Origin of the sequence: Streptomyces sp. NPDC052299, from assembly GCF_040679335.1 — a bacterium.
Lineage (GTDB): Bacteria > Actinomycetota > Actinomycetes > Streptomycetales > Streptomycetaceae > Streptomyces.
The window spans coordinates 57,672-100,655 of sequence record NZ_JBFAUP010000025.1 but is presented as its reverse complement, the minus strand read 5'-3'; the positions used below and the strand labels follow the sequence as shown (position 1 = coordinate 100,655).

Sequence of the window (42,984 nt, the reverse complement as noted above, 5' to 3'; positions counted from 1 at the left end):
CTCCCCACCCCGGGGTGGGTCTCCCCCTCCCCCCACACGCCAAGCCACAGCACGCCCCGGGCGGTTATACACCCCGCCGCGGGGGGGGGGGGGGGCCCGCCCCCCCCCCCCCCGCCCGTCGGACGGAGCAGGGGTTCTACCGCAGGAAGGGGTCCACCGCCACGGCGACGAAGAGCAGCGACACATAGGTGATCGACCAGTGGAACAGCCGCATCTCCTTGAGCTTCGCGCCCGTCACCCCGGCCTTGGCCCGGTTGAGCAGCGCGTGCGCCTCCCAGAGCCAGAAGCCGCCGGTCAGCAGCGCCACGGCCGTGTAGAACCAGCCGGTGTAGCCCAGCGGGGTGAGCAGCAGCGAGACGGCGACCATCACCCAGCTGTAGGCGACGATCTGGCGGGCGACCACCCGGTTGGACGCGATGACCGGGAGCATCGGGACGCCGACGCGCGCGTAGTCGTCCTTCACCTTCATCGACAGCGGCCAGTAGTGCGGCGGCGTCCAGAAGAAGATGACGGCGAAGAGGATCACCGCGGCCCAGGACATCTCGTTCGTCACGGCGGACCAGCCGATGAGGACCGGCATGCAGCCCGCGATGCCGCCCCAGACGATGTTCTGCGCGGTGCGGCGCTTCAGCAGCATCGTGTAGATCACGACGTAGAAGAGCAGGGCGCCCAGCGACAGCGCCGCCGACAGCCAGTTGACCAGCAGCCCGAACCAGACCGTCGAGACGACCGCGAGGGTGATGCCGAACGCCAGGCACTCGCGCGGGCTCACCATGCCGGTGACCAGCGGGCGCTGCGACGTACGGTCCATCAGCGCGTCGATGTCGCGGTCGATGTACATGTTCAGTGCATTGGCACCGCCGGCGGACAGATAGCCGCCGATGGTGGTAGTGAGCACGAGCCACAGGTCGGGTACACCCTGAGCGGCCAGGAACATCACCGGAACAGTGGTGATCAGCAACAGCTCGATGATCCGAGGCTTGGTCAGTGCCACGAATGCCTTGACACGGGCCCCGAATGGGCGTTGGCCCCCTGGGCTCGGAGTCAAGGCGACCCCTGCGGGTCGGGACTCGACGGCCGTCACGCACACCCCTGACAGAGAAATCCCAGCAAGCTCCGGGCGTGAGGGCCCAGTAAAGACTTGCGCGAACCCGACCACTGTAGACGTTGGGGACAGGCCGCCCTTCGCGGGGGTGGGGTCGTGTTGATGTGGCGCGGACGGTCGCCGGGGACCGCCTCGTACGCACGAGTGACGCACTGGTGTCGGAGGGTTCGCGCGACCCGCTTCGGGGACCCTCGCAACCGCGCCCGGGGCCGCTCTTCGGAGCGCCCAGGAGTGGCTCTCCGCGCTCATCGGAGAAGCCCATCGGTGAGCCCTTCCGCTCATACGGGAGGCGGATTCCACGGGCCGCCCGCACCCTGGTAGGAGCCGGAAAACACGGGTACGGACGGGGGTAGGCTCGACAGCATCCGGTGCGGTCACAGTCACCGGTCTACAACAGTTGGAGAGGAGCCCTGACTCAGGGTGAGCACCAAGCCGACCACCACAGACCTCCAGTGGACCGAATTGGACCAGCGGGCCGTGGACACCGTCCGCGTCCTCGCCGCGGACGCCGTACAGAAAGTCGGAAACGGCCACCCGGGCACGGCGATGAGCCTGGCTCCCGCCGCGTACACCATCTTCCAGAAGGTGATGCGGCACGACCCGGCGGACGCGGACTGGACCGGCCGCGACCGCTTCGTGCTCTCGGCGGGCCACAGCAGCCTGACCCTGTACATCCAGCTCTACCTGGCCGGCTACGGCCTGGAGCTGGACGACCTGAAGTCCTTCCGCACCTGGGGCTCCAAGACCCCGGGGCACCCGGAGTACGGCCACACCACCGGGGTCGAGACGACGACCGGCCCGCTGGGCCAGGGCGTCGCCAACGCCGTGGGCATGGCCATGGCCGCCCGCTACGAGCGCGGCCTGTTCGACCCGGAGGCGGCCCCTGGCACCTCCCCCTTCGACCACATGGTGTGGGTCGTCGCCGGTGACGGCTGCCTCCAGGAGGGCATCTCGGCCGAGGCGTCGTCGCTGGCCGGCCACCAGAAGCTGGGCAACCTGGTCCTGCTCTGGGACGACAACCACATCTCCATCGAGGGCGACACGGAGACCGCGGTCTCCGAGGACACCGTCAAGCGCTACGAGGCGTACGGCTGGCACGTCCAGCGCGTCGACCAGCTGCCCAACGGCGACCTGGACCCCGAGGGCCTCTACAACGCGCTGCTGGCCGCCAAGGCCGAGACCGAGCGCCCGTCGTTCATCGCGGCCCGCTCGATCATCGCCTGGCCCGCCCCGCACGCCCAGAACACCGAGGCGTCGCACGGCTCGGCACTCGGCGACGACGAGGTCGCCGCGACCAAGAAGGTGCTCGGCTTCGACCCGGAGAAGAGCTTCGAGGTCGCCGACGAGGTCATCGCGCACACCCGCCGCGCCCTGGACCGGGGCCGCGAGGCGAAGGCCGAGTGGGAGAAGGGCTTCGCCGCCTGGCGCGCCGCCAACCCCGAGCGCGCCGCCGACTTCGACCGCATCGCCGCGGGCGAGCTGCCCAAGGGCTGGGAGGACAGCCTGCCGGTCTTCGAGACGGGCAAGGGCGTCGCCACCCGCGCCGCGTCCGGCAAGGTGCTCCAGGCGCTCGGCGGGATCATCCCCGAGCTGTGGGGCGGCTCCGCCGACCTGGCCGGTTCGAACAACACCACGATCGACAAGACGTCGTCGTTCCTCCCCGCGGGCAACCCCCTGCCGGAGGCCGACCCGTACGGCCGCACGATCCACTTCGGCATCCGCGAGCACGCCATGGCCGCCGCGATGAACGGCATCGCGCTGCACGGCAACACGCGCATCTACGGCGGCACCTTCCTGGTGTTCTCCGACTACATGCGCAACGCCGTGCGCCTGTCCGCGCTGATGCACCTGCCGGTCACCTACGTGTGGACGCACGACTCGATCGGCCTCGGCGAGGACGGCCCGACCCACCAGCCGGTCGAGCACCTGGCCTCGCTGCGCGCCATCCCGGGCCTCAACGTCGTGCGCCCGGCCGACGCCAACGAGACCGCCATCGCCTGGCGCGAGATCCTGCGCCGCTACACCAAGGTGTTCGGCAAGGGCGCCCCGCACGGCCTGGCGCTGACCCGCCAGGGCGTGCCGACGTACGAGGCGAACGAGGACGCGGCCAAGGGCGGCTACGTGCTCTTCGAGGCCGAGGGCGGCTCCCCGCAGGTCGTGCTGATCGGCACGGGCTCCGAGGTCCAGCTCGCCGTCGAGGCGCGCGAGGAGCTCCAGGCGGCCGGAATTCCGACCCGCGTGGTCTCGATGCCGTGTGTCGAGTGGTTCGAGGAGCAGGAACAGGGTTACAAGGACTCCGTCCTGCCGCCGTCGGTCAAGGCACGCGTGGCCGTCGAGGCGGGCATCGCCCTGACCTGGTACCGGTACGTGGGAGACGCCGGCCGGATCGTCTCGCTGGAGCACTTCGGCGCGTCGGCGGACGCGAAGGTCCTCTTCCGCGAGTTCGGCTTCACCGGCGAGAACGTCGCCGCCGCCGCCCGGGAATCCCTCGCCGCCGCCACGCGCTGACCGGTATACGACTAGTAGGAGATGCATTTCTCATGACAGACGCACTCAAGCGCCTCTCCGACGAGGGCGTGGCGATCTGGCTCGACGACCTCTCGCGCAAGCGGATCACCTCGGGCAACCTCGCCGAGCTCATCGACGAGAGCCACGTCGTGGGGGTCACGACCAACCCCTCGATCTTCCAGAAGGCCATCTCGCAGGGCGACGGCTACGACCAGCAGCTCGCCGACCTCGCGGCCCGCAAGGTGACCGTCGAGGAAGCGATCCGCATGATCACCACCGCGGACGTCCGGGACGCGGCCGACATCCTGCGCCCGGTCTTCGACGCGACGGACGGCCAGGACGGCCGGGTCTCCATCGAGGTCGACCCGCGCCTGGCGCACGACACCACGGCCACGGTCGCCGAGGCCAAGCAGCTGGCCTGGCTGGTGGACCGCCCGAACACGCTGATCAAGATCCCGGCGACCAAGGCGGGCCTGCCCGCGATCACCGAGACGATCGGCCGGGGCATCAGCGTCAACGTCACGCTGATCTTCTCGCTGGAGCGCTACCGCGCGGTCATGGACGCCTACCTGGCGGGCCTGGAGAAGGCGAAGGCCGCGGGCCTGGACCTCTCCAAGATCCACTCGGTGGCGTCCTTCTTCGTGTCCCGCGTGGACACCGAGATCGACAAGCGCCTGGACGCCATCGGCGGGGACGAGGCCAAGGCCGCGAAGGGCAAGTCCGCCCTGGCCAACGCCCGTCTCGCCTACGAGGCGTACGAGGAGGTCTTCGCCGGTGAGCGCTGGGCCGCCCTGGACAAGGCGCACGCCAACAAGCAGCGTCCGCTGTGGGCCTCGACCGGCGTGAAGGACCCGGCCCTCAAGGACACCCTGTACGTGGTGGACCTCGTCGCGCCGAACACGGTCAACACCATGCCGGAGGCGACTCTGGAAGCGGTGGCGGACCACGGAGAGATCACCGGCAACACCGTCGCCGGTGCGTACGACCAGGCCCGCGCCGACCTCGACACGATCAAGAAGCTCGGCGTCGACTACGACGACGTCGTGCAGGTGCTGGAGGACGAGGGCGTCGAGAAGTTCGAGACGGCCTGGAACGACCTGCTCAAGTCGACCGAGGCGGAGCTGCAGCGCCTCGCTCCCTCGAAGGGCTGACCACTTTGTCTGGTGTTCCCGGAGCCAACCCGCTCCGTGACGCCCAGGACCGACGGCTCCCGCGCATCGCGGGGCCGTCGGGCCTGGTCATCTTTGGCGTCACGGGCGATTTGTCCCGTAAAAAGCTGATGCCCGCCGTCTACGACCTGGCCAACCGCGGCCTGCTGCCGCCAGGCTTCTCGCTCATCGGTTTCGCGCGCCGCGACTGGGAGGACGAGGACTTCGCCCAGGTCGTCCACGACGCCGTCAAGGAGCATTCCCGTACCCCCTTCCGCGAAGAGGTCTGGCAGCAGCTCAGCCAGGGCATGCGCTTCGTGCAGGGCAACTTCGACGACGACGTGGCCTTCGAGACCCTGAGGGCCACGATCGAGGAGCTGGACAAGGCACAGGGCACGGGCGGCAACTTCGCCTTCTACCTGTCCGTCCCGCCGAAGTTCTTCCCCAAGGTCGTCCAGCAGCTCAAGAAGCACGGGCTGGCCGACCAGAAGGAAGGCAGCTGGCGCCGCGCCGTCATCGAGAAGCCGTTCGGCCACGACCTGAAGAGCGCGCAGGAGCTCAACCAGATCGTGCACGACGTCTTCCCGCCGAACGAGGTCTTCCGGATCGACCACTACCTCGGCAAGGAGACCGTCCAGAACATCCTGGCGCTCCGCTTCGCCAACACGATGTTCGAGCCGATCTGGAACCGCAGTTACGTCGACCACGTGCAGATCACGATGGCCGAGGACATCGGCATCGGCGGCCGGGCCGGCTACTACGACGGCATCGGCGCCGCCCGCGACGTCATCCAGAACCACCTGCTCCAGCTGCTCGCGCTGACCGCGATGGAGGAGCCCGGCTCCTTCCACCCGAAGGCCCTGGTCGCCGAGAAGCTCAAGGTGCTCACGGCGGTGGAGCTGCCCGAGGACCTGGGCAAGCACACCGTGCGCGGCCAGTACACGCACGCCTGGCAGGGCGGCGAGGAGGCCGTCGGCTATCTGGAGGAGGACGGCATCGACCCCAAGTCGAAGACCGACACCTTCGCCGCGATCAAGCTGACGATCAACAACCGCCGCTGGGCGGGCGTGCCGTTCTATCTGCGCACCGGCAAGCGGCTCGGCCGCCGGGTCACGGAGATCGCGGTCGTCTTCAAGCGCGCCCCCTACCTGCCGTTCGAGTCCGGCGCCACCGAGGAGCTGGGCGGCAACGCCCTGGTCATCCGGGTGCAGCCGGACGAGGGCGTCACGGTGCGGTTCGGCTCCAAGGTGCCCGGCACCTCGATGGAGGTCCGGGACGTCACGATGGACTTCGCGTACGGCGAGTCCTTCACCGAGTCCAGCCCGGAGGCGTACGAGCGGCTCATCCTCGATGTCCTGCTCGGCGACGCCAACCTCTTCCCGCGCCACCAGGAGGTCGAGCTCTCCTGGAACATCCTCGACCCGATCGAGGAGTACTGGGACACGCACGGCAAGCCCGCCCAGTACCCGGCCGGCACCTGGGGTCCGGCCGAGGCGGACGAGATGCTCGCACGCGACGGACGGAGCTGGCGCCGGCCATGAAGATCGATCTCACCGAAACCACGTCCAGCAAGATCAACCAGGCGCTCATCTCGGCCCGGCGCGCCGTCGGCGCCCCGGCGATCGGGATGGTCCTCACCCTCGTCATCGTCACCGACGAGGAGAACGCCTACGACGCGCTGAAGGCGGCGAGCGACTCCTCGCGGGAGCACCCCTCGCGGATCATCGCCGTCATCAAGCGGCTCAGCCGTTCGCCGCGCACCCGCCGCGACGCGCGTCTCGACGCCGAGATCCGGGTCGGTTCCGACTCGGGCTCCGGCGAGACCGTGGTGCTGCGGCTCCACGGCGAGCTGGCCAACCACGCCCAGTCGGTCGTGCTGCCCCTGCTGCTGCCGGACGCCCCGGTGGTGGTGTGGTGGCCGCAGGACTCCCCCGCCGACCCGGCGAAGGACGCCCTCGGCGCGCTGGCCCAGCGCCGGATCACCGACACCTACTCGGCCGAGCACCCGCTGGAGGAGCTGGGGGTGCGCGCCGCCACGTACCGGCCCGGTGACACGGACCTGGCGTGGACGCGCATCACGCCGTGGCGTTCGATGCTGGCCGCCGCGCTCGACCAGCAGCCGGCCGAGGTCGTCTCGGCCACGGTCGAGGGCGAGGCGGACAACCCGAGCTGCGAGCTGCTGGCCATGTGGCTCGCGGACCGGCTCGGCGTCCCGGTGGAGCGCACCACGTCCGGCGGCCCCGGTCTCACGGCCGTCCGGATGGTCACCAAGAGCGGCGACATCGTCCTGGACCGGGCCGACGGCTCGCTCGCCACGCTCTGCATGGTGGGCCAGCCGGACCGCGCGGTGGCGCTCAAGCGGCGCGAGACGGCGGAACTCCTCGCGGAGGAGCTGCGGCGGCTCGACCCGGACAACATCTACGAGTCGACCGTGAAGTTCGGCGTGGACCGCCTGGAGAAGGCGGGTCCGGGCGAGCCCGCCAAGGCCCCCGCCCCGGCCTCGGACAAGGCCCCCGCCGCGAAGAAGGCCGCCCCGGCGAAGAAGGCGGCGGCCAAGTGACCGGAGTCCCGCAGCTCGTCGTGCACCGCGACAAGGAGCTGATGGCGCAGGCCGCCGCGGCCCGGCTGATCACGAAGATCGTGGACGCCCAGGCCGCGCGCGGCGACGCCTCGGTGGTGCTCACCGGCGGACGCAACGGCAACGGCCTCCTGGCCGCGCTCGCCGCCGCGCCCGCCCGGGACGCGGTGGACTGGTCACGGCTGGACCTGTGGTGGGGCGACGAGCGGTTCCTGCCGGAGGGCGACCCGGAGCGCAACGTCACGCAGGCCCGCGAGGCCCTGCTGGACGCCGTGCCCCTGGACCCCTCGCGGGTGCACGTGATGCCGGCGTCGGACGGCCCCTACGGCCCGGACGCCGACGCCGCGGCCGCCGGGTACGCGGCCGAGCTGGCCGCCGCCGCGGCCCCGCAGGACCACGGCCCGGTGCCGGAGTTCGACGTGCTGATGCTGGGCGTCGGCCCGGACACGCACGTCGCCTCGCTCTTCCCGGAACTGCCCGGGGTGCGCGAGACCGAACGCACCGTCGTCGGTGTGCACGGCGCCCCCAAGCCGCCGCCGGTCCGGGTCTCCCTGACGCTGCCCGCCATCCGGGCGGCGCGCGAGGTGTGGCTGCTGGCCGCGGGCGAGGACAAGGCGGAGGCGGTCGCCATCGCCCTGTCCGGGGCCGGCGAGATCCAGGCTCCGGCGGCCGGCGCGTACGGCCGAGCCCGCACGCTGTGGCTGCTGGACGCGGCGGCGGCCTCCCGCCTGCCGCGCGCCCTGTACCCCCCGGCCTCCGCCTGACCGGCGGTCAGCGGGGTTGCCCTCGGGCCCGGTTCGTCCTTCGGGGCGGGCCGGGCCCGGCGCGTTTCCGGGGGCGACACGTGAAAGGCTCGCCCCCATGCGTATCGGAACCGTGGTGATGGGCGCGTCGGACGTGGCGCGGGCGGCGGCCTTCTGGAAGGCGGCCCTGGGTTACGTGGAGCGGGAGCCGGCCGGCGACGACTGGGTGGTCCTGGTCCCCGCCGAGGGGCCGGGCACCGGGCTCGCCCTCGGCCGCAGCGATTCCCCGGTGCAGGAGGTGCCCCGGGTCCACCTCGACCTGTACACGGAGGAGCAGGACGCCGAGGTGGCCCGGCTGCTCGCGCTGGGCGCGGCGGAGGTCGACTGGGAGCTGTGTATCCCAAGGACCCGGACTTCGTGGTGCTGGCGGACCCGGAGGGCAACCGCTTCTGCGTCATCGACACGACGCACGGCTGAGGGGCCCCGCCCGGAACGGCGGGGCCCCTCGGGCCGGACTCAGCGCCCCCGCAGCTCGCGGTAGGTGGAGACGAGCGCGGCGGTCGAGCTGTCCAGCTGCTCGCCGCCCTTGCCCTCGGTCAGGACGGGCTCGATCTTCTTGGCGAGGACCTTGCCGAGCTCGACGCCCCACTGGTCGAAGGAGTCGATGTTCCAGATGGCGCCCTGGACGAAGACCTTGTGCTCGTACAGCGCGATCAGCTGACCGAGGACGGACGGGGTGAGCCGGTCGGCGAGGATCGTCGTCGTGGGGTGGTTGCCCCGGAACGTCTTGTGCGCCACCAGCTCCTCGGGGACGCCCTCGGCGCGCACCTCGTCGGGCGTCTTGCCGAAGGCGAGGGCCTGGGTCTGGGCGAAGAAGTTGGCCATCAGCAGGTCGTGCTGGGCGACCAGGCCGGGCAGCAGGTCCTCGACCGGCTGCGCGAAGCCGATGAAGTCGGCCGGGATCACCTTCGTGCCCTGGTGGATCAGCTGGTAGTAGGCGTGCTGGCCGTTGGTGCCGGGGGTGCCCCAGACGACCGGTCCGGTCTGCCAGTCGACGGGGTTGCCGTCGCGGTCGACGGACTTGCCGTTGGACTCCATGTCCAGCTGCTGGAGGTAGGCGGTGAACTTGGACAGGTAGTGGCTGTAGGGCAGCACCGCGTGCGACTGGGCGTCGAAGAACGCGCCGTACCAGACGCCCAGCAGGCCGAGCAGCAGCGGGGCGTTCTCCTCGGCCGGGGCGGTGCGGAAGTGCTCGTCCACGAGGTGGAAGCCGTCCAGCATCTCGCGGAACCGGTCCGGGCCGATGGCGATCATCAGCGAAAGCCCGATGGCCGAGTCGTACGAGTAGCGGCCGCCGACCCAGTCCCAGAACTCGAACATGTTGGCCGTGTCGATGCCGAAGTCCGCGACCTTCTCCGCGTTGGTCGACAGCGCCACGAAGTGCTTGGCGACGGCCTCCTGACCGGCCCTCAGGCCGGTGAGGAGCCAGTTGCGGGCGGAGGTGGCGTTGGTGATCGTCTCGATCGTGGTGAAGGTCTTCGAGGCGATGATGAACAGCGTCTCGGCCGGGTCGAGGTCGCGAACGGCCTCGTGCAGGTCGGCGCCGTCCACGTTGGAGACGAAGCGGAAGGTGAGCGAGCGGTCCGTGAAGGAGCGCAGCACCTCGTACGCCATGGCGGGGCCCAGGTCCGAGCCGCCGATGCCGATGTTGACGATGTTCTTGATGCGCTTGCCGGTGTGGCCGGTCCACTCCCCCGACCTGATCCGGTCGGAGAAGGCCGCCATCTTGTCGAGCACCGCGTGCACGGCCGGCACCACGTTCTCGCCGTCGACCTCGATGACGGCGTCGCGCGGGGCGCGCAGGGCGGTGTGCAGGACCGCCCGGTCCTCGGTGGTGTTGATCTTGTCGCCGCGGAACATGGCGTCGCGCAGGCCGAACACGTCGGTGGCCGCCGCCAGTTCGCGAAGGAGGGTCAGCGTCTCGTCGGTGACGAGGTGCTTGGAGTAGTCGAGGTGCAGGTCCCCGACCCGCAGGGTGTACCCGGTGCCGCGCTCCGGGTCGTCCGCGAACAGCCGGCGCAGACCGACCGGCCCGAGCTGCTCACGGTGCTTGCCCAGCGCCGCCCATTCCGGCGTCTGGTTGAGCCTGGTACGGCTAGTTGCGTTCATCCCGGACATCAGCCCACTTCTCTCGTAACCGCAGTTCCCCGCTGCCCCTCCAACCTAATTGATCAGGCGGCCGGACGTGACAGCGGCAGGCTGCGGCACGACACAAGCATTCCGGCCGGGCACCCAGGGGTGTCCGGCCGGTGAACGTCTTCAGATCTCGCCGCGGAGCTTCGCCAGCGCCTCGGCGAGGATGGCCTCGCCGTCCGCGTCGCTGCGGCGCTCCCGTACGTACGCGAGGTGCGTCTTGTACGGTTCGGTGCGCGGCGGGTCGGGCGGGCTCTCCGGGTCCTGGCCGGCCGGGAAACCGCAGCGCGGACAGTCCCAGGTGTCCGGTACCTGCGCGTCATGGGCGAAGCTGGGCTGCGTCTCGTGCCCGTTCGAGCACCAGAAGGAGATGCGGAGCCGTGGCGCGGACTCGCCGCGCTCGGCCTCCCCCATCGGCCCCGCCCCGACCCGGCTTCCCCGGATCGCGTTGCCACTTGCCACGGTCGTAACTCCCTGCGTGATGGTGCTCGAAGATGCCCCAGTCTACGTAAGGCCCAACGCGCGTCCAGTGAAAGGAGTTACACCGTCACCGGGAAACGCGTACCGCGGGTCAGTTGTCCAGCTTGATGAGCAGACCAAGCACCACGATGCACGCGAACCAGGCCAGACCGACCACGACGGTGATGCGGTCGAGGTTGCGCTCGGCGACCGAGGAGCCGCCGACGGAGGACTGCATGCCGCCACCGAACATGTCGGAGAGACCGCCGCCCTTGCCCTTGTGCATCAGCACCAGCAGCATCAGCAGCAGGCTGAAGACGATCAGGGCGATCTCGAACCCCAGAATCACGGCTGGTCCCTACTTTCCGGAAATACCGACTGCGTGTGCGAACAACGGGGGCCGGGAGGTCGCCCTCCCCGGCCCCCGCAAGGGTACGACGGATCCGCGCTACCGCATACTCACTGGTCGCGGAAGCGGACGATCTTGACGAACTCGTCCGCGTCGAGCGCCGCGCCGCCGATCAGGGCGCCGTCGACGTCGGGCTGGGCCATGATCGCGGCCACGTTGCCGGACTTCACCGAGCCGCCGTACTGGATGCGGACCGCGTCGGCCAGCTCCTGCGAGTACAGCTCGGCGAGGCGGACGCGGATCGCACCGCAGACCTCCTGCGCGTCCTCCGGGGTGGCGACCTCGCCGGTGCCGATGGCCCAGACCGGCTCGTAGGCGACCACGATGGACTCGGCCTGCTCGGCCGGGATGTCCTTCAGGGCGCCGTCGAGCTGAGCGAGGGTGTACGCGACCTGGTCCCCGGCCTTGCGGACGTCCAGGCCCTCCCCGACGCAGAGGATCGGCGTCAGGCCGTGCTTGTACGCGGCCTTCACCTTGGCGTTGCAGACCTCGTCGGTCTCGCCGTGGTACTGGCGGCGCTCGCTGTGGCCGATGGCGACGAAGGTGCACTTCAGCTTGGCGAGCATGGGGCCGGAGATCTCACCGGTGTACGCGCCGGAGTCGTGCGCCGAGATGTCCTGGGCGCCGTACTTGATCTTCAGCTTGTCGCCGTCGACCAGCGTCTGCACGGAGCGCAGGTCGGTGAAGGGCGGCAGGACGGCGACCTCTACGGCGTCGTAGTCCTTGTCGGCCAGGGCGAAGGCGAGCTTCTGGACGTGTGCGATGGCCTCGAGGTGGTTGAGGTTCATCTTCCAGTTGCCCGCCATCAGCGGGGTGCGGGTGGTCATGAAAGGTCAGTCCTCCAGAGCGGCGAGGCCGGGAAGCGTCTTGCCCTCGAGGTATTCGAGGCTGGCACCGCCACCGGTCGAGATGTGTCCGAACGCGTTCTCGTCGAAGCCCAGGATGCGGACCGCGGCGGCGGAGTCGCCACCGCCGACCACGCTGAAGCCCGAGGAGTCGACGAGGGCCTGGGCGACGGCCCGGGTGCCCTCGGCGAAGTCGGGGTGCTCGAAGACGCCCATCGGGCCGTTCCAGAAGACGGTGGCCGCGTCGGCGAGCTTCGATGCGTAAAGCTTGTTGGTCTCCGGGCCGTTGTCCAGGCCCATCTGCCCGGCCGGCATGGCGTCGGCGGGGACGGTGTCCGGGTGGGCCGGGGCCTTGGTCTTCAGGTCCGGGAAGGCGGGCGCGACGACGACGTCGACGGGGAGCACGAACTCCACGCCCTTCGCCTCGGCGCGCCGCAGGTACTCCTGGACCGCCGGGATCTGGTCCTCCTGGAGCAGCGAGCTGCCGACCTCGTGGCCCTGGGCCTTGAGGAAGGTGTACGCCATGCCGCCGCCGATGAGGATGCGGTCGGCGCGCTCCAGCAGGTGGTCGATGACGCCCAGCTTGTCGGAGACCTTGGCGCCGCCGAGGACCACCGCGTAGGGGCGCTGGACGTCCTCGGTGAGCTTCTTCAGGACGCCGACCTCGGTGGCGATGAGGTCGCCGGCGGCGTGCGGGAGGCGGGCCGGGAGGTCGAAGACCGAGGCGTGCTTGCGGTGGACGGCGCCGAAGCCGTCGCCCACGTACAGGTCGGCGAGCTCGGCGAGCTGGTCCGCGAAGGCGCCGCGCTCGGCGTCGTCCTTGGAGGTCTCGCCGGGGTTGAAGCGGAGGTTCTCGATGACCGCGACCTGGCCGTCGGCGAGCGCGGCGACGGTGGCGCGGGCGGACTCGCCGACCGTGTCCGTCGCGAACGCCACGTCGGCGCCGAGCAGTTCGCCGAGCCGGGTGGCGGCGGGGGCCAGCGAGAACGCCGGGTCCGGGGCGCCCTTGGGGCGGCCCAGGTGCGAGGCGACGACGACCCGGGCGCCGGCCTCGGCCAGCTTCTGGACGGTCGGGGCCACGGCGCGGATGCGGCCGTCGTCGGTGATGGTGGTGCCGCTCAGCGGCACGTTGAGGTCGGCGCGGACGAATACCCGCTTGCCGGCGACCCCTTCGGCGAGAAGTGCGTCGATCGTCTTCATCTGTCTGGACTCCTTGGAGGACGAGTGAGCATGCGAGGGGGCTCGAACAGCGCAGCGTCGCGCTGTTCGAGCCCCGTGCTCACATCGAGATGCCTGCCGGTGCGGCGGTGCTCAGAGCTGGCCGCCGACGAAGACGGTGAGGTCCACGAGACGGTTGGAGTAGCCCCACTCGTTGTCGTACCAGCCGAGGATCTTCACCGTGTTCCCCTCCTGGACCATCGTCAGGGAGGAGTCGAAGGTGCAGGACGCCGGGTCGCTGACGATGTCCGAGGACACGATCGGGTCCTCGGTGTAGTACAGGATGCCCTTGAGGTCGCCGTCGTCGGCGGCCTTCTTGAACGCGGCGTTGACCTCGTCCTTGGTGACCTCGCGCTGGAGGGTCACGACCAGGTCGGTGGCCGAGCCGGTCGGGACCGGGACGCGCATGGCGATGCCGTCGAGCTTGCCCTTGAGCTGCGGCAGGACCAGGGCGGTCGCCTTGGCGGCGCCCGTCGTGGTCGGGATGATGTTCTCGGCGGCGGCGCGGGCGCGGCGCAGGTCCGAGTGCGGGAAGTCCAGGATGCGCTGGTCGTTGGTGTACGCGTGGACCGTCGTCATGAGGCCCTTGACGATGCCGAAGTTCTCGTCCAGAACCTTGGCCATCGGGGCGACACAGTTGGTCGTGCAGGACGCGTTGGAGATGACGTGGTGGTTGGCCGCGTCGTACTTGTCCTGGTTGACGCCCATCACGATGGTGATGTCCTCGTCCTTGGCCGGAGCCGAGATGAGGACCTTCTTCGCGCCACCGGCGATGTGCTTCTCGGCGTCGGCCTTCTTGGTGAAGATGCCGGTCGACTCGATGACGATGTCGACGCCCAGCTCACCCCAGGGGATGTCGGCCGGGTTGCGCTCGGAGAGCACCTTGATGGTGTGGCCGTCGACGGTGATGGTGTCGGCGGTGTGGCTGACCTCTGCCTTGAGGCGACCCAGGATGGTGTCGTACTTCAGCAGGTGGGCCGTGGTCGCGGTGTCACCCAGGTCGTTGACAGCCACGATCTCGATGTCCGCACCCTGCTCCAGCAGCGCGCGGAAGTAGTTACGACCGATGCGGCCAAAGCCGTTGATGCCTACGCGGATCGTCACGAACCGATCTCCTCGTTAGGTACGCCGGTTTTCGACGCCGGCGAGTTGTATGGGATGTCCCCGACCGCCTCCGACCCTACCTCTCCGGAGCCGCCGGGGTGACATCGAGCGGCGCCGTAAGAACGCGGAAGGCCCGTACTCCCCAGTAGGAATACGGGCCCCCAGGCGCCGCGCGGCAGCCTCCGCGGCGGTTACGCAGCGTCAACGGCCGCGGGTCGGCGGGGCGTTCCCCTCGCGGGGCGCGTACCGCCGGTACGGCTCAGCCGACCAGGCCGTCGGCCAGCTCTTCGCTGAGAGTGGATTCCGTGCCGGGGATGCCCAGGTCCTGGGCGCGCTTGTCGGCCATCGCGAGGAGCCGGCGGATGCGGCCCGCGACCGCGTCCTTGGTCAGCGGCGGGTCGGCGAGGGCGCCCAGCTCCTCCAGGGACGCCTGCTTGTGCTCCATGCGCAGCCGCCCGGCGGCCGCCAGGTGCTCCGGGACCTCCTCGCCCAGGATCTCCAGGGCGCGCCCGACCCGGGCGCCGGCGGCGACCGCGGCCCGGGCGGAGCGGCGCAGGTTCGCGTCGTCGAAGTTGGCGAGGCGGTTGGCGGTGGCCCGGACCTCGCGGCGCATCCGGCGCTCCTCCCAGGCCAGCACCGACTCATGGGCGCCGAGCCGGGTGAGCAGGGCGCCGATCGCGTCGCCGTCGCGGACGACGACCCGGTCCACGCCGCGCACCTCGCGGGCCTTGGCCGCGATGGAGAGCCGGCGGGCGGCGCCGACCAGGGCGAGCGCGGCCTCCGGACCCGGGCAGGTCACCTCCAGCGAGGAGGAGCGGCCCGGCTCGGTGAGCGAGCCGTGCGCCAGGAACGCCCCGCGCCAGGCGGCCTCGGCGTCGCAGGTGGCCCCCGAGACCACCTGCGGGGGGAGGCCGCGGATGGGGCGGCCCCGGCCGTCGACCAGGCCGGTCTGGCGCGCCAGCTGGTCGCCGCCCGCCACCACCCGTACGACGTAGCGCGAGCCGCGCCGCAGCCCGCCGGGGGCCATCACGATGAGCTCCGAGCTGTGCCCGAAGATCTCCAGGATGTCGCGCTTGAGCCGGCGCGCCGCCATCGCGGTGTCCAGCTCCGCCTCGATCACGATCCGGCCGCTCACCAGGTGGAGGCCGCCCGCGAACCGGAGAATCGCCGAGACCTCTGCCTTCCTGCAGCAGGTCCGGGTCACGGGAAGCCGGGAGACTTCGTCCTTCACCGCCGGCGTCATCGCCATGGGCCGATCCTTCCATGCATCCGAAAAATACGGTCGTACGCGGCGGCCAACAGCTCCGGATCATGGATCGGAACGCCGTCGGGTGAGGCCACGGGCGCCAGCTCGACCGCGGCACCGAGCCGTTTGGCTGCGTCGGCGAGGGACTCGCGGTCGGGCACGGCGGCCTCGTCGGCCAGCACCACGTCCAGGGCGAGTTTAGGGGCGTGTCGTCCCAAAACCTCCAAATGACGCTGCGGTGAGAAGCCTTCTGTTTCGCCGGGCTGCGGTGCGAGATTCAACGAGAGGACCTTGCGGGCCTTCGTCTCGATCAGCGCGTCCAGCAGTTCGGGGACGAGCAGGTGCGGGATGACCGAGGAGAACCAGGAGCCCGGGCCGAGGACCACCCAGTCCGCGTCCCGGACGGCGGCGACCGCCTCGGGCACGGCCGGCGGGTCGGCCGGGACCAGGTGCACGGACTGCACCTCGCCCGGGGTGAGGGCGACGGTGGCCTGGCCGCGCACGGTGTCCACGTCCTCCGGGCGGTCCGGGTCGTGGCCCTTGACGAGGGCCTGGAGCTCCAGCGGCACGGCGGACATGGGCAGCACCCGGCCGTGCGCGCCCAGAAGCTTGCCGACCAGGTCCAGGGCCTGGACGTGGTCGCCCAGCTGCTCCCAGAGGGCCACGATCAGCAGATTGCCGACCGCGTGCTCGTGCAGGTCGCCCTTGGACTGGAAGCGGTGCTGGATGACCTGCGCCCAGGTCTGGCCCCACTCGTCGTCGCCGCACAGGGCGGCCAGCGCCTTGCGCAGGTCGCCGGGGGGAAGGACGCCCAGCTCCTCGCGCAGCCGACCGCTGGAGCCGCCGTCGTCGGCGACGGTGACCACGGCGGTCAGGTCGCCGGTGATCCGGCGCAGCGCGGTGAGGGAGGCCGAGAGGCCCCGGCCGCCGCCGAGGGCGACGACCTTGGGCTGGGCGCCGCGCTTGCGCACGGAGAGTGCGGGCGCCGTGCCCCGCAGCCGGCGCAGGCGCAGATTGCGACTGGTCACTCGCGCCCCATGTCCCTGTGTACGAGCACGGTCTCGATCCCCTCCGTGGCGAGCCGGGCCGCCAGCTTCTCGGACATGGCCACCGAGCGGTGCTTGCCGCCCGTGCAGCCCACCGCGATGGTCACATAGCGCTTGCCCTCGCGACGGTAGCCCGCGGCGACGAGCTGGAGCAGTTCGGTGTACTGGTTGAGGAACTCCTTGGCGCCGGGCTGGTCGAAGACGTACGAGGAGACCTCCTCGTTGAGCCCGGTGAAGGGGCGCAGCTCCGGCACCCAGTGCGGATTGGGCAGGAAGCGGCAGTCGACCACCAGGTCGGCGTCGACCGGCAGGCCGTACTTGAAGCCGAAGGACATCACCGTGGCGCGCAGCTCCGGCTCCTCGTCGCCGGCGAACTGGGCGTCCATCTTGGCGCGCAGCTCGTGGACGTTGAGGCTGGAGGTGTCGATCACCAGGTCGGCGTCGCCGCGCAGCTCGCGCAGCAGGTCGCGCTCGGCGGCGATGCCGTCCACGATGCGGCCGTCGCCCTGGAGCGGGTGGGGGCGGCGGACCGACTCGAAGCGGCGGACCAGCGCGTCGTCGGAGGACTCCAGGAAGACCACCCGGCGGGTGACGCCCTTGGCGTCCAGGTCGGCGAGGGATTCGCGCAGGTTGTCGAAGAAGCGGCGGCCCCGCACGTCGACCACGACGGCGATCCGGGCCACGTTGCCCTGCGAGCGGGCGCCGAGCTCCACCATGGTGGGGATCAGCGCGGGCGGCAGGTTGTCCACGACGAACCAGCCGAGGTCCTCCAGACACTTGGCCGCTGTGCTGCGCCCGGCGCCGGACATGCCGGAGATGATCACCAGCTCCGGGATGGCCGCCGCGGCGTCGCCCGTCTCGGTCGGGGTGCCCGTACTCACGTGTGCTGCTCCGTCTGCTCGGTCCGTGCGGTCGTGCACGTGTTCATGTTCGCGCTCGGTCATCTCGTGCTGCCCCCGTCGTCCTCTTCCATGATCTCTCCTGTGGCCGTGTTCACGGCGGGTGCGGCCGGGGCGGCCGCCGCGAGGGCGACGGCCACGGACTCCGCTGTCCTGCGGCCTATCCCGGGAACCTCGCAGATCTCTTCGATTGTCGCCTGCCGCAGCTTCTTGACGGAGCCGAAATGCTTGATCAGGGCCTGTTTCCGGGTGTCCCCGAGGCCGGGGACGGCGTCCAGCGGACTGGCGCGGATGCGCTTGGCCCGCTTGGCGCGCTGATAGGTGATGGCGAAGCGGTGCGCCTCGTCGCGGATGCGCTGGAGGAGATAGAGGCCCTCGCTGGAGCGGGGCAGGACCACCGGGTCGTCGTCATCGGGCAGCCAGACCTCTTCGAGGCGCTTGGCGAGGCCGCAGACCGCGATGTCGTCAATGCCGAGCTCGTCCAGGGCCCGCTTGGCGGCGGCGACCTGCGGCTGCCCGCCGTCCACGACGAGGAGCTGCGGCGGGTAGGCGAACCGCTTGGGGCGGCCGTCGTCCTCGCGGGACTCGTCGGCGGCGGGTGCGGTCCCGTCGGCGGGGCCGGGAGCCGGGACCGGGCCCGTGGCGGCCGGGGTCTCCTCCCACTCCCCCGTGCGCTCCTTCTCCTGGAGGTAGCGGCGGAAGCGGCGGCTGATCACCTCGTGCATCGAGCGGACGTCGTCCTGGCCCTCGAAGCCCTTGATCTGGAAGCGGCGGTACTCCCCCTTGCGGGCGAGGCCGTCCTCGAAGACCACCATGGACGCGACGACGTCGTCGCCCTGGAGGTGGGAGATGTCGAAGCACTCAATGCGCAGCGGGGCGGTGTCCAGGTCCAGGGCTCCGGCGATCTCCTCCAGGGCCCGGGAGCGGGTGGTGAGGTCGGACGCGCGCTTGGTCTTGTGCAGTCCGAGGGCCTGCTGGGCGTTGCGCTGGACGGTGACCATCAGGTCCTTCTTGTCGCCGCGCTGCGGGATGCGCAGGCTGACCTGGGAGCCGCGCCGGTCCGCGAGCCACTGGGAGACCGCCGCCGGGTCCTCGGGCAGGGCGGGGACCAGGACCTCCTTGGGGACGGCGTCGCCGCTCTCCTCCCCGTACAGCTGCTGGAGGGCGTGCTCCACGAGGCCGGAGGTGTCGACGTTCTCCACCTTGTCGGTGACCCAGCCGCGCTGGCCGCGGACCCGGCCGCCGCGCACGTGGAAGATCTGGACGGCGGCCTCCAGCTCGTCCTCGGCGACGGCGATGAGGTCGGCGTCGGTGGCGTCGGCGAGGACGACGGCGCTCTTCTCCATCGCGCGCTTGAGCGCCTCGACGTCGTCGCGCAGCCGTGCGGCCCGCTCGTACTCCATCTCCTCGGCGGCCGCCATCATGTCCTTCTCCAGGCGGCGGATGTACGTGCCGGTGCGGCCGGCCATGAAGTCGCAGAAGTCGTCGGCAAGTTCGCGGTGTTCCTCGGGGGTGACACGGCCGACGCAGGGGGCCGAGCACTTGCCGATGTAGCCGAGGAGGCAGGGGCGGCCGGTCCGGGCCGCGTTCTTGAAGACACCGGCGGAACAGGTGCGGACGGGGAAGACGCGGAGCATCAGGTCGACCGTCTCGCGGATCGCCCAGGCGTGCCCATACGGGCCGAAGTAGCGCACGCCCTTCTTCTTGGCTCCGCGCATCACCTGGACGCGGGGGAACTCCTCGTTGAGCGTGACGGCCAGGTAGGGATAGCTCTTGTCGTCGCGGTACTTGACGTTGAACCGGGGGTCGAACTCCTTGATCCAGGAGTACTCCAGCTGAAGCGCCTCGACCTCGGTGGCGACGACCGTCCACTCCACGGAGGCGGCCGTGGTCACCATCGTGCGCGTGCGCGGGTGGAGGCCGGAGAGGTCCTGGAAGTAGTTGGCCAGGCGCTGGCGCAGGCTCTTGGCCTTCCCGACGTAGATCACCCGGCGGTGTTCGTCGCGGAATTTGTAGACCCCCGGGGAGTCGGGGATCTGTCCCGGCTTGGGGCGGTAGCTGGAGGGGTCTGCCATGCTCCCCACCCTACTTGCGGGCAGTGACAGCGCGGGGTGCCCGGACGGCGCCGCGCCCCGGGACAGGGGTGGGGAGCACCTGTCCCGGAGCGCGGGGTCATGGGGCCTGGCGGGTCACCCGGCCTTGCGGCGGCTCCTGAGGCGCAGGGCGGTGACGCCGCACAGGGCGAGGACGACGACGGCGCCCCCGGCGGCCGCGGTGGAGCCGGCGGTCAGGGCGGTCCCGGTGGTGGTGGCGGAGGCGGCGATGGCGGGGCCGGTCCCCTTCTTCGCCTCGGGCCCGTAGCCGCCGGCCTCGCCCTTGCGGGCGTACGCGGAGCCGGGGAGCTTGTCCGCGTAGGCGGCGTGGACCCGGGTGCGGTAGGCGGAGAGCGTCGTGCCCTGCTTGCCGACCGCCCGCACGGCGTCCCGGTCGAGCGGGAGGACCTTGTTCCCCTTCTGCACGTACCAGGCGTCGATCTGGGGCTCGTGGAAGACCGTGCCGCCGGGCAGCTTGCGGGCACCGGCCGCGGCGTAGCGGGCCTCGTCGTCGCCGGTGGCGATGTTCACCACCCGCATCCCGCCGTCCTTGCCGGGTTCCGGGAGCGTCCAGAGCGACGCCTTCTGCCCGTCCGAGGAGACGGCGGTGCTGGCCAGGTAGTCGAGGGAGGCGACGGGAGCGCCCGGCTCGCCCGCGACGAACGCGGCGGACAGGGTGCGCACGGGCACCGCCTCGCCCTGGATCCGGGGTGCGGCGGCCTTCTCGGTGACGGCGCCCTCGCGGGCGAAGAACCGGGACAGGGTGTCGAGGGTGGTGGCGTCGGTGGCCGCCTCGTGGGCCGCGGCCAGGGCGGCGGGGCCGGCCTGGGGGCCGTCGGCGGCCGCGGCCTGCGGGGCGGCGGTGAGGAGGGCCGTGCCGGCGAGGACACCGGCGGCGGCGAGGGCGGCCGCGAGGGTGCGGCGGACGGGCCGGGGGCTGGTGGTGGTCATGGCGTCACGCCCCGATCCGGTAGAGCGAGTGGGTCCAGGAGAACTCGCTGTTGTTCACGTACCAGGCGTGCGACGCCCAGTTGTAGCGGTTGCTGGAGGGCCAGGGGTCGCCCCAGTAGACGAGGCTGTTGGCGTCGTCGTAGCCGTAGAGGACGTGCATGTGGCCGCCGCCCGACGACCACTGGATGCGGGTCTCGACCGGGCGTCCGGCGGCTATCTCGGTCTGCACGGTGGGGTAGCGCAGCCAGCCGCTGACGTACGAGCCGGGGTTGATGCCCGCCCAGTACAGGGCGTTCTGCACGTTGTCGAGGGCGGCCTGCGAGTTGGGGCACTCGTAGCCCTGGGCGCGGCCGAAGGCCGCGTTGCAGAACTGGTTCTGGCTGTAATTGCGGCCGTACCAGGTGGCGATGGTGTTGCCGGACGCGGCCCAGCACCAGTTGGTCTTCTGCTGGGCCTGCATCGTGATGTTCAGCCGCCTGGTGGCGGCGAGGGCGGCCGTCGGGGCGGACGCGGTCCGGTCGGCGGCGATCCGGGCGGTCGCGGTGGCGGTGCGGTGCTGGTCGGCGGCGGTGGCGGTCGCCGTGGGGACGGCGAGCAGCAGGGCGGCCAGCAGGGCTGTCACCGACAGCCGGGCCGGCCTGGGACCTGGGTTGCGCATGGCGTTCCTCCCGGGGCGGGGGGTGGGGGTTGTGAGGAGCGCGTCCGGACGCTGTGGAGGAGCATCAACCGTTGTCGGGGACGGGTCAACACGCTTGAATGCGGGTGAACACCGCGGTGTGAACGCCCGGGGCCGAGGTGTGAACGCGCGCCCCCGACCACCTGCGGACCGGCACCCGTCGGCGCGGCCCCGTGCCCGGCCGGCGTGAACGTTCACCTGGAGGACCCATGCGGCACACCGAGGCCGAACTGGCGCAGGTGCTGCACACCGGACCGTTCCACCTGGCCCTGCGCACGGCGCTGTCGGTGCGCGGGCTGCCGCTCCAGCGGGTCCGGCACCATCTGGCGCACAGGGGGATCAAGCTCGGCGTGACCAGCCTGAGTTACTGGCAGCAGGGCGCCCGCCGCCCGCAGCGTCCGGAGTCGCTGCGCGCCGTGAAGGCCCTGGAGGAGGTCCTCGCCCTGCCGGCGAACTCGCTCCTCGGCCTCCTGGACGCCGAGGAGCCCCGCCCGGACACGGAGCGCCCGCCCGCGCGCACGTACCGCTCACTGGTGGAGACGTCCGGGGCCGTGGAGCGGCTGCTCGCGGAGCTGGAGTCACCCGCGGACGGCGGGCTGCACACGGTGGGCCACCAGGAACGGGTACGGATCGGCCCGGGGCGCGAGATGCTGCGGCGGACCTCCCAGCACGTGGTGCGCGCCCACCGGGACGGCATCGACCGCTATCTCGCGGTGTACGTGGGGGACCCTGGATGCGATCCGGCGCGGGTGACGGTCCGCGCCCGGGAGAACTGCCGGACGGGCCGGGTCCGCTGGGACCGGGAGACGGGGGTGCTGGTCGCCGAGCTGCTGTTCGACACCCGGTTGCGGGCGGGCGACACGTACCTCTTCGGCTACGGCTTCGAGGACGGCACGGGCGGGCCGTGCGGCGAGTACATGCGCGGCTTCACCTTCGGCGGCGGGCAGTACGTGCTCCAGGTCGGCTTCGCGGAGGAGGCGCTGCCGGTACGGTGCCGGAGCTTCGCCCAGGCGTCGGCCGGTGCGCCCCGGGGAGCGCGGGCGGAGCTCACGCTGACCGGCCGGCACCGGACCGTGCATCTGGTGGAGCAGGGGGTCCGGCCGGGGCTGGTGGGGATCGACTGGGACTGGGAGTAGGGCGGCCGCGGGGGCCGGGTGGTTCAGGCGTCGGGGCCCGCGATCAGCTTTCCGCCCTCGACGCGGACCGGAACGGCGGGCAGCGGCACGGTCGCGGGGCCCTGGACGGCCTTGCCGGTCGTGGTGTCGAAGCGGCTGCCGTGGCAGGGGCAGTGGCCCTCGTTCTTCTCGACCTTGTCCAGCAGGCAGCCGGCGTGGGTGCACTGGGCGCTGAACGCCTTGAACTCCCCCTTGGCCGGGCAGGTGACGACGACGCGCTGGTCGCGGTAGAGCTTGGACTCGCCGACGGGGATCTCGTCGGGCGTGCCGAGCTCGACGGGGGCGGTGGGGGTCGGCGTCTGGGCGTGGCCGAGCTTCGAGTCGGTCGAGCAGGCGGCGGCTCCCAGCCCGGCGACGCCCGCGAGAGCGGCGCCCTTCAGCACGGTGCGGCGGGCGGCGGGCTGGCCGGACATGCGGTCTCCACGGGTCGGGCGGTCAGATCGGGGAACCGTGCCGGGGCTGCCCGGGGCGGCCGCGGCATCGGTGACGTAACCGACGATACCGGCGGAGACGGACGCTCCCGCGCGGGGGCCGGTCGTGGCTCGTCGGGGCGGGGAACGCGACGAGGTGGCGGCCCCCGCGGAGGGGCCGCCACCTCGTACGGCAGGTCGCCGGCGTCAGGCCTTGCGGGCCCGGGCCGTCTTCTTGGCGGCGGGCTTCTTGGCGGCAGCCTTCGTCGCCGTCTTGGCCGTCGCGGTCCTGGCCGACGCCGTCTTCTTCGCGGCCGGGGCGGACTTCGCGGCCTTCCTCCCGGCGGGCTTGCGCGCTGCCGGGACGGCGGCCTCGCTGACCCGGTCGGCGTCCAGGATGTCCTGGAGGAACTTCCCGGTGTGGCTGGCGGGGACGCCCGCGACGTACTCCGGGGTGCCCTCGGCGATGACCAGACCGCCGCCGCTGCCGCCCTCGGGGCCCATGTCCACGACCCAGTCGGCGGTCTTGATGACGTCGAGGTTGTGCTCGATGACGATCACCGAGTTCCCCTTGTCGACCAGGCCGGAGAGCACCTTGATCAGCTTGGAGATGTCCTCGAAGTGCAGACCGGTGGTCGGCTCGTCCAGGACGTAGACCGTGCGGCCGGTGGAGCGCTTCTGGAGCTCGCTGGCGAGCTTGACCCGCTGCGCCTCACCGCCGGAGAGCGTCGGCGCGGACTGGCCGAGCCGGACGTAACCGAGACCGACCTCGTTGAGCGTGCGCAGATGACGGGCGATCGTGGGGACGGCCTCGAAGAACTCCAGGCCCTCCTCGATCGGCATGTCCAGCACTTCGGCGATGGACTTGCCCTTGTAGTGGACCTCCAGGGTCTCCCGGTTGTAGCGCGCTCCGTGGCAGACCTCGCACGGGACGTACACGTCGGGCAGGAAGTTCATCTCGATCTTGATCGTGCCGTCGCCGGAGCAGTTCTCGCAGCGCCCGCCCTTGACGTTGAAGGAGAACCGGCCCGGCAGATAGCCGCGGACCTTGGCCTCCATCGTCTCCGCGAACAGCTTGCGGACGTGGTCGAAGACGCCGGTATACGTGGCCGGGTTGGACCGGGGCGTACGGCCGATGGGCGACTGGTCGACGTGCACCACCTTGTCGACCAGGTCGTCCCCGTCGACCCGGGTGTGCCGGCCGGGCACGGACTTGGCGCCGTTCAGCTCGCGGGCCAGGTGGGTGTAGAGGATGTCGTTGACCAGCGTCGACTTGCCGGAGCCCGAGACGCCGGTGACGGCGGTCAGCACGCCGAGCGGGAAGGAGACGTCGATGTCCCGGAGGTTGTTCTCCCGGGCGCCGTGCACCGTGAGCAGCCGCGAGGGGTCCACGGGCCGCCGCACGTCGGGCACGGGAATCGACTTCTTGCCGGTCAGATACTGCCCGGTGACCGACTTGTCGTTGGCCAGGAGCTCCTTGAGGGAGCCGGAGTGGACGACCTTGCCGCCGTGCTCGCCCGCGCCGGGGCCGATGTCGACCACCCAGTCGGCGACCTTGATGGTGTCCTCGTCGTGCTCCACGACGATGAGCGTGTTGCCCATGTCGCGGAGGCGGACCAGGGTCTCGATCAGCCGGTGGTTGTCGCGCTGGTGCAGGCCGATGGAGGGCTCGTCCAGCACGTAGAGCACGCCGACCAGGCCGGAGCCGATCTGCGTGGCGAGCCGGATGCGCTGGGCCTCGCCGCCGGACAGGGTGCCCGCGGCGCGGTTCAGCGAGAGGTAGTCCAGGCCGACGTCGACGAGGAACCTCAGCCGCTCGTTGACCTCCTTGAGGACCCGCTCGGCGATCTTCTTGTCGCGGGCGTTCAGCTTGAGGCGGCCGAGGAATTCGGCGCACTCGCTGATGGACATCGCGGAGACCTCGGCGATGGACTTCTCCATCACCGTGACCGCGAGGACGATCGGCTTCAGCCGGGTGCCCTCACAGGTCGGGCAGGGGACCTCGCGCATGTACCCCTCGAAGCGCTCCCGGCTGGAATCGCTCTCGGCCTCGGAGTGCCGCCGCTTGACGAACTGGACGGCGCCCTCGAAGGACGGGGTGGTGTAGGCGCGCTCGCGCCCGTACCGGTTGCGGTAGCGGACCTCGGTCTGGATCTTGTGGCCGTGCAGCAGGGCCTTCTTGGCGCGCTGCGGCAGTCCGGCCCAGGGGATGTCCGTACGGAAGCCGAGGGCTTCGGCCAGTGCGTTGATCTGGCGGCCGAAGTACTCCTTGGTGTGGCCGTGGGACCAGGGGTGGATGGCGCCCTCGTCCAGGGACTTCTCCTCGTCCGGGACGATCAGCTCCGGGTCGACCTCCATGCGCGTACCGATGCCGGTGCAGTCGGGGCAGGCGCCGAACGGGGAGTTGAAGGAGAAGGAGCGCGGCTCCAGCTCCTCGAAGGAGAGGTCGTCGTACGGGCAGTAGAGGTGCTCCGAGTACATCCGCTCGCGCTCGGGGTCGTCCTCGGGGAGGTCCACGAAGTCGAGCACGACCATGCCGCCGGAGAGGCCGAGCGCGGTCTCGACGGAGTCCGTCAGCCGGCGCTTGGCGCTGTCCTTCACGGTGAGGCGGTCGATGACGACCTCGATGGTGTGCTTCTCCTGCTTCTTGAGCGTGGGGGGCTCGGAGAGCTGGATCGTGGCGCCGTCCACCCGGGCACGGCTGTAGCCCTTGGTCTGGAGGTCGGAGAACAGGTCCACGAATTCGCCCTTGCGCTCGCGCACCAGCGGCGAGAGCACCTGGAAGCGGCTGCCCTCCGGCAGGCCGAGGACCTTGTCCACGATGGCCTGCGGCGACTGGCGGGAGATGGGGCGGTGGCACTCGGGGCAGTGCGGCTTGCCGATCCGGGCGAAGAGCAGCCGGAGGTAGTCGTAGACCTCGGTGATGGTGCCGACCGTCGAGCGCGGGTTGCGCGAGGTCGACTTCTGGTCGATGGAGACGGCGGGCGACAGGCCCTCGATGAAGTCGACGTCCGGCTTGTCCATCTGGCCGAGGAACTGCCGGGCGTACGAGGAGAGCGACTCCACGTAGCGCCGCTGGCCCTCGGCGAAGATCGTGTCGAACGCGAGCGACGACTTGCCCGACCCGGAGAGCCCGGTGAAGACGATGAGGGAGTCGCGGGGGAGGTCGAGCGAGACGTTCTTGAGGTTGTGCTCGCGAGCGCCACGGACGATGAGACGGTCGGCCACGCCGGTCCGCACCTTTCTAGAGAGAAGCGGGGGAACTGAGCCCCTGGCCCAGGGTATGGGGGGCGCCACAGCGGTGTACGAAGCTTTCGACTTCGAGCGTATAGCACGCACATTCGAATTGCGGACGGCTGAGAACTCCTTCACCCGAACGAGTGGCCGAGGCTAGGCTCGGCCCCATGACTGATCATGCGCACGACCTGGCAGCACTCCGGGAAGCGACGGATCGGCTGCTCGGAGCCACCGGAAAACTGGACGACGCGGCACTGGCCGAACCGTCACGCCTGCCGGGCTGGAGCCGCGGTCATGTCATCGCGCACCTCTCCCGTAACGCCGACGCGCTCGCGAATGTTCTCCACGGCCTGCCGATGTACGCAGACAGCGAAACCCGCGACCGGGACATCGAGCGGGACGCCCCCCGGCCCCAGGCGCAGCAGCTGGCCGACCTGGCGGCGAGCGCGGCCCGTTTCGTGGCGGCCGCGGCCGAGCCCGCGGACTGGTCGCGCACGGTGACCCTGCGCAACGGCGTGACGGACTCCGCGGCCGGCGTGCTCTTCCGGCGCCGCGCCGAGGTGGAGCTGCACCACGTCGACCTGGGCGTCGGCTACGAGCTGGAGGACCTGCCGGACGAGTTCGTCGCGCGGGAGATCGGTTTCCTGGCCGAGCGGTTCGCCGGGCACCCGGAGGTCGTGCCGACGTCGCTCGCCGACGACACCGGGCGGGTGTGGACGACCGGCGGCGGAGCGGAGGGCGGGCCGGTCGCGGTCCGGGGCACGGCCGCCGGGCTGGTGGGCTGGCTCAGCGGGCGGCGCGACGGCGCGGCGCTGACGGCCGAAGGCGGCAGGCTCCCGGCGCTGCCCCCGCTATAGGCTGAGGTACATGACGTACAGCGGAGCGGTCAGGGTCGGCGGGCCCGCCGATGTGCACGAGCTGACGGATCTGATGATCTCGAAGGTCGCCGTCGGCCCGATGGACAACAACGCCTATCTGCTGCGCTGCCGGGCCACCGGCGAGCAGCTGCTGATCGACGCGGCCGACGAGGCCGGGACGCTGCTGCGGCTGATCGGTGACGACTCGATCCTCTCCGTCGTCACCACCCACCGGCACCGCGACCACTGGCGGGCGCTGGGCGAGGTGGTCGCGGCGACCGGGGCGCGCACCTACGCGGGGCGGTTCGACGCCGAGGGCATCGAGGTGCCGACCGAGGTCCTGGTCGAGGACGGCGACACGATCCGGGTGGGCGAGGTGGCGCTCACCGCCCGCCATCTGACCGGTCACACCCCGGGCTCGATCACGCTCCTGTACGACGACCCGCACGGGGCGCCGCATCTGTTCACCGGGGACTGCCTCTTCCCCGGCGGTGTCGGCAACACGCGGAAGGACCCCGAGGCGTTCGCGAGCCTGCTGCACGACGTGGAGACCAAGCTCTTCGCGCCGCTGCCGGACGAGACCTGGGTCTACCCGGGCCACGGGCGCGACACCACGCTGGGGGACGAACGGCCCCACCTGCCCGAGTGGCGCGCCCGGGGCTGGTGAGGCGGGGCCGTCCGTCCCCGCACCGCCGCCGCTAGACGCGGTCCCCGGTCTTCGCCTCGCGGGCCTCGGCCTCGGCCTTCTTCCTGTTGGCCATGAGGCTGGTGATCGTGGTGATGATCAGCACCCCGCAGATCACGCCGAGCGAGACCGGGATGGAGATCTCGGGGACGTGCACCCCGGACTCGTGCAGTGCGTGCAGCACCAGCTTGACGCCGATGAAGCCCAGGATCACCGACAGCCCGTAGCTGAGGTGGACCAGCTTCTCCAGCAGACCGCCGATCAGGAAGTACAGCTGGCGCAGGCCCATCAGGGCGAAGGCGTTGGCGGTGAAGACGATGTACGGGTCCTGGGTGAGGCCGAAGATCGCGGGGATGGAGTCCAGAGCGAACAGCACGTCGGTGGTGCCGATGGCGAGCATGACGACCATCAGCGGGGTCATGACGCGCTTGCCGTTGTTGCGGATGAAGAGCTTGGTGCCGTGGTACCGGTCGGCGACGCCGAAGCGGCGCTCGATGCTCTTCAGGAGCCGGTTCTCCTCGAACTCCTCGTCCTCGTCGTCGGCCCGCGCCTCCTGGATGAGCTTCCAGGCGGTGTAGATCAGGAACGCGCCGAAGATGTAGAAGATCCACGAGAAGTTGGCGATGACCGCGGCTCCGGCGGCGATGAAGGCCGCCCGCAGCACCAGGGCGATCAGCACGCCGATCAGCAGCACCCGCTGCTGGAGGTGGGAGGGCACCGAGAACTTCGCCATGATCAGCACGAAGACGAAGAGGTTGTCGACGCTGAGCGACTTCTCGGTGATGTAACCGGCGAAGAACTCGCCCGATGCCTGGGTCTCGCCGAAGACGAGCAGCCCGAGGCCGAAGAGGGCGGCCAGCACGATCCAGACGATCGTCCAGATCCCTGCTTCCTTGGTCGAGACGTCATGGGGCTTGCGCCCGATGAAGAAGTCGACGGCGATGAGGGCGCACAGACCAAAGATGGTCAGCGCCCAGAGGGTCCATGAAACGTCCACTGCGCCTCCGGCAGTTCGCTACGGGCTACTGATCAGCGTCGTCGCTGCCGGAGGTCTCTTCCACCCGGGCGCGCGGGCTGCGCGCCGAGGCCGGCGCCCCGGGACCGGTCACAGTCCGTACTGACGGGAACGCCGCGTATGGGAGTACTCCCCTCCGCTCCATGAACGGTACAGGAAATACCAAAGAAAGGTAAAGAGAAACCTATAGGATCTCCAAAAGTGCAGGTCAGGGGCTATTTACTAAGGGCGTGACGGGACCCGGCGGCTCAGCGGCCACCGGTGCGGCGGGCGTGGGCCACCCGCTCCAGCACCTGGTCCAGCACCGTGCTCCCCGGCGGCGTCCTGGGCGGCTCGTACGTCCACGCGTGACCGACCCAGGGGTCGGCCAGATGGTCGTCCGCGACCGGGGTGACCCGCAGCAGCGAGCGCCACAGCGGGTCCAGGACGGGGCCGTACTCGGACGCCTCCTCCCGGTCCGCGACCATCATCAGGTGGACGCCCACGGACGGCCCCTCGTCGGCGAGGTAGCGCAGCTGGGTCACCGCCCGGTCGTCGAAGCCGTGCGGGAAGTCGTTGACGATCAGCAGCTGCTCGGCCGGGTCCAGGTCCGGGGGCAGCGAGTCGGCCGCACCGGCCCGGATCGCCATCTGCACCAGGTCCACCCGCCGGGTGAGGTGGGCGAGGACCGAGGAGACGCCCTGCGCTCCGGCAGCGGGCGGCGAGGGCAGCACTCCGGAGCGGACCAGCGGGGCGAGCGCCCCGGCGGCCGATCCGGCCGGGTCGATGACATGGACCGTGAACTCGTTCGGCGGGTAGACCGCCAGCAGCCGGGCCGCGTGCAGCACGGCGGCCTCCATCGCCAGCCTGCGCAGCTGGTCCGTGCCCGTCAGCGCGGCGGCCTCGGAGGCGGTGCGCCCGCTGTCGATCCACATGCCCCGCTCCAACGGCAGCCGGACGAGGAGCGGGATGCGCAGGTCGGCGCGTTCCGGGAGGTGGAGATCGCCGATGCGCAACGCCATCGGGATCTCCATCGGCACCTGGTACCCGTGCCAGACGGGGTTGTCCCAGCCCGCGTACGGGGCGGGGAGCGCGGGCTCCACGACGGCCGACTCGGCGTCGAGCTGGGCGAGGTCGCGGTCCAGGGACTCGCGGGCGCGGGCGGTCAGCTCGTCGCGCTTGGCGCGGGCCTCCTCGCGGGCCCGGTCGCCCGCGCCCCCGATGCGGCTGCGCGGGTCGGACAGGGTGCGCTCCAGCTCCTGGTCCATCCGGGACTCGGCGAAGTCGACGGCGCTGCGGTAGGCGGCGACGGCGCGGGCCAGGTCCTCGAACATGCCCCACACCTGGTTGTACAGGCGCTCGTCCATGGACCAGCCGGTGGCGTCCCCGGCGACGGGCTGGGCGGGCTGTCCCGGCTGGGCGGGCGGCGCGGCCGGGGGCGGCGGCGGGGGCGCGGTGGGCTGCCGGCGCGGGTGCGCGTAGTTGACCGGGGCGCCCGGGGCTGCGGGCTCCGCCAGCGGCTCGGGCTGCGGGGAGGCGGCCGGCGGGGGCGGCGGGACCGGTGGCTGTCCGTTGCCGGGAGCCGGGGCCGGGGTGGGCGCGTGCCTGACCCGGTCGCCCTCCGGGGTGCGGGGTGGCGGCGGGGCGACCGAGCGGGCGAGGCCGCGGGCGACCGCCTCCTGGATGGTCCCGGCCAGCTCGGCGGCCCGGTCCACGCCCTGGTCGGCGAGCATGGCCGCGAGGCCGCCCGCGTATCCCTGGCCGACCGCGCGGACCTTCCAGGCGCCCTGGCGGCGGTACAGCTCCAGGGCGGCGACCGCGGACTCGCTGTCGAGGCCGGTCAGCGTGAACGTGGCGATCTCGGCGCCGTCGAGGCCGGTGACCGCGACGAAGGGCGAGGCGACGGCGCCGAACCGGGTCGGTCCGCCCGCGCCGAGCGGCAGGGCCAGCAGCACCGTGACCCGGTGGACCCCGTCGGGCAGGGCGTCGAGATCGACGGCGAGGCGGTGCTCGGAGGCGGCCTGCCGGGAGACCTCGAGGCCGTGCAGCTGCGGCGATCCGGGGTGGGCGATCCACTCGACGCCGGCCACTCTGCCCTGCTCGTCGCCGAGCGTGGCACCGGCCACGACGGGCGCCCCGGCCGATATCCGGATCTCCAGACGGGTCTGGGGCAAGGTGTGGTTCTGCCCCCGGACCAGCTCGGCCGTCATTGCCCTGTCCCCTCGACGTGTTACCGCTGGTGTTGGTGAAGTATGCGGGCAGCTCCCGGTGGCCGATGCCGCCGGGAGCTGCGCGTACCGCGATGCGGACCTCGTGGTCCGGTGTGCCGTCCTACAGGTGCGGCAGGATCGCCGGCATGAGGTCCTGGAAGGTGCGGCCGTTGGCCGGGGTGCCGATGGCGGTCATCTTCCAGGCGTTGCCCGCGCGGTGCACCTTCGCCATGATCTGCGCGGTGTACTGCCCGCCGCCGTCCAGCGTGTAGCGGGCGAGCTCCTGGCCGTTGGTCTCGTCCACGATGCGGCAGAACGCGTTCTGCACCTCCTGGAACGTCTGGCCGGTGAAGGAGTTCACCGTGAAGACGATCTGGTCGATGTGGACCGGCACCCGCTGGAGGTCCACGAGGATCGCCTCGTCGTCGCCGCCGGAGCCGGCGCCGCCTACGAGGTTGTCCCCGGTGTGCCGCACCGAGCCGTCGTCGCTGGTGAGGTGCCGGAAGAACACGACGTCCACCGGCTGCTTGTCGGCGAACAGGACCGCCGAGGCGTCCAGGTCGATCTCCCGGGTGCGCGAGCCGAACAGACCGCGGCGCGGCGCCGCCTGCCAGCCGAGCCCCATCCGTACCGCGGTCAGGGTCCCCCCGTCGCTCTTCTGCAGGCTGATGGCCTGGCCCTTGGTCATATTGACCGTCACGCGCTGTCCCCTCTCCGCATTCCCCGCAACCGTCCTTGTGCGGTTTCCCAGCACCCTACGCAGTGGTGTCAGCCGCGCGGAGGGCCTGGGCCGTTTTGTGTCGGTCCTGCAACATGCGGCCCCGGCCGCCCGGCCGGTCAGGCCAGACCGGCCTCGCGCATCTGGCGCAGCTCCTTCTTCAGCTCGCCCACCTCGTCGCGCAGCCGGGCGGCGACCTCGAACTGGAGGTCGGCGGCGGCGGCGCGCATCCGGTCCGTCATCTCCTCGATGATCCCGGCCAGTTCGGTCGCCGGGCGGTCGGTGACCGCCGCCGCGTCCCGGCCGGCCTTCCCGGCCTTGCCCGCCTTCGCCGACTTCCCCGCCGTCGCCGCCTTGCCGTCGCCCGGGACGGCGTGCTTGCCGAGGGCGGGCACCGGTGCCTTGCCCTCCTTCGCCTGGCGGTAGCCGGTACCGAGCAGTTGCTCGGTGTCGACCTCCTCGCGCGCGATGGTGGCGACGATGTCGTTGATCTTCTTGCGCAGCGGCTGCGGGTCGATGCCGCGTTCGGTGTTGTACGCGATCTGCTTCTCGCGGCGGCGGTTGGTCTCGTCGATGGCCTGCGCCATGGCCGGGGTGACCTTGTCCGCGTACATGTGGACCTGGCCCGAGACGTTGCGCGCGGCGCGGCCGATGGTCTGGATCAGCGAGGTGCCCGAGCGCAGGAAGCCCTGCTTGTCGGCGTCGAGGATGGCCACGAGCGACACCTCGGGCAGGTCCAGGCCCTCGCGCAGGAGGTTGATCCCGACCAGGACGTCGTACTCGCCGGAGCGCAGCTCGCGCAGCAGCTCGATGCGGCGCAGCGTGTCGACGTCGCTGTGGAGGTAGCGGACCTGGATGCCGAGCTCCAGGAAGTAGTCGGTCAGGTCCTCCGCCATCTTCTTGGTGAGCGTGGTGACCAGGACGCGTTCGTCGCGTTCGGCGCGGGCCCGGATCTCGTGCACCAGGTCGTCGATCTGGCCCTCGGTGGGCTTGACGACGACCTCCGGGTCGACCAGGCCGGTCGGGCGGATGATCTGCTCCACGAAGCCGTCGCTCCGGGACATCTCGTAGTTGCCCGGGGTGGCGGAGAGGTAGACCGTCTGGTTGATCCGCTGGAGGAACTCCTCCCACTTCAGCGGGCGGTTGTCCAGGGCGGACGGCAGCCGGAAGCCGTGGTCGACCAGGGTCCGCTTGCGGGAGGCGTCGCCCTCGTACATGGCGCCGATCTGCGGGACCGTGACGTGCGACTCGTCCAGCACCAGGAGGAAGTCCTCCGGGAAGTAGTCGAGGAGGGTGTTGGGGGCCGTGCCGGGGGAACGGCCGTCGAAGTGCATGGAGTAGTTCTCGACGCCGGAGCAGGTGCCGATCTGGCGGAGCATCTCGATGTCGTACGTCGTGCGCATGCGGAGCCGCTGGGCCTCCAGCATCTTGCCCTGCTTCTCCAGCTCGGCCAGGCGCTCCTCCAGCTCCCGCTCGATGCCGCTGACCGCCTTCTCCATGCGCTCGGGGCCCGCCACGTAGTGGCTGGCGGGGAAGACGTGGAGGGACCGGTCCTCGCTGATGACCTCGCCGGTCAGCGGGTGCAGCGTGGACAGGGCCTCGATCTCGTCGCCGAACATCTCGATGCGGACGGCGAGCTCCTCGTAGACCGGGAAGATCTCGATGGTGTCGCCGCGCACCCGGAAGGTGCCCCGGGTGAAGGCCAGGTCGTTGCGCGTGTACTGGATCTCCACGAAGCGGCGCAGCAGCGCGTCGCGGTCGATCTCCTCGCCCACCTTGAGCTGGACCATGCGGTCCACGTACTCCTGCGGCGTACCGAGGCCGTAGATGCAGGAGACGGAGGCGACCACGACGACGTCGCGGCGGGTGAGCAGCGAGTTGGTCGCGGAGTGGCGCAGCCGCTCGACCTCCTCGTTGATCGAGGAGTCCTTCTCGATGTAGGTGTCCGACTGCGGGACGTACGCCTCGGGCTGGTAGTAGTCGTAGTACGAGACGAAGTACTCGACGGCGTTGTTGGGCAGGAGCTCGCGGAACTCGTTGGCCAGCTGGGCCGCGAGCGTCTTGTTCGGCGCCATGACGAGCGTGGGGCGCTGGAGCTTCTCGATCATCCACGCGGTGGTCGCGGATTTGCCGGTGCCGGTCGCGCCGAGGAGCACGACGTCCTTCTCACCTGCGCGGACGCGCTTCTCCAGCTCGGCGATGGCCGCGGGCTGGTCGCCGCTGGGCTGGTAGGGGCTGACGACCTCGAAAGGCGCCACCGTACGTTCGATCTTCGAGACTGGCCGCATGCAACCACCGTACGACCCGCCACTGACAACGGGCCCGGTTCACCAGTCCGCGGGCTCCACGGCGTCGCGCGGGCGGGAGTGGAAGGAGGCCGGGTCGGCGTACGTGCCGAAGCGCGGGACCTGGCGCCGGCCCGGGACGCCGGGCATCCGCGCGGCGCGCGGGTCGTCCCAGTCGGGCGTGCCCATGACCACCAGCGGGTCGAACATGACCACGACGGCGGCCAGCACCAGGAAGCAGGCGGGGCCGAGCAGCATGGGCACCAGCAGCGCGCCCGCGCTGTCCCCGGGGGCGTGGGCGGCGGTCGAGGCGGAGGGGTGCAGATGGACCCGGAGCGCGGCCATGCCGGTGTAGTGCATGCCGCTCACGGCGACGCCCATCACGACGCTCGCGCCGAGGCTGGGCAGGAAGCCGTGGATGGAGACGGCGGCCCACAGCGCGGCGGTCGAGGCGACGACGGCGACGACCACGGAGAGGGCGACGGTCACCGTGTCGTACTCGAACTGCCCATCAAGGCGCATTCCCGCCATGCCGAGGTAATGCATGGAGGCCACGCCGAGTCCGGTGATCGTGCCTCCCGTCACCAGGGCCATGCGGGTGGCGCCCCGGTACCCGACCAGGAAGATCCCGATGCCGACCATGACGATCGCGACGGCGAGGCTGGCGAAGGTGACCGGCCTGTCGTAGCCGATCGGCACCTCTTCGACGGCGAAGCCCGCCATCGCGATGAAGTGCATGGTCCAGATGCCCGAACCTATGGAGGTCGCCCCGAGAGCCAGCCAGCCGGCCCTGAAGGAACGCTCGGTACGCAGTGACCGCGTGGTGCAGCGCAGGCCCAGCGCCGCACCGAGGCACGCCATCAGGAACGCCGCCGCGGGGGTCACCGCCCCGTAGCTGAAACCGTCGATTGTGCCCTGCATCCTTGTACGCCCCTCGCAGCAGCAAGCCCGGGTCAGGACGATCCCAGGGCCTGTCGTCCGGGCGCAAGGCCCGGCAGACACAACAGAAGTGCCGCATCTTATCGACCGGGCGGACGGCGGGTGACGAGGTCCCCGAAGTGCGTTCACACGGTGGCCATCCTTCGCCTGTCCCGCGTTCGGGGGCGGCTGGGACGCTCGGGCCGTCCGCAACTCTGACGCAAGGAGTCCACGTGTACGCAGGCACCGCTACCGCCTCCGTCGCCGCCGCTGCCGTCATGGGCGCCGGCACGTTGCTGATGCCGAATCCGGGCACCCCGGTCGCGGACACCCCGCTGACCCGGCACCCGGTCCAGGAGGTCGCTCCGGTCCGCCGGGCCTCCGCCGCCGCGGAGGAGCACCCGCGCGTCTACGCCCACCGGGGTGCCTCGGCGTACGCCCCCGAGAACACGCTCACGGCCGTGGACAAGGCCGACGCGCTGGGCTTCGACTGGGTGGAGAACGACGTCCAGCTCACCAGGGACGGGGTGGCGGTCGTCATCCACGACACCGACCTCAGGCGGACGACGAACGCCGAGGAGGTGTTCCCGGACCGTGCGCCCTGGGCGGTCAAGGACTTCACGGCCGCCGAGATCTCCCGGCTGGACGCGGGCGGCTGGTTCGGGCCCGCGTACGCCGGGACCCGGGTGCCGACCCTGCGCCAGTATCTGAAGCGGCTCGGCCGCAACGGCCAGAACCTCCTGCTGGAGATCAAGAGTCCGGAGAGCTACCCGGGGATCGAGCGGGCGACCCTCCGGGTGCTGGACGAGGAGGGCTGGCTGGACCGGAGCCACGTCCGGCGCCGCCTGGTGATCCAGAGCTTCGGCGCCGACAGCGTGCGTACGGTGCACTCGCTGCGCCCGGACGTGGTCACCGGCTTCCTCGGCGCCCCGGCCGTCTCGGAGCTGCCCGCGTACGCGAAGTTCGTCGACCAGGTCAATCCCTCGTACACGGGCCTGTCGGACGGGTACGTGACGGCGGTGCACGCCCTGAAGGGTCCGCACGGCAAGACGCTCCAGGTCAACCCCTGGACGGTGAACGACGCGGCGGCCGCGCGCCGGGTCGAGGGCATGGGGGTGGACGGGATCATCACGAACACCCCCGACGTGGTGCGCGCGGCCACGCGGGGCTGAGGACACCGGGCCCCGTTGTCGGTGGGCCGCCGTACGGTGGTGGCATGGACAGCAACGGGGTCGTCGAGTGGGCCGTGGTCGAGAGCGACATCGGCCCGCTGATGCTGGCCGCGACGGAGTCGGGGCTGGTGAGCGTCGTCTTCCACGCCCGCCCGGAGATACGGGACAGGGCGCTGGACCGGCTGCGCGCCCGGCTCGGCGCGGAGCCGGTGGAGGCCCCCGGCTCGGCCCGGCTGGCCGAGCCGGTGCGCCAGTTCGCGGCGTACTTCGCGGGGACGCTGCGGGAGTTCTCGCTCGGCCTGGACTGGTCGCTGACCGCCGGCTTCAACCGCCAGGTGCTGCAGGAGCTGGCGCGGGGCGTGCCGTACGGGGCGGTCGCCGGTTACGGGGAGCTGGCCGAGCGGGTCGGGCAGCCGGGCGCGGCCCAGGCGGTGGGCGCGGCGATGGGGTCCAATCCTCTTCCCGTGGTGGTGCCGTGCCACCGGGTGGTGGAGAGCGACGGCGGAATAGGCGGCTTCGGCGGCGGTCTGGAGACCAAGCGGCGGCTGCTGGCGCTGGAAGGGGTGCTGCCGGAGCCGCTGTTCTGAGCGGTGCGGTCAGGCGGGGTTCGGGTCCGCGCCCGGCCGGCGCGAGACCAGGACCGGCTGGAAGAAGCCCGTGGCCTCCGGCTCGTGCCAGGCGGGTTCCGTCAGGTCGGCCTGCCGGGCGAATCCGGTGAGCTGGTCCTGCCCGAGCGCCCAGTACGAGGTCCGGCGCGTGCGCACGTCCCAGCCCTCGTTCCCGCCCGCCGCGGGATGCAGCTGGAAGTGCTCCAGGTCGTAGCGCTCGCCGTCCGGACGCCAGTGCCACAGCTGGAAGGTGACGACCCGGCCGCCGGCCTCCTCCCTGACCTGCGGCGGTGTGGACGCGGGCCGCTCGCGGCGCAGCTGGTCGTAGGGCCGGGTGGAGAGCAGGAGTACGCCGCCGGGGCGGAGCACCCTGCGCATCTCGCCGAGCGCCGCCTCCACCGCTTCCGGGGTGAGCAGGTGCGGCAGCGAGTTGTCGGCGCACACGACGACGTCGAAGGAGCGGTCACCGAAGGGCAGCCGCGTCATGTCGGCGGCCGTGGTGCGCAGGTCCAGGCCGCGCGCGGCCGCCTCCTTCGCGGCGCGGGCCGCGGCGGCGGGGCTCAGGTCGCTTCCGGTGACCCGGTGTCCGAGCGCGGCGAGCCCGAGCGCCTGGGTGCCGATGCCGCAGGCGCAGTCCAGCACGTCGTACGGGGCGCCCTCGCCGAGCGCGGTGGTGATCAGGGCCGACAGCGCGGCGGCCTGGCGCTCGGTGCTCGCCTGCCAGTCGGCGTACATGAGGTCGTAGTCGGAGGCGAGGTCGTCGTAGAAGTCACGTACGGAGGAGGCTGGTTGGCCGGTCGCAGAGGACATGGGGCGACCCTAGCTCCCTCGTGCGCGGCCACCGACGGGCGGTTTCGTGCCACCGGCCGGGCCCGGGCGGTCCCGGCAACGTTTGAGTCCCGCCCGCCCGCGACAGGGATGTGGACATGTCACTCAACGCGCCCCTCGGCACCACCCCTCACGCGCCGGTCCTCTCCGCCGAGGTGCGGGCCGCCCTCGCCGCGCACCGGCCGGTCGTCGCCCTGGAGTCGACGATCATCGCGCACGGTCTGCCCCGGCCCCGCAATCTGCGGGTCGCCGGGGAGCTGGAAGGGCTCGTCCGGTCCGCCGGGGCCGTGCCCGCGACCGTGGCGGTGCTGGACGGGCGGGCCAGGATCGGCCTGGACAAGGCCGAGCTGGAACGGGTGGCCGAGGACCCGGGAATGCGCAAGCTGGGCCACCGCGACCTCGCCCCGGCGCTGGCGGCCGGAGCGAGCGGGGCGACGACCGTGTCGGCGACCGCCTTCCTGGCGGCCCGGGCCGGGCTGCGGGTCTTCGCGACCGGCGGGCTCGGCGGGGTGCACCGGGGCTGGACCCGGACGCAGGACGAGTCGGCGGACCTGCGGCTGCTGGCCCGGACGGGGATCACGGTGGTCTGCGCGGGCGTGAAGTCGATCCTGGACGTCCCGGCCACGCTGCAGCGGCTGGAGACGCTGGGCGTCGGGGTCCTCGGCTACGGCACGGCCACGTTCCCCGGGTTCTATCTGAGCAGTTCGGGCGAGCCGGTCGACTGGACGGTGACCTCGCCCGAGGAGGTCGCCGAGGTGATGCGCGCCCAGGACGCGCTGGGCGGCCCGGAGGCCGCGCTGATCGTGGCCAACCCCGTACCGGAGGACGAGCAGCTGGACCCCGGGCTGCACGACCGGGTGCTCGCCGAGGCGCTGGCGGCCTGCCGGGAGCAGGGGGTCACGGGGCAGGCGGTCACGCCGTTCCTGCTGGACCAGCTGGTGCGGCACACCGGGGGCGCCTCGCTGGAGGCCAATCTCGCGGCGGTCCGGGGCAATGTGGCGCTCGCCGCCCGCATCGCCACCGCCTGGACGGCGCGGTGAGCGGCGGCCTCCTCGTCGTCGGGGACGTGGTCACCGATGTGGTGGCCCGGCACGGCACGGCGCTGGCCCACGGCACGGACACGGCCGCCGTGATCCGGACCCGGGCGGGCGGCGCGGGGGCCAACGTGGCCTGCTGGGCGGCACGCGCGGGCTGCCGGGACGTGCGGCTGCTCGCCCGGGTGGGCGCCGACTCGGCGGACTGGCACCGCGGGCTGCTGCGGCGGGCGGGGGTGCGCGGGCTGCTCGCGGTGGACGAGGAGGCGCCGACCGCGACCGTGGTGGCCCTGGTGGACGCCGCCGCCGAGCGCACCTTCCTCACCGACAGCGGCGCGGTGCTGCGGCTCTCCCCCGAGGACTGGTCGCCCGCGCTGCTCGACGGGGTCGCCCACCTCCACCTGTCGGGCTATCTGCTGTTCGCCGACACCAGCCGGGCGACGGCCCTGCTGGCCCTGCGGGAGGCCGTACGGCGAAACGTTCCGGTGAGCGTGGACCCCGCGTCGGCGGGCTTCCTGTCCGCTCTCGGCGTCGACCGGTTCCTCGCCCTGACCGAGCGGGCCGGCCTGCTGCTGCCCAACGCGGACGAGGCCCGGCTGCTCACCGGACTGCCAGAACCGGCGGACGCGGCCGCCAAGTTGAGCATGCCCGACCGCCGGGTCGTCGTGACGCTCGGCGCGGGCGGGGCGCTGCTGGCCACCGGGGGCACGGTGACCGGCCGGGTCCCGGCGGAGCCGGTCGGACGGGCCGTGGACTCGACCGGGGCGGGCGACGCGTTCACCGGCGGCTTCCTCGCGGCCCGGCTGGCGGGCGCGGGCGACGCGGCGGCCGCGGCGGCGGGGTGCCGGGCGGGGGCGGAGGCCGTCGCGACGGTGGGCGGGCGGCCGCCGTTGCCGGGCGAGTGACGGGACTCGAACCCGCGGCTCACCGCAGCCCCGTCCACGCCGGGTGCCCCGGATCGTCCGCGCGCACCACCACGTCCGCGCCGTCGGCGGGCGCCACCTCGTCCTCGTACCGCTCGAAGGCGGGCAGGGTCCACCGCTCGTCCTCCGCCGTGCGCCGCCGCAGCGCACCCGCCGAAAGGCGCAGGTGGACGGCGAGGTCGAAGGGGAACCAGTGCCCGAGCAGCAGCGGGCCGTGCAGGATCAGCACCCCGCCCTCCGGCAGCCGGTGGTACGGGCTGCGGGTGGCCCGGTCCGTCGCCGGGTCCCAGAGGTCGGGCAGCACCCGCCCGCTGCCACCCGGTTCCAGGGGGCCGAACACCTCGCGCCACAGGGCGCCCGTGTCGAACCAGCTGCCGAAGTACGAGTCCGGGTCGCGCTTCCCGTACTCGTACCGCAGGCTCGCCGGCCGCAGGAATCCGGCGGTGGAGACGGGGAGCACGGCGCGGCCCCGGAGCCGCAGCGCCCCGGCGACCGCTTCCGCCAGATCGCCGGGGCGGGCGGCCGGGGCTCCGTCGACGGCGATCTTCAGCCAGGGTCCGCCGTCGGCCGGTTCCAGCGCGTCGGCGTGCGCGGCGAGCGCGTCCGTCAGGCGTTCCCGGGTGATCGCTTCGAATCGCACCCGTCCATCATCGCGCGTCCCGCCCGGTGGCCGGATGCCGGAATACCGCCGCCGGGAATCCGCCGTGAGGTCTACGGTCGTGGCCATGGATCTTGAATTCGCCCGTAAGTTCGCAGCGCGCTGGCAGGACGACTGGAACTCCCGCGATCTGGAACGCATCCTGACGCACTATCACGAGGACGTGACCTTCAGCTCCCCCATGATCGCGCGGTTCACCGGCGATCCCTCCGGGACCGTGCGCGGCAAGGACGCCCTGCGGGCGTACTGGGCCCGCGGGCTCGAACTCATCCCGGACCTGGAGTTCGAGGTGGTGGACGTCCGGGCGAGCGTCGACACGCTGGTGATCGACTACCGCAACCAGATCGGCGGCCGGGTGTACGAGGTGCTGACCCTCCGCGACGGGCTGGTGATCGCCGGGCTCGGCGCGTACGGGGAGACACTCGCCCGCTGACCGCGGCGGGCCGGCGGACGAGCGCTCCCACGAGGCGTCACTCCCCCGGCCCGCACTCCACCGCGTCGGCTTCGTCGGAGAGTTCGCTGCCCTCGGGCAGCAGATACGTCACCCAGAGGACCACCGGCTCGGTGCCCAGGTTGCGTCCGATGTGGCGGTGGTTCGTCCCCGACGGTTCGATGAACGACGTGCCCGCGGGGGACACCTCGACCGAGCAGTCGTCCAGGGTGCGGGTGAGCGTGCCGGACTTCACGACGGCGATCAGCTGACCGCTGTGGGTGTGCCAGCCGGTGGAGCCGCCCGGCTCGATGGTGATGGTGCGGAAGGTGACGTCCGCCCGGCCCTTCGGCGCCGTCACCTTCAGCTCGCCCACCGAGGTGCCCTTGGCCACGACGGTGGCGGTCACCCCGCTGCCGGGCGTGGCCCCGGCCGCCGTCGGCACGAACGCGAGCGCGGCCACGCACCCCGCGACGACGAACGCCCTGCTCCGCCGACTCTGCCGCACCCGCCGTACGCCGTTCCCCATGGGTCTCTCCTGTCTCGCGTGTCACGGACATCTCAAATGCCCGGACGCTACCCGGAAGAGGACCGCCGGAATCACGCCATCGCGTCCGGCCCGACCGGCCGTCAGGCGCCGCGCAGCTCCTCGGCCAGCGCGCCGTCCCCGTACACCTCGATCCGGCCGTCCCCGACCGCCTCCGCGAACGTCGGCTCGCCGCGTCCCAGCGCGAGGCACAGCTCCGCGTCGAGGACGACGCGCGCGTCGGCGTCCGCGGCGGGCCCGTCCCCGTACACCGGCTCACCGGCGGGCACCTCGCCCGTGCGGATGTGGAACTCGCCCTCGTCCAGATGGACGTCGAGCACGCCCGTGGCCGCCCCCTTCAGGGCGCTCAGCAGCGGGAGCGCGAACCAGTGGGCCCGGACCGCGTCCGTGGGCCGCCGCTCGGCCAGCGCGGGGACGCCCCACTCGGCGAGCGCGGCGAGGACCGGCAGCAGCCCGTGCCCGCGCGCGGTGAGCGCGTACACCGTGGCGGCGGCCGGGGGCGGAAGCCTGCGGCGGGTGACGAGGCCGCCCTGCTCCATGTCCTTGAGCCGGGAGGCCAGGACGTCCGTGCTGACGCCGGGCAGGTCGGCGTGGAGGTCGGTGTAGCGGCGGGGGCCGGCCAGCAGTTCACGGACGATCAGCAACGTCCACCGGTCGCCGACCGCGTCCAGGGCGCGGGCGCCGGCGCAGAACTGGTCGTAACTCCGGCGGCGGGCCGGGCGGGTCGCTGGCTGTGGCTGACGTGGCATGCGACGCAGTCTAGACATGTTGTTGGACTTTCCAAGCCCGAACTTGGTAAAACCAAGTATCGCAATCGGGTCGGGGAGGCACCGCATGGAATTCCGCCAGTCCAGCAAGCTCAACGAGGTCTGTTACGAGATCCGGGGCCCCGTCATCGAGCACGCCAACGCCCTGGAGGAGGCGGGCCACAGCGTGCTCCGGCTCAACACGGGCAACCCGGCCCTCTTCGGCTTCGAGGCGCCGGAGGAGATCGTCCAGGACATGATCCGGATGCTCCCGCAGGCCCACGGCTACACGGACTCGCGCGGCATCCTGTCCGCCCGGCGCGCCGTGGTCCAGCGCTACCAGGCGATGGGCCTGACCGAGGTCGGCGTGGACGACGTCTTCCTCGGCAACGGTGTCTCCGAGCTCATCTCGATGGCCGTCCAGGGGCTTCTGGAGGACGGCGACGAGGTGCTGATCCCGTCCCCGGACTACCCGCTGTGGACCGCGGTCACGACGCTGGCCGGCGGAAAGGCCGTGCACTACACGTGCGACGAGGCGTCCGACTGGAACCCGGACGTCGCGGACATGGCCTCGAAGATCACCGACCGCACCCGGGCCGTCGTGATCATCAACCCCAACAACCCGACCGGCGCCGTCTATCCGCGCGAAATCCTTCAGGACATCCTCGACCTGGCCCGCAGGCACGGCCTGATGGTGTTCGCCGACGAGATCTACGACCAGATCCTGTACGACGACGCCGAGCACCACAGCGTGGCGACGCTCGCCCCGGACCTGGTCTGCCTCACCTTCAGCGGGCTCTCGAAGACGTACCGGGTGGCCGGGTTCCGCTCCGGCTGGATGGTGGTCTCGGGCCCGAAGCAGCACGCCCGCAGCTATCTGGAAGGGCTGACGATGCTGGCGTCGATGCGACTGTGCCCCAACGCCCCCGCCCAGTACGCCATCCAGGCCGCGCTCGGCGGCCGGCAGTCGATCCGGGACCTGGTGGTGCCCGGAGGCAGGCTGTACGAACAGCGCGACCGCGCCTGGCAGAAGCTGAACGAGATCCCGGGCGTGTCCTGCGTGAAGCCGAAGGGCGCGCTGTACGCCTTCCCGCGCATCGACCCGAAGGTTCACCCGATCGTGGACGACGAGAAGTTCGTCCTGGACCTGCTGCTGCGCGAGAAGATCCAGGTCGTCCAGGGCACCGGCTTCAACTACCCGCGCCCCGACCATTTCCGCATCCTGACCCTGCCGCACGCGGACGACCTGGACGCCGCGATCAGCCGGATCGGGCGGTTCCTGGCGGGGTACCGGCAGTGAAGGCCCCGGGGCCCGCCGAATGAGGAGC

Annotated in this window: 38 protein-coding genes and 1 pseudogene; 15 read left to right on the top strand and 24 right to left on the bottom strand. The window is 71.6% G+C overall.

Features of this window, described 5'->3' with window-relative positions:
• Nucleotides 1-136 precede the first annotated feature (136 nt).
• Nucleotides 137-1,090: a heme o synthase gene (locus AB0L33_RS31370; protein ID WP_365686791.1), complete on the bottom strand. Its 954-nt coding sequence runs from the start codon at nt 1,088-1,090 to the stop codon at nt 137-139.
• A 435-nt stretch (nt 1,091-1,525) separates the two neighbouring features.
• Here AB0L33_RS31370 and tkt point away from each other — a divergent pair, with 435 nt between their 5' ends.
• The 6 genes and pseudogenes from tkt (at nt 1,526) to AB0L33_RS31340 (ending at nt 8,559) form a co-directional block, all read left to right on the top strand.
• Nucleotides 1,526-3,613, top strand: coding sequence for a transketolase (gene tkt / locus AB0L33_RS31365; protein ID WP_365686789.1), 2,088 nt, complete (start codon nt 1,526-1,528; stop codon nt 3,611-3,613).
• A 32-nt stretch (nt 3,614-3,645) separates the two neighbouring features.
• Nucleotides 3,646-4,764 (top strand): transaldolase, encoded by a 1,119-nt coding sequence (tal, locus tag AB0L33_RS31360; protein ID WP_365686788.1) that lies wholly within the window; start codon nt 3,646-3,648, stop codon nt 4,762-4,764.
• Nucleotides 4,765-4,769: 5 nt separating this feature from the next.
• Nucleotides 4,770-6,302 (top strand): glucose-6-phosphate dehydrogenase, encoded by a 1,533-nt coding sequence (zwf, locus tag AB0L33_RS31355; RefSeq protein WP_365686787.1) that lies wholly within the window; start codon nt 4,770-4,772, stop codon nt 6,300-6,302.
• Nucleotides 6,299-7,321 carry a glucose-6-phosphate dehydrogenase assembly protein OpcA gene (gene opcA / locus AB0L33_RS31350; protein WP_365686786.1) on the top strand — a complete coding sequence of 341 codons (1,023 nt, stop codon included), beginning with the start codon at nt 6,299-6,301 and terminating at the stop codon, nt 7,319-7,321. The genes zwf and opcA overlap by 4 nt, the downstream gene beginning before the upstream one ends.
• Complete coding sequence (gene pgl / locus AB0L33_RS31345) at nt 7,318-8,103, top strand: 6-phosphogluconolactonase (RefSeq protein ID WP_164401360.1); 786 nt, start codon at nt 7,318-7,320, stop codon at nt 8,101-8,103. The genes opcA and pgl overlap by 4 nt, the downstream gene beginning before the upstream one ends.
• Nucleotides 8,104-8,200: 97 nt before the next feature.
• Nucleotides 8,201-8,559, top strand: a pseudogene (locus AB0L33_RS31340) (VOC family protein).
• 39 nt (nt 8,560-8,598) lie between these two features.
• Here AB0L33_RS31340 and pgi read toward each other — a convergent pair.
• From pgi to AB0L33_RS31280, 12 genes are all read right to left on the bottom strand, one after another.
• On the bottom strand, nt 8,599-10,251 hold the full coding sequence (pgi, locus tag AB0L33_RS31335; RefSeq protein WP_365686784.1) for a glucose-6-phosphate isomerase: 1,653 nt from the start codon (nt 10,249-10,251) through the stop codon (nt 8,599-8,601).
• 150 nt (nt 10,252-10,401) lie between these two features.
• Nucleotides 10,402-10,737 carry an RNA polymerase-binding protein RbpA gene (locus AB0L33_RS31330; RefSeq protein ID WP_073864697.1) on the bottom strand — a complete coding sequence of 112 codons (336 nt, stop codon included), beginning with the start codon at nt 10,735-10,737 and terminating at the stop codon, nt 10,402-10,404.
• A gap of 109 nt (nt 10,738-10,846) precedes the next feature.
• Nucleotides 10,847-11,083: a preprotein translocase subunit SecG gene (secG, locus tag AB0L33_RS31325; protein WP_143618920.1), complete on the bottom strand. Its 237-nt coding sequence runs from the start codon at nt 11,081-11,083 to the stop codon at nt 10,847-10,849.
• Between the two features lie 110 nt (nt 11,084-11,193).
• A complete protein-coding gene (gene tpiA, locus AB0L33_RS31320) occupies nt 11,194-11,970 on the bottom strand; it encodes a triose-phosphate isomerase (RefSeq protein WP_365686782.1) in 777 nt (258 codons plus the stop codon).
• A 6-nt stretch (nt 11,971-11,976) separates the two neighbouring features.
• Nucleotides 11,977-13,188, bottom strand: a complete 1,212-nt coding sequence (locus AB0L33_RS31315; RefSeq protein ID WP_365686780.1) for a phosphoglycerate kinase — start codon at nt 13,186-13,188, stop codon at nt 11,977-11,979.
• A 111-nt stretch (nt 13,189-13,299) separates the two neighbouring features.
• Nucleotides 13,300-14,310, bottom strand: a complete 1,011-nt coding sequence (gene gap, locus AB0L33_RS31310; RefSeq protein ID WP_073968324.1) for a type I glyceraldehyde-3-phosphate dehydrogenase — start codon at nt 14,308-14,310, stop codon at nt 13,300-13,302.
• Nucleotides 14,311-14,569: 259 nt separating this feature from the next.
• The gene (gene whiA, locus AB0L33_RS31305) at nt 14,570-15,559 is read right to left on the bottom strand and encodes a DNA-binding protein WhiA (RefSeq protein WP_018104603.1); all 990 of its coding nucleotides are present in this window, start codon (nt 15,557-15,559) and stop codon (nt 14,570-14,572) included.
• Nucleotides 15,550-16,584, bottom strand: coding sequence for a uridine diphosphate-N-acetylglucosamine-binding protein YvcK (gene yvcK / locus AB0L33_RS31300; protein WP_365686779.1), 1,035 nt, complete (start codon nt 16,582-16,584; stop codon nt 15,550-15,552). Before yvcK ends, whiA begins: the two co-directional genes overlap by 10 nt.
• The gene (rapZ, locus tag AB0L33_RS31295; protein WP_365686777.1) at nt 16,581-17,546 is read right to left on the bottom strand and encodes an RNase adapter RapZ; all 966 of its coding nucleotides are present in this window, start codon (nt 17,544-17,546) and stop codon (nt 16,581-16,583) included. The genes yvcK and rapZ overlap by 4 nt, the downstream gene beginning before the upstream one ends.
• A complete protein-coding gene (uvrC, locus tag AB0L33_RS31290; protein WP_365686775.1) occupies nt 17,543-19,576 on the bottom strand; it encodes an excinuclease ABC subunit UvrC in 2,034 nt (677 codons plus the stop codon). The genes rapZ and uvrC overlap by 4 nt, the downstream gene beginning before the upstream one ends.
• 114 nt (nt 19,577-19,690) lie before the next feature.
• A complete protein-coding gene (locus AB0L33_RS31285; RefSeq protein ID WP_365686773.1) occupies nt 19,691-20,545 on the bottom strand; it encodes a hypothetical protein in 855 nt (284 codons plus the stop codon).
• A 4-nt stretch (nt 20,546-20,549) separates the two neighbouring features.
• Nucleotides 20,550-21,203, bottom strand: coding sequence for a papain-like cysteine protease family protein (locus tag AB0L33_RS31280; protein ID WP_365686772.1), 654 nt, complete (start codon nt 21,201-21,203; stop codon nt 20,550-20,552).
• A gap of 227 nt (nt 21,204-21,430) precedes the next feature.
• Between AB0L33_RS31280 and AB0L33_RS31275 the strand changes: the two genes are divergently transcribed.
• A complete protein-coding gene (locus tag AB0L33_RS31275; protein ID WP_365686771.1) occupies nt 21,431-22,357 on the top strand; it encodes a hypothetical protein in 927 nt (308 codons plus the stop codon).
• A gap of 23 nt (nt 22,358-22,380) precedes the next feature.
• On the opposite strand, the gene AB0L33_RS31270 is transcribed toward AB0L33_RS31275, so the two are convergent.
• Complete coding sequence (locus AB0L33_RS31270) at nt 22,381-22,809, bottom strand: Rieske (2Fe-2S) protein (protein WP_365686769.1); 429 nt, start codon at nt 22,807-22,809, stop codon at nt 22,381-22,383.
• Nucleotides 22,810-23,013: 204 nt separating this feature from the next.
• The gene (gene uvrA / locus AB0L33_RS31265; RefSeq protein ID WP_365686768.1) at nt 23,014-26,034 is read right to left on the bottom strand and encodes an excinuclease ABC subunit UvrA; all 3,021 of its coding nucleotides are present in this window, start codon (nt 26,032-26,034) and stop codon (nt 23,014-23,016) included.
• Between the two features lie 176 nt (nt 26,035-26,210).
• Between uvrA and AB0L33_RS31260 the strand changes: the two genes are divergently transcribed.
• Both AB0L33_RS31260 and AB0L33_RS31255 read left to right on the top strand, forming a co-directional pair.
• Entirely contained in the window at nt 26,211-26,900 is a 690-nt protein-coding gene (locus tag AB0L33_RS31260) for a maleylpyruvate isomerase family mycothiol-dependent enzyme (RefSeq protein ID WP_365686766.1), read from the top strand.
• 10 nt (nt 26,901-26,910) lie between these two features.
• Nucleotides 26,911-27,567 carry an MBL fold metallo-hydrolase gene (locus AB0L33_RS31255; protein WP_365686764.1) on the top strand — a complete coding sequence of 219 codons (657 nt, stop codon included), beginning with the start codon at nt 26,911-26,913 and terminating at the stop codon, nt 27,565-27,567.
• Nucleotides 27,568-27,598: 31 nt separating this feature from the next.
• On the opposite strand, the gene AB0L33_RS31250 is transcribed toward AB0L33_RS31255, so the two are convergent.
• The 5 genes from AB0L33_RS31250 to AB0L33_RS31230 all read right to left on the bottom strand — a co-directional run bounded on the left by AB0L33_RS31250 (nt 27,599) and on the right by AB0L33_RS31230 (nt 34,713).
• Nucleotides 27,599-28,582 (bottom strand): TerC/Alx family metal homeostasis membrane protein, encoded by a 984-nt coding sequence (locus tag AB0L33_RS31250; RefSeq protein WP_365686762.1) that lies wholly within the window; start codon nt 28,580-28,582, stop codon nt 27,599-27,601.
• Nucleotides 28,583-28,848: 266 nt separating this feature from the next.
• On the bottom strand, nt 28,849-30,789 hold the full coding sequence (locus AB0L33_RS31245; protein WP_365686760.1) for a TerD family protein: 1,941 nt from the start codon (nt 30,787-30,789) through the stop codon (nt 28,849-28,851).
• Between the two features lie 121 nt (nt 30,790-30,910).
• Nucleotides 30,911-31,489, bottom strand: coding sequence for a TerD family protein (locus AB0L33_RS31240; RefSeq protein ID WP_026171720.1), 579 nt, complete (start codon nt 31,487-31,489; stop codon nt 30,911-30,913).
• A gap of 137 nt (nt 31,490-31,626) precedes the next feature.
• Nucleotides 31,627-33,795 (bottom strand): excinuclease ABC subunit UvrB, encoded by a 2,169-nt coding sequence (uvrB, locus tag AB0L33_RS31235; RefSeq protein WP_365686759.1) that lies wholly within the window; start codon nt 33,793-33,795, stop codon nt 31,627-31,629.
• A gap of 39 nt (nt 33,796-33,834) precedes the next feature.
• On the bottom strand, nt 33,835-34,713 hold the full coding sequence (locus AB0L33_RS31230; RefSeq protein ID WP_365686758.1) for an MHYT domain-containing protein: 879 nt from the start codon (nt 34,711-34,713) through the stop codon (nt 33,835-33,837).
• Between the two features lie 230 nt (nt 34,714-34,943).
• On the opposite strand from AB0L33_RS31230, the gene AB0L33_RS31225 reads away from it, so the two are divergent.
• Complete coding sequence (locus AB0L33_RS31225) at nt 34,944-35,882, top strand: glycerophosphodiester phosphodiesterase family protein (protein WP_365686756.1); 939 nt, start codon at nt 34,944-34,946, stop codon at nt 35,880-35,882.
• Nucleotides 35,883-35,926: 44 nt separating this feature from the next.
• Entirely contained in the window at nt 35,927-36,469 is a 543-nt protein-coding gene (locus tag AB0L33_RS31220) for a methylated-DNA--[protein]-cysteine S-methyltransferase (protein ID WP_365686754.1), read from the top strand.
• A 9-nt stretch (nt 36,470-36,478) separates the two neighbouring features.
• On the opposite strand, the gene AB0L33_RS31215 is transcribed toward AB0L33_RS31220, so the two are convergent.
• Nucleotides 36,479-37,300 (bottom strand): class I SAM-dependent methyltransferase, encoded by an 822-nt coding sequence (locus tag AB0L33_RS31215; RefSeq protein WP_365686752.1) that lies wholly within the window; start codon nt 37,298-37,300, stop codon nt 36,479-36,481.
• A gap of 116 nt (nt 37,301-37,416) precedes the next feature.
• On the opposite strand from AB0L33_RS31215, the gene AB0L33_RS31210 reads away from it, so the two are divergent.
• Together AB0L33_RS31210 and AB0L33_RS31205 are read left to right on the top strand one after the other, a co-directional pair.
• Complete coding sequence (locus AB0L33_RS31210) at nt 37,417-38,358, top strand: pseudouridine-5'-phosphate glycosidase (protein ID WP_365686751.1); 942 nt, start codon at nt 37,417-37,419, stop codon at nt 38,356-38,358.
• Entirely contained in the window at nt 38,355-39,257 is a 903-nt protein-coding gene (locus tag AB0L33_RS31205) for a PfkB family carbohydrate kinase (protein ID WP_365686749.1), read from the top strand. The genes AB0L33_RS31210 and AB0L33_RS31205 overlap by 4 nt, the downstream gene beginning before the upstream one ends.
• Before the next feature lie 19 nt (nt 39,258-39,276).
• Here AB0L33_RS31205 and AB0L33_RS31200 read toward each other — a convergent pair whose 3' ends face one another.
• On the bottom strand, nt 39,277-39,915 hold the full coding sequence (locus AB0L33_RS31200; protein ID WP_365686747.1) for a uridine kinase: 639 nt from the start codon (nt 39,913-39,915) through the stop codon (nt 39,277-39,279).
• 85 nt (nt 39,916-40,000) lie between these two features.
• Here AB0L33_RS31200 and AB0L33_RS31195 point away from each other — a divergent pair, with 85 nt between their 5' ends.
• On the top strand, nt 40,001-40,366 hold the full coding sequence (locus tag AB0L33_RS31195) for a nuclear transport factor 2 family protein (RefSeq protein WP_365686746.1): 366 nt from the start codon (nt 40,001-40,003) through the stop codon (nt 40,364-40,366).
• A 37-nt stretch (nt 40,367-40,403) separates the two neighbouring features.
• Here the strand turns inward: AB0L33_RS31195 and AB0L33_RS31190 are convergent, their stop codons facing one another.
• Together AB0L33_RS31190 and AB0L33_RS31185 are read right to left on the bottom strand one after the other, a co-directional pair.
• Nucleotides 40,404-40,892 (bottom strand): cupin domain-containing protein, encoded by a 489-nt coding sequence (locus AB0L33_RS31190; protein ID WP_365686745.1) that lies wholly within the window; start codon nt 40,890-40,892, stop codon nt 40,404-40,406.
• A 101-nt stretch (nt 40,893-40,993) separates the two neighbouring features.
• The gene (locus tag AB0L33_RS31185; RefSeq protein WP_365686743.1) at nt 40,994-41,659 is read right to left on the bottom strand and encodes a winged helix-turn-helix transcriptional regulator; all 666 of its coding nucleotides are present in this window, start codon (nt 41,657-41,659) and stop codon (nt 40,994-40,996) included.
• 85 nt (nt 41,660-41,744) lie between these two features.
• Between AB0L33_RS31185 and AB0L33_RS31180 the strand changes: the two genes are divergently transcribed.
• Entirely contained in the window at nt 41,745-42,956 is a 1,212-nt protein-coding gene (locus AB0L33_RS31180; RefSeq protein WP_365686742.1) for a pyridoxal phosphate-dependent aminotransferase, read from the top strand.
• Nucleotides 42,957-42,984: the final 28 nt, after the last annotated feature.

Coding starts and splice junctions, on each gene's coding strand:
- tal (WP_365686788.1), top strand. CDS start 3,646: ATGACAGACGCACTCAAGCGCCTCTCCGACGAGGGCGTGGCGATCTGG.
- opcA (WP_365686786.1), top strand. CDS start 6,299: ATGAAGATCGATCTCACCGAAACCACGTCCAGCAAGATCAACCAGGCG.
- pgi (WP_365686784.1), bottom strand. CDS start 10,251: ATGAACGCAACTAGCCGTACCAGGCTCAACCAGACGCCGGAATGGGCG.
- tpiA (WP_365686782.1), bottom strand. CDS start 11,970: ATGACCACCCGCACCCCGCTGATGGCGGGCAACTGGAAGATGAACCTC.
- AB0L33_RS31315 (WP_365686780.1), bottom strand. CDS start 13,188: ATGAAGACGATCGACGCACTTCTCGCCGAAGGGGTCGCCGGCAAGCGG.
- whiA (WP_018104603.1), bottom strand. CDS start 15,559: ATGGCGATGACGCCGGCGGTGAAGGACGAAGTCTCCCGGCTTCCCGTG.
- rapZ (WP_365686777.1), bottom strand. CDS start 17,546: ATGACCGAGCGCGAACATGAACACGTGCACGACCGCACGGACCGAGCA.
- uvrC (WP_365686775.1), bottom strand. CDS start 19,576: ATGGCAGACCCCTCCAGCTACCGCCCCAAGCCGGGACAGATCCCCGAC.
- AB0L33_RS31285 (WP_365686773.1), bottom strand. CDS start 20,545: ATGACCACCACCAGCCCCCGGCCCGTCCGCCGCACCCTCGCGGCCGCC.
- AB0L33_RS31280 (WP_365686772.1), bottom strand. CDS start 21,203: ATGCGCAACCCAGGTCCCAGGCCGGCCCGGCTGTCGGTGACAGCCCTG.
- AB0L33_RS31275 (WP_365686771.1), top strand. CDS start 21,431: ATGCGGCACACCGAGGCCGAACTGGCGCAGGTGCTGCACACCGGACCG.
- AB0L33_RS31270 (WP_365686769.1), bottom strand. CDS start 22,809: ATGTCCGGCCAGCCCGCCGCCCGCCGCACCGTGCTGAAGGGCGCCGCT.
- AB0L33_RS31260 (WP_365686766.1), top strand. CDS start 26,211: ATGACTGATCATGCGCACGACCTGGCAGCACTCCGGGAAGCGACGGAT.
- AB0L33_RS31255 (WP_365686764.1), top strand. CDS start 26,911: ATGACGTACAGCGGAGCGGTCAGGGTCGGCGGGCCCGCCGATGTGCAC.
- AB0L33_RS31245 (WP_365686760.1), bottom strand. CDS start 30,789: ATGACGGCCGAGCTGGTCCGGGGGCAGAACCACACCTTGCCCCAGACC.
- uvrB (WP_365686759.1), bottom strand. CDS start 33,795: ATGCGGCCAGTCTCGAAGATCGAACGTACGGTGGCGCCTTTCGAGGTC.
- AB0L33_RS31230 (WP_365686758.1), bottom strand. CDS start 34,713: ATGCAGGGCACAATCGACGGTTTCAGCTACGGGGCGGTGACCCCCGCG.
- AB0L33_RS31220 (WP_365686754.1), top strand. CDS start 35,927: ATGGACAGCAACGGGGTCGTCGAGTGGGCCGTGGTCGAGAGCGACATC.
- AB0L33_RS31215 (WP_365686752.1), bottom strand. CDS start 37,300: ATGTCCTCTGCGACCGGCCAACCAGCCTCCTCCGTACGTGACTTCTAC.
- AB0L33_RS31210 (WP_365686751.1), top strand. CDS start 37,417: ATGTCACTCAACGCGCCCCTCGGCACCACCCCTCACGCGCCGGTCCTC.
- AB0L33_RS31195 (WP_365686746.1), top strand. CDS start 40,001: ATGGATCTTGAATTCGCCCGTAAGTTCGCAGCGCGCTGGCAGGACGAC.
- AB0L33_RS31190 (WP_365686745.1), bottom strand. CDS start 40,892: ATGGGGAACGGCGTACGGCGGGTGCGGCAGAGTCGGCGGAGCAGGGCG.
- AB0L33_RS31185 (WP_365686743.1), bottom strand. CDS start 41,659: ATGCCACGTCAGCCACAGCCAGCGACCCGCCCGGCCCGCCGCCGGAGT.
- AB0L33_RS31180 (WP_365686742.1), top strand. CDS start 41,745: ATGGAATTCCGCCAGTCCAGCAAGCTCAACGAGGTCTGTTACGAGATC.